Source organism: Staphylococcus schweitzeri (assembly GCF_002902405.1).
Taxonomy (GTDB): domain Bacteria; phylum Bacillota; class Bacilli; order Staphylococcales; family Staphylococcaceae; genus Staphylococcus; species Staphylococcus schweitzeri.
This window is the reverse complement of sequence record NZ_PPQS01000035.1, coordinates 12,428-70,098: the sequence shown is the minus strand read 5'-3', so window position 1 is coordinate 70,098 and position 57,671 is coordinate 12,428. Positions and strand designations below refer to the sequence as shown.

General features: G+C 33.1%; 55 protein-coding genes and 1 pseudogene (1 of these 56 cut by a window edge). 39 read left to right on the top strand and 17 right to left on the bottom strand.

All coding sequences use genetic code 11. From position 1 onward, the window contains the following. The 11 genes from CD116_RS07740 to CD116_RS07690 form a co-directional block, all read left to right on the top strand. Positions 1-684: the 3' portion of an ABC transporter ATP-binding protein gene (locus tag CD116_RS07740; RefSeq protein ID WP_047548166.1), read on the top strand. It extends 72 nt beyond the left edge of the window; only the last 684 of its 756 coding nucleotides appear in the window; its start codon lies beyond the left edge, outside the window; it ends in the stop codon at positions 682-684. Continuing rightward, a complete protein-coding gene (locus CD116_RS07735; protein WP_047548163.1) occupies positions 681-2,687 on the top strand; it encodes an ABC transporter permease in 2,007 nt (668 codons plus the stop codon). The genes CD116_RS07740 and CD116_RS07735 overlap by 4 nt, the downstream gene beginning before the upstream one ends. A 1,160-nt stretch (positions 2,688-3,847) precedes the next feature. After that, the gene (locus tag CD116_RS14085; protein ID WP_047548162.1) at positions 3,848-4,099 is read left to right on the top strand and encodes a hypothetical protein; all 252 of its coding nucleotides are present in this window, start codon (positions 3,848-3,850) and stop codon (positions 4,097-4,099) included. A gap of 9 nt (positions 4,100-4,108) precedes the next feature. After that, positions 4,109-4,600 (top strand): glutathione peroxidase, encoded by a 492-nt coding sequence (locus tag CD116_RS07725; protein ID WP_047548160.1) that lies wholly within the window; start codon positions 4,109-4,111, stop codon positions 4,598-4,600. A gap of 409 nt (positions 4,601-5,009) precedes the next feature. Continuing rightward, complete coding sequence (locus CD116_RS07720) at positions 5,010-6,896, top strand: assimilatory sulfite reductase (NADPH) flavoprotein subunit (RefSeq protein ID WP_047548158.1); 1,887 nt, start codon at positions 5,010-5,012, stop codon at positions 6,894-6,896. A 60-nt stretch (positions 6,897-6,956) separates the two neighbouring features. Beyond that, positions 6,957-7,562 carry an NAD(P)-binding protein gene (locus CD116_RS07715; RefSeq protein WP_047548155.1) on the top strand — a complete coding sequence of 202 codons (606 nt, stop codon included), beginning with the start codon at positions 6,957-6,959 and terminating at the stop codon, positions 7,560-7,562. A gap of 466 nt (positions 7,563-8,028) precedes the next feature. Then, positions 8,029-9,399, top strand: a complete 1,371-nt coding sequence (locus CD116_RS07710) for a CitMHS family transporter (RefSeq protein WP_047450027.1) — start codon at positions 8,029-8,031, stop codon at positions 9,397-9,399. A 232-nt stretch (positions 9,400-9,631) separates the two neighbouring features. Beyond that, a complete protein-coding gene (gene nrdD, locus CD116_RS07705) occupies positions 9,632-11,482 on the top strand; it encodes an anaerobic ribonucleoside-triphosphate reductase (RefSeq protein ID WP_047548153.1) in 1,851 nt (616 codons plus the stop codon). Beyond that, positions 11,479-12,015 carry an anaerobic ribonucleoside-triphosphate reductase activating protein gene (nrdG, locus tag CD116_RS07700; protein WP_047450034.1) on the top strand — a complete coding sequence of 179 codons (537 nt, stop codon included), beginning with the start codon at positions 11,479-11,481 and terminating at the stop codon, positions 12,013-12,015. Before nrdD ends, nrdG begins: the two co-directional genes overlap by 4 nt. Before the next feature lie 574 nt (positions 12,016-12,589). Beyond that, positions 12,590-14,212 (top strand): BCCT family transporter, encoded by a 1,623-nt coding sequence (locus tag CD116_RS07695; protein WP_047426792.1) that lies wholly within the window; start codon positions 12,590-12,592, stop codon positions 14,210-14,212. Between the two features lie 269 nt (positions 14,213-14,481). After that, positions 14,482-15,168, top strand: a complete 687-nt coding sequence (locus tag CD116_RS07690; RefSeq protein WP_047548152.1) for an MBL fold metallo-hydrolase — start codon at positions 14,482-14,484, stop codon at positions 15,166-15,168. Positions 15,169-15,355: 187 nt separating this feature from the next. On the opposite strand, the gene cudC is transcribed toward CD116_RS07690, so the two are convergent. Further along, entirely contained in the window at positions 15,356-15,919 is a 564-nt protein-coding gene (gene cudC / locus CD116_RS07685; RefSeq protein WP_047426788.1) for a choline uptake/conversion transcriptional regulator CudC, read from the bottom strand. A 252-nt stretch (positions 15,920-16,171) separates the two neighbouring features. On the opposite strand from cudC, the gene betB reads away from it, so the two are divergent. The 5 genes from betB (at position 16,172) to mbcS (ending at position 22,569) form a co-directional block, all read left to right on the top strand. After that, a complete protein-coding gene (gene betB, locus CD116_RS07680) occupies positions 16,172-17,662 on the top strand; it encodes a betaine-aldehyde dehydrogenase (RefSeq protein WP_047530881.1) in 1,491 nt (496 codons plus the stop codon). A 156-nt stretch (positions 17,663-17,818) separates the two neighbouring features. Continuing rightward, positions 17,819-19,528 carry a choline dehydrogenase gene (gene betA, locus CD116_RS07675; protein ID WP_047548150.1) on the top strand — a complete coding sequence of 570 codons (1,710 nt, stop codon included), beginning with the start codon at positions 17,819-17,821 and terminating at the stop codon, positions 19,526-19,528. 262 nt (positions 19,529-19,790) lie between these two features. Next, a complete protein-coding gene (locus tag CD116_RS07670; protein WP_047426769.1) occupies positions 19,791-20,003 on the top strand; it encodes a sterile alpha motif-like domain-containing protein in 213 nt (70 codons plus the stop codon). Between the two features lie 329 nt (positions 20,004-20,332). Beyond that, positions 20,333-20,776: an antibiotic biosynthesis monooxygenase family protein gene (locus tag CD116_RS07665; protein ID WP_047530879.1), complete on the top strand. Its 444-nt coding sequence runs from the start codon at positions 20,333-20,335 to the stop codon at positions 20,774-20,776. A 197-nt stretch (positions 20,777-20,973) separates the two neighbouring features. Beyond that, positions 20,974-22,569 (top strand): acyl-CoA synthetase MbcS, encoded by a 1,596-nt coding sequence (gene mbcS, locus CD116_RS07660; RefSeq protein ID WP_047530878.1) that lies wholly within the window; start codon positions 20,974-20,976, stop codon positions 22,567-22,569. Between the two features lie 57 nt (positions 22,570-22,626). Here mbcS and CD116_RS07655 read toward each other — a convergent pair whose 3' ends face one another. Further along, entirely contained in the window at positions 22,627-22,875 is a 249-nt protein-coding gene (locus tag CD116_RS07655) for a hypothetical protein (protein ID WP_047548148.1), read from the bottom strand. 376 nt (positions 22,876-23,251) lie between these two features. Here CD116_RS07655 and lqo point away from each other — a divergent pair, with 376 nt between their 5' ends. Beyond that, positions 23,252-24,748 carry an L-lactate dehydrogenase (quinone) gene (gene lqo / locus CD116_RS07650; RefSeq protein WP_047426759.1) on the top strand — a complete coding sequence of 499 codons (1,497 nt, stop codon included), beginning with the start codon at positions 23,252-23,254 and terminating at the stop codon, positions 24,746-24,748. Positions 24,749-24,929: 181 nt separating this feature from the next. Here the strand turns inward: lqo and CD116_RS07645 are convergent, their stop codons facing one another. Continuing rightward, complete coding sequence (locus CD116_RS07645; protein WP_047426757.1) at positions 24,930-25,820, bottom strand: fructose bisphosphate aldolase; 891 nt, start codon at positions 25,818-25,820, stop codon at positions 24,930-24,932. A gap of 122 nt (positions 25,821-25,942) precedes the next feature. Beyond that, complete coding sequence (locus CD116_RS07640; RefSeq protein WP_047548146.1) at positions 25,943-26,359, bottom strand: hypothetical protein; 417 nt, start codon at positions 26,357-26,359, stop codon at positions 25,943-25,945. A gap of 255 nt (positions 26,360-26,614) precedes the next feature. On the opposite strand from CD116_RS07640, the gene CD116_RS07635 reads away from it, so the two are divergent. Then, entirely contained in the window at positions 26,615-27,952 is a 1,338-nt protein-coding gene (locus tag CD116_RS07635; RefSeq protein ID WP_047530874.1) for an aspartate aminotransferase family protein, read from the top strand. 79 nt (positions 27,953-28,031) lie between these two features. On the opposite strand, the gene CD116_RS07630 is transcribed toward CD116_RS07635, so the two are convergent. Further along, a complete protein-coding gene (locus CD116_RS07630; RefSeq protein ID WP_047530873.1) occupies positions 28,032-29,480 on the bottom strand; it encodes an APC family permease in 1,449 nt (482 codons plus the stop codon). Positions 29,481-30,166: 686 nt separating this feature from the next. Between CD116_RS07630 and CD116_RS07620 the strand changes: the two genes are divergently transcribed. Both CD116_RS07620 and budA read left to right on the top strand, forming a co-directional pair. Continuing rightward, positions 30,167-31,126: an L-lactate dehydrogenase gene (locus tag CD116_RS07620; protein ID WP_000846637.1), complete on the top strand. Its 960-nt coding sequence runs from the start codon at positions 30,167-30,169 to the stop codon at positions 31,124-31,126. A 279-nt stretch (positions 31,127-31,405) separates the two neighbouring features. Next, on the top strand, positions 31,406-32,110 hold the full coding sequence (budA, locus tag CD116_RS07615; protein ID WP_047530870.1) for an acetolactate decarboxylase: 705 nt from the start codon (positions 31,406-31,408) through the stop codon (positions 32,108-32,110). A gap of 92 nt (positions 32,111-32,202) precedes the next feature. Here budA and CD116_RS07610 read toward each other — a convergent pair whose 3' ends face one another. After that, positions 32,203-33,054, bottom strand: coding sequence for an oxidoreductase (locus CD116_RS07610; protein WP_047548144.1), 852 nt, complete (start codon positions 33,052-33,054; stop codon positions 32,203-32,205). Positions 33,055-33,126: 72 nt separating this feature from the next. Here CD116_RS07610 and panB point away from each other — a divergent pair, with 72 nt between their 5' ends. Genes panB through panD form a run of 3 tightly spaced genes read left to right on the top strand, consistent with a single transcriptional unit; the run spans position 33,127 to position 35,174 of the window. Continuing rightward, entirely contained in the window at positions 33,127-33,945 is an 819-nt protein-coding gene (gene panB / locus CD116_RS07605) for a 3-methyl-2-oxobutanoate hydroxymethyltransferase (RefSeq protein WP_047530866.1), read from the top strand. Further along, positions 33,938-34,789, top strand: a complete 852-nt coding sequence (panC, locus tag CD116_RS07600; protein ID WP_047548142.1) for a pantoate--beta-alanine ligase — start codon at positions 33,938-33,940, stop codon at positions 34,787-34,789. The genes panB and panC overlap by 8 nt, the downstream gene beginning before the upstream one ends. A gap of 1 nt (position 34,790) precedes the next feature. After that, positions 34,791-35,174 carry an aspartate 1-decarboxylase gene (panD, locus tag CD116_RS07595; RefSeq protein WP_000621532.1) on the top strand — a complete coding sequence of 128 codons (384 nt, stop codon included), beginning with the start codon at positions 34,791-34,793 and terminating at the stop codon, positions 35,172-35,174. A 367-nt stretch (positions 35,175-35,541) separates the two neighbouring features. Here the strand turns inward: panD and CD116_RS07590 are convergent, their stop codons facing one another. Beyond that, positions 35,542-37,224 (bottom strand): CocE/NonD family hydrolase, encoded by a 1,683-nt coding sequence (locus CD116_RS07590; RefSeq protein WP_047548140.1) that lies wholly within the window; start codon positions 37,222-37,224, stop codon positions 35,542-35,544. A 160-nt stretch (positions 37,225-37,384) separates the two neighbouring features. Between CD116_RS07590 and CD116_RS07585 the strand changes: the two genes are divergently transcribed. Beyond that, positions 37,385-37,954, top strand: coding sequence for a TetR/AcrR family transcriptional regulator (locus CD116_RS07585; protein WP_047548138.1), 570 nt, complete (start codon positions 37,385-37,387; stop codon positions 37,952-37,954). Positions 37,955-38,034: 80 nt separating this feature from the next. On the opposite strand, the gene CD116_RS07580 is transcribed toward CD116_RS07585, so the two are convergent. Beyond that, complete coding sequence (locus tag CD116_RS07580; RefSeq protein WP_047530858.1) at positions 38,035-38,484, bottom strand: VOC family protein; 450 nt, start codon at positions 38,482-38,484, stop codon at positions 38,035-38,037. Positions 38,485-38,854: 370 nt separating this feature from the next. On the opposite strand from CD116_RS07580, the gene CD116_RS07575 reads away from it, so the two are divergent. Further along, entirely contained in the window at positions 38,855-39,577 is a 723-nt protein-coding gene (locus tag CD116_RS07575) for an epoxyqueuosine reductase QueH (protein ID WP_047426731.1), read from the top strand. 191 nt (positions 39,578-39,768) lie between these two features. Here CD116_RS07575 and CD116_RS07570 read toward each other — a convergent pair whose 3' ends face one another. Both CD116_RS07570 and CD116_RS07565 read right to left on the bottom strand, forming a co-directional pair. Next, entirely contained in the window at positions 39,769-40,044 is a 276-nt protein-coding gene (locus tag CD116_RS07570) for a hypothetical protein (protein WP_047530856.1), read from the bottom strand. Between the two features lie 145 nt (positions 40,045-40,189). Further along, positions 40,190-41,263, bottom strand: coding sequence for a quinone-dependent dihydroorotate dehydrogenase (locus tag CD116_RS07565; RefSeq protein WP_047530854.1), 1,074 nt, complete (start codon positions 41,261-41,263; stop codon positions 40,190-40,192). Between the two features lie 217 nt (positions 41,264-41,480). Here CD116_RS07565 and CD116_RS07560 point away from each other — a divergent pair, with 217 nt between their 5' ends. The 7 genes from CD116_RS07560 (at position 41,481) to CD116_RS07530 (ending at position 47,414) form a co-directional block, all read left to right on the top strand. Beyond that, positions 41,481-42,347, top strand: a complete 867-nt coding sequence (locus CD116_RS07560; RefSeq protein ID WP_047548136.1) for a fructosamine kinase family protein — start codon at positions 41,481-41,483, stop codon at positions 42,345-42,347. A 336-nt stretch (positions 42,348-42,683) separates the two neighbouring features. Next, positions 42,684-42,962: a TIGR04197 family type VII secretion effector gene (locus CD116_RS07555; protein ID WP_078101639.1), complete on the top strand. Its 279-nt coding sequence runs from the start codon at positions 42,684-42,686 to the stop codon at positions 42,960-42,962. Positions 42,963-42,976: 14 nt separating this feature from the next. Beyond that, the gene (locus CD116_RS07550) at positions 42,977-43,345 is read left to right on the top strand and encodes a hypothetical protein (protein ID WP_047548134.1); all 369 of its coding nucleotides are present in this window, start codon (positions 42,977-42,979) and stop codon (positions 43,343-43,345) included. Beyond that, entirely contained in the window at positions 43,333-43,629 is a 297-nt protein-coding gene (locus tag CD116_RS07545; protein WP_047426715.1) for a DUF4176 domain-containing protein, read from the top strand. Before CD116_RS07550 ends, CD116_RS07545 begins: the two co-directional genes overlap by 13 nt. A gap of 354 nt (positions 43,630-43,983) precedes the next feature. After that, positions 43,984-45,090: an NAD(P)/FAD-dependent oxidoreductase gene (locus tag CD116_RS07540; protein ID WP_047530850.1), complete on the top strand. Its 1,107-nt coding sequence runs from the start codon at positions 43,984-43,986 to the stop codon at positions 45,088-45,090. Then, on the top strand, positions 45,084-46,424 hold the full coding sequence (locus CD116_RS07535) for a nucleoside recognition domain-containing protein (RefSeq protein WP_047548132.1): 1,341 nt from the start codon (positions 45,084-45,086) through the stop codon (positions 46,422-46,424). Before CD116_RS07540 ends, CD116_RS07535 begins: the two co-directional genes overlap by 7 nt. A gap of 99 nt (positions 46,425-46,523) precedes the next feature. Continuing rightward, positions 46,524-47,414 (top strand): CobW family GTP-binding protein, encoded by an 891-nt coding sequence (locus CD116_RS07530; RefSeq protein ID WP_047530846.1) that lies wholly within the window; start codon positions 46,524-46,526, stop codon positions 47,412-47,414. A gap of 153 nt (positions 47,415-47,567) precedes the next feature. Here CD116_RS07530 and CD116_RS07525 read toward each other — a convergent pair whose 3' ends face one another. The 4 genes from CD116_RS07525 to CD116_RS07510 all read right to left on the bottom strand — a co-directional run bounded on the left by CD116_RS07525 (position 47,568) and on the right by CD116_RS07510 (position 50,778). Further along, complete coding sequence (locus CD116_RS07525; protein ID WP_047530844.1) at positions 47,568-48,398, bottom strand: alpha/beta hydrolase; 831 nt, start codon at positions 48,396-48,398, stop codon at positions 47,568-47,570. 18 nt (positions 48,399-48,416) lie between these two features. After that, positions 48,417-49,427, bottom strand: coding sequence for an amidohydrolase family protein (locus tag CD116_RS07520; RefSeq protein ID WP_047530842.1), 1,011 nt, complete (start codon positions 49,425-49,427; stop codon positions 48,417-48,419). A 96-nt stretch (positions 49,428-49,523) separates the two neighbouring features. Next, a complete protein-coding gene (locus CD116_RS07515; protein ID WP_047530840.1) occupies positions 49,524-50,228 on the bottom strand; it encodes an SDR family NAD(P)-dependent oxidoreductase in 705 nt (234 codons plus the stop codon). Further along, positions 50,221-50,778: a TetR/AcrR family transcriptional regulator gene (locus CD116_RS07510; protein ID WP_047530909.1), complete on the bottom strand. Its 558-nt coding sequence runs from the start codon at positions 50,776-50,778 to the stop codon at positions 50,221-50,223. The genes CD116_RS07515 and CD116_RS07510 overlap by 8 nt, the downstream gene beginning before the upstream one ends. Before the next feature lie 126 nt (positions 50,779-50,904). On the opposite strand from CD116_RS07510, the gene CD116_RS07505 reads away from it, so the two are divergent. From CD116_RS07505 to CD116_RS07495, 3 genes are read left to right on the top strand one after another with little or no spacing between them, the layout of a single operon-like run. Continuing rightward, the gene (locus CD116_RS07505; protein ID WP_047548130.1) at positions 50,905-51,204 is read left to right on the top strand and encodes a DUF2316 family protein; all 300 of its coding nucleotides are present in this window, start codon (positions 50,905-50,907) and stop codon (positions 51,202-51,204) included. Positions 51,205-51,225: 21 nt separating this feature from the next. Then, a complete protein-coding gene (locus CD116_RS07500) occupies positions 51,226-52,041 on the top strand; it encodes an NmrA/HSCARG family protein (RefSeq protein ID WP_047530836.1) in 816 nt (271 codons plus the stop codon). Positions 52,042-52,065: 24 nt separating this feature from the next. Continuing rightward, a complete protein-coding gene (locus CD116_RS07495) occupies positions 52,066-52,443 on the top strand; it encodes a VOC family protein (RefSeq protein ID WP_047530834.1) in 378 nt (125 codons plus the stop codon). Positions 52,444-52,596: 153 nt separating this feature from the next. Here the strand turns inward: CD116_RS07495 and CD116_RS07490 are convergent, their stop codons facing one another. The 3 genes from CD116_RS07490 to CD116_RS07480 form a co-directional block, all read right to left on the bottom strand. Next, positions 52,597-52,827: a DUF896 domain-containing protein gene (locus CD116_RS07490; protein WP_047450084.1), complete on the bottom strand. Its 231-nt coding sequence runs from the start codon at positions 52,825-52,827 to the stop codon at positions 52,597-52,599. 185 nt (positions 52,828-53,012) lie between these two features. After that, a complete protein-coding gene (locus CD116_RS07485) occupies positions 53,013-53,396 on the bottom strand; it encodes a hypothetical protein (RefSeq protein ID WP_051981567.1) in 384 nt (127 codons plus the stop codon). A 374-nt stretch (positions 53,397-53,770) separates the two neighbouring features. Then, the gene (locus tag CD116_RS07480) at positions 53,771-54,340 is read right to left on the bottom strand and encodes a TetR/AcrR family transcriptional regulator (RefSeq protein WP_078101638.1); all 570 of its coding nucleotides are present in this window, start codon (positions 54,338-54,340) and stop codon (positions 53,771-53,773) included. Positions 54,341-54,532: 192 nt separating this feature from the next. On the opposite strand from CD116_RS07480, the pseudogene CD116_RS13920 reads away from it, so the two are divergent. From CD116_RS13920 to CD116_RS13915, 4 genes and pseudogenes are all read left to right on the top strand, one after another. Further along, positions 54,533-54,622, top strand: a pseudogene (locus CD116_RS13920) (hypothetical protein); the annotation flags it as partial. Positions 54,623-54,748: 126 nt separating this feature from the next. After that, positions 54,749-55,804, top strand: a complete 1,056-nt coding sequence (locus tag CD116_RS07475; protein ID WP_047426681.1) for a PTS sugar transporter subunit IIC — start codon at positions 54,749-54,751, stop codon at positions 55,802-55,804. 630 nt (positions 55,805-56,434) lie between these two features. Next, entirely contained in the window at positions 56,435-57,136 is a 702-nt protein-coding gene (gene isaA, locus CD116_RS07470; RefSeq protein ID WP_047426677.1) for a lytic transglycosylase IsaA, read from the top strand. A gap of 251 nt (positions 57,137-57,387) precedes the next feature. Beyond that, positions 57,388-57,671: GNAT family N-acetyltransferase (locus CD116_RS13915; protein WP_240625106.1), on the top strand; the 284-nt coding region annotated here is incomplete at its 3' end.

Below are 57,671 nucleotides of genomic sequence, written 5' to 3'. Positions count from 1 at the left end.
ATGAATTTATCGGTGGAATCAGGCGAATTTGTTGCTATTATGGGTGAATCCGGTTCAGGGAAGTCTACACTACTAAATTTAATTGCTTCTTTTGATAGAGTGACTGAAGGTGACATTATTGTGGATGGCACACATTTGAATACCATGAAAAATAAAAATAGGGCGTTGTATCGACAAAAAATGGTTGGTTTTGTATTTCAAGATTTTAATCTTTTACCGACGATGACTAATAAGGAAAATATAATGATGCCTTTAATTTTAGCAGGTGCAAAGCGAAAAGAGATATCGCACCGTATACAGCTATTGACGGAACAGTTACAAATAAATGACATAATAAATAAATATCCTTTAGAAATCTCGGGTGGTCAAAAGCAACGCATCGCTATAGCACGTGCACTAGTAACAAATCCAACAATATTATTAGCGGACGAACCGACGGGGGCTTTAGATTCAAGAACTTCCAAAGAACTGATGAAATTATTTCAAGATATCAACAAGCGGAAACAAACGATATTAATGGTAACACATTCTAATATAGATGCGTCCTATGCAGCACGTGTCATTTTTATAAAAGATGGACGTTTATATCATGAAATTTATCGTGGTGAGGAAAATCAATTAACATTTCAACAACGCATAGCAGACAGTCTATCACTTGTGAATGGAAGAAGTGCAAATATATGAAAATAAGATTGCTATGGCATATTGTTCGTCGCCAGTTTGTCACACAGAGACTCGTTATAATACCCTTCATCTTAGCTGTCAGTGTGCTATTTATGATTGAATATACACTTGTTTCAATTGGATTGAATCATTACGTTCAGCAGAAAAATGATTTGTTTGTGCCGTTTATTATTATAGCTAATATATTTATGGCGCTTCTAACATTAATTTTTATTTTATATGCAAATCAATTTATGATGTCACAGAGAAGAAAAGAATTTAGTATATTTATGACATTGGGCATGACTAAAAAAGGTATGCGCTTAATGATAGTTATGGAAACAATGGTCCAATTCATTATCATTTCAGTAATTAGCATTGCCGGTGGTTACTTGCTTGGGGCCGTTTTTTTCTTGTTTATACAGAAAATAATGGGTAGCCCAAGCGCAACATTAAAAGATTATCCATTTGATGCGTCAGCCATGTTAATTACCTTGATCATAATTGCAGTAGTGATGTGCATGCTATTAATATTTAATCTTTTTAGTGTTAATTTTCAAAAGCCGATTACATATCAACATCGTTCCTATTCAAGTAGTGGCATATCGCGATGGCTACGCTATTTTTTAATCCTCATCGGTATTGCAGCGTTGTATCTCGGTTATTTTATTGCGCTACAGGAAGATACGACATTTGGTGCGTTTTTTAAAATATGGATTGTGATTGGATTAGTTATTGTCGGAACTTATGCATTTTTTATTGGTATGAGTGAGATAATTATTAGTTTATTGCAACATTTACCAAACATATATTATCATCCTCGTTACTTTTTTGTTGTCACTGGTATGCGAGTCCGTTTGAAAATGAACGCAATAAGTCTTGCTACTATAGCACTACTATGTACGTTTTTAATAGTAACATTAACGATGAGTGTAACAACTTATCGTGATATGGATCATGCAATTACAAAGCTATTTACGAATGATTATGATATCACGTATATGGGACAAACAAATGAATCATCAAAACGGCAACAAACCATTGAAAATATTCAACGAGATTTGCGACAAGTAGTCGGTGCTCGAGATTTCAAAGTTTATCAAATGGTATTATTTAGAGCGACTCTGGAAAAGAAGAATGCCCATTATAACTTAAAACAGGCTAATGGTGATATGCCAATAGATTTTATTGGAAATGAAGGAGCGATATTTTCAAGTCAATCAGTAATGATTACTGTACTGACAGAAAAAGACTATAATCGTTATCAAAAAAGTAAAATACATTTAGATAAAGATAGTATAGGAATGATTACGAATGTCCCAATCTTTAAAAGGCAGTCTAAGGTAGGTCTAAATAATCAATGGCATAAGGTAAAACAGTTGAACGCACATAAGTTTAACTTAATGATGATTCAAGATAGTATGATACTTATTTTAAAAGACAAAAAACAACTTTCAAAAGTAAAAGAGTATTATGCACCAGAACAGAAGAAATTAACAACATCCATTAACTTTAATACGCCTAGCGATAAAAAATTGACGACACATCAAGCTAAAGAGATGTCCAAAAAGTATAGCGTTTCAATAAATTCAAAATCTGAAATGTTAGGTGTTTGGCATCGTTTAACAGGTGGCTTAATTTTTGTAGGTGGGGTAGTTTCATTTGTACTGACTATAGGAATATTTTTAATGATGTATTATAAACAGATTTCAGAAGGTTATGCTAATCAACATAATTATGGCATTATGGAGCAAGTAGGATTAGACAATAAAAAAATAGAAAAGATAACTCGAACGCAAATGTTTTGGCTATTTTCAATTCCTATAGTTGTTGCATTGATTCATACATTAGTAGCAAGAAAAATTATATACACTATATTAAATATGATTGGAATAAACAACTATCATGTGTTTGTTACAAGTTACATCATCATCGTACTAATTACTTTAATAATATATATAGTTATGTACAAAATAACATCGACTGTTTATTCGAAAGTTATACATCAACAGCGAAAGTATTAAACAATAATGTAGTTGAGGATTTAACGTTAGTAAATAGAATATATGTGCAATTATTATGATAAATCATATATAAATTCTGAACCGGTAGGCCGAAATGGCTTATCGGTTTTCTGACTTTAGCATATATTTTTAAAATATCAAAAAAATATAGCTTGTTTATATAAAATGATTTAAAATGTTTTATAACAACATATCTTATGCAACACATAAAATGTATAAATCACAACAGGAATCATTAAATATGTTGTTATAAACAATGACGCGATAGCACTAAAGAATGTCGTTATAAAACGATAAAAAAATACATACTGATACTTGTGAAAATAGAAATAAAAAGCTAATAAGGGCGTATTACAAAATAAGACTGCACACAATATATCTTATTTTGTGCAATAAGTTTAATTTTAAAAACTTTTATACTCCTAAATGTTTGAAAATTAACATAATTCAGTTTATTTTCAGAAGAATAAACCCATAATACTTTCAATGCATACACATCATTATCTTATAAGTAAAACAATTCGTATGTATAGGATGAAAAACAAGTCCAATTTATTAATGTAGCAATTCAATAGTGAATGACTGAATCTTACAATACAATCAGATTCATATTAATAAAAATGATGAAGTGAAAAATAATATGATTAAAAAATAATTAATTAGCAATTATAAAACAAGCAATTATTGGTATTCAATATTACTTATAACTATTAACTTTATGTAAACGAGACGTTACTGAAAAAACAATTAGTAGCATATCCATTTAGAATGTTCGTTTTTAATTTTTATAATTGAATAATTATAGTTGATGATTTAATATGTATTCGGTCGCACACGATACAAAGTGACTTGTTTTAATAATATGCAATAATATGGAATTTGTTGTCGCGTGTTACAACGTACAAGCGTGTCATTTTAATTTTAAGAGGGCTTTAAGGATATTTAATGAAACAAAGGAGGGTTTTGAAATCAATCATTTGTGAAGTTTATAAGGATTACTTGAGTTGGGCAGCTCTTTAATCCATAGTTATAACTTAATTTAAAGTATTAGCTTTAACACGTATGGTGTCAGTATGTATAGGTTCTAACTAAAGTATAAATCTATAGTTTAAAGAGCAGTCTAATTGTCTTTTTAAAAATAGAAAATAAGGATGATTATAATGAGGGGTTATAACGAAAGATATTGTATATGGACAAATTCAACTATACAATGTGATTATTTTAAGGTAGAAAGACAGGGTGAAAATGACGCTATATCGCATAGGTTGACTAACAACATAAACTCGAACATTGTTTATTTTATAGCTAAAAAATGTATTACGCTATATAATTCGCGTTTGCGGTACAAAAACATAATTATTTTATCAGAACATTCTAAAAAAACACTATTCAATAGAATAAAGACTGTGTAGGGGTGTCTTATGAATAATAGAAATGTGTATGATATCGAAGTAAGTGATTATAAAGGTTTCACTTATAAATTAGAAGCGTTTAAAGGTAAAGTTATTTTAGTTGTTAATACTGCAACAGAATGTATATATAGCGAACAATTGAAACAGTTAGAAACACTGTTTCAAACATATAAAGATCGTGGATTGGTAGTGTTGAGTTTTCCAAATAATAATTTTGATAATCGACAACCAGGTTCTAATGAAGAAATTTTAAAAATTAGTCGTGAAAAATTTGGCGTAACTTTTCCAGTCTTAGCTAAAATTTCAGTGAACGGGGATGATGAACATCCGTTATTTACACATTTAAAGCATGAACAACCAGGTATCTTTGGGTCCCCAATTAAATGGAACTTCACAAAATTTATTATCGATCGACAAGGTAACGTTGTAAATCGATATTTACCAATGGATGATCCACAGGATATGTCGGCAAAAATTGAAGTATTATTGCAAGAAGCTTAATCTTAAATAGAGCGCTTTACGTAAGTTTGAACAACCAGGCCTCTTAATGATGTATTAGTAATATGTCATTAGGAGGCATTTTTTATTTGGAAAATCAGTAATTTGACCTATTTTACTGAATAGCTGATTTGGTACATAATAAGTAGTAAATAAATAGAAAATTGCATCGATGAACAATCTAATATATCAAGGTAGTACGACATGATGAACATGTTTAGAGTGCCAAGTAAGTCTGTAAATTATTTTACAGCAGTGGAAACTGAATAAATGAAAGTAAAGATAAACAGGTAGTGAAAACAGACTTATTATTTATAAAATACTTTAATACCAACTCTGGCGAGTGTATAAGTACACGTCGATGATAGTGATGAAATAATGATATATTTCAAATCTAATGAGGTGAAAACATTTGAAATTAAATACGTCTAATAGTCCATTTAATGAAAAACAAGTAAGAGAATTGAATCATTTGTTACAAACATTGACACAAAGTCAAAAACAGTGGCTTAGCGGATATTTACTAGCGGTTGATAATGAAGATACAACTACTAGTAGTGAGCTAGAGCAAATAGTCGAAGAGATAGAAGGCAACAATAATCATTTATCAGAACAACGATCAACATCTACGAGCTATATGCTACAAAATAAAGAGCCAAACATTCAAGCTAGCCAGAGACATGTAACGGTGCTTTATGGGTCTGAATCAGGTAATGCGATGGGATTAGCTGAAATATTTTCAGAACGCTTAAACGAAATTGGTCATCAAGTTTCGCTGATGTCAATGGATGATTATGATACGACAAGTACCGCGCAGTTAGAGGATTTATTTATTATTACATCCACACATGGTGAAGGTGAACCACCTGATAATGCATGGGATTTCTTTGACTTTTTAGAAAAAAATGACGCACCAAATTTAAACCATGTGAGATATTCAGTGCTTGCTTTAGGAGATCAAACGTATGAATTTTTCTGTCAAGCAGGTAAAGATGCCGACACTTTATTGGAAAAACTAGGTGCCGAACGTATATGTCAACGAGTAGATTGTGATATCGATTATGAAGAAGACGCTGAAAAGTGGATGTCAGATGTTATTAATACGATCGATACGAAAGCAGAAGGTGTTCAAAGTGAAACCATCATAAGTGAGTCAATCAAGTCTGCTAAAGAAAAGAAGTATTCTAAATCGAATCCGTATGAAGCGGAAGTGTTAGCAAATTACAATTTGAATAGCGCAGGTTCAAATAAAGAAACGCGCCATATTGAATTTTTACTTGATGATTTTAGCGAGTCCTATGAACCAGGAGATTGCATTGTAGCACTACCTCAAAACGATCCTGAATTAGTTGATACATTGATTTGCATGCTAGGATGGGATCCGCAATCAACAGTGCCAATCAATGATCAAGGCGACACATTGACAATAGTTGATGCACTAACATCACATTTTGAAATCACTAAATTAACAGTGCCATTGCTCAAAAATGCCGATATATACTTTGACAATGAAGCGTTGTCTGAATGCATTGAAGATGAGGAATGGGCTCGTGAATATGTCATAAATAGAGACTTTATAGATTTGTTAACTGATTTTCCGACAATAGAATTACAGCCTGAAAATATATATCAAATACTTAGAAAATTACCATCTAGAGAATATTCTATTTCTAGTAGTTTTATGGCAACACCAGATGAGGTTCATATTACAGTTGGAGCGGTCCGTTATCAAGCACATGGTCGTGAGAGAAAAGGTGTATGCTCTGTGCACTTTGCTGAGCGTATTAAACCTGGTGATACAGTGCCAATATATTTGAAGAAGAATCCAAATTTCAAATTTCCAGTGCAACAGGATATTCCTGTCATTATGATTGGTCCAGGTACAGGAATCGCACCATTTAGAGCATATTTACAAGAGCGTGAAGAACTTGGCATGACAGGTAATACTTGGTTATTCTTTGGTAATCAACATCGTGATACAGACTTTTTATATGAAAATGAGTTAGAAGAATGGCTTGAAAATGGAAATTTAACACGTTTAGATGTTGCATTTTCAAGAGATCAAGAGCAAAAAGAGTATGTGCAACACCGTATTATGGAAGAAAGTTCACGATTTAATGAGTGGCTTGACCAAGGTGCCGCCATTTACATTTGTGGTGACGAAAAATGTATGGCAAAAGATGTCCATCAAGCAATTAAAGATGTTTTAGTGAAAGAGCGTCATATTTCTCAAGATGAAGCGGAGCAACTATTACGACAATTAAAGCAGCAACAACGATATCAACGGGATGTCTATTAATTTGACGTAATGAATAAATGAAAATGTACAAACAAAATATTATAGAGGGTGCTGTTCAACATGAATATACCATTAATGATAGATTTAACAAATAAAAAGGTTGTTATAATAGGCGGTGGAACCGTTGCAAGTCGTCGTGCACAAGTACTAAGTCAATATATTGAAAATATAACTGTTGTTAGTCCTAATATTACGAAAGACCTTCAAAGGCTAGTGGAAAAAGGTATCGTAATATGGATAGAAAAATCTTTTGAACCAAATGATATTACGGGTGCGCATTTTGTCATTGCAGCAACGAACGATTCAAAAGTTAATGAAGAAGTAAAACAAACTGTACCTAAACATGCTTTATTTAATCATGCTGGTAATGCAATAGATGGTAATGTTGTATTTCCAAGTACATTTCGTCGAGATAGACTGACGATTAGTGTATCATCAGACGGTGCAAGTCCTAAACTGACTAAACGGATTATGTTAGAACTTGAGAAATTATACCCGTCCTCATATAGTTCATATGTTCATTTTCTGTATATTTGTCGAAAAAAAATAAAAGCTCTAGACATACCTCAAAGTGAAAAGCAAAGACTGCTGACACAAATAGTATCACAAGAATATCTTGATCATGCTAAACAAATGCAATTTCTGACAGAAATAAACGAGAATTAAAGTGATTGTACTGACTAATGGCAGTCTTAAATTGCTAGCAAATTTGTTATTGGTTGAAAATGGTATATATGAGTAATTTATACAAGCCTATAATGTGATGAAAATTTAAAAAGTCTAATAATATTAGATATGTTTACTATGACAGTAATTTAATAATATAGATTATGAAATTGAAATCTGGTTGAAGTAGCTAAGAAAGATAGCATGCTTTAGCCAGATTTTTTTATGTAACAAAACATCAATCATTAATTGAAACAGAAAATAGTGTGCTCATTTTGAAAATAAAAAGATTGATTTTTCAAAGTCGAAAACTTCTACTATACAGAATGTTAATAAGAATCTTACACAAAAAAGATTTTTTTGATAAAATAAGATAACTTAAATATAAAAAAATATATTATTTTGATTATTTAAGTTAAAGAGGGGGACTATGTAAATTGTATAAAAAGTGGAGGGAGAAATTGATATGAATAGTGATAATATGTGGTTAACAGTAATGGGGCTCATTATTATTATTTCAATCGTAGGTTTACTCATTGCTAAAAAAATAAATCCAGTGGTAGGTATGACACTGATACCCTGTCTAGGGGCAATGATTTTAGGATATAGTGTAACTGATTTAGTTGGCTTCTTTGCTAAAGGACTAGATCAAGTTAAGAATGTCGTAATTATGTTCATTTTTGCTATTATTTTCTTTGGTATTATGAATGATAGCGGATTGTTCAAACCACTCGTAAAGCGCTTAATTTTAATGACGAGAGGTAACGTTGTCATTGTATGTATGATGACAGCTTTAATTGGCACATTAGCACAATTAGATGGTGCAGGTGCAGTAACATTTTTACTTTCAATCCCTGCATTATTACCATTATATAAAGCGCTAAACATGAATAAATATTTGTTGATTTTACTTTTAGCATTAAGTGCAGCCATTATGAACATGGTACCTTGGGGAGGTCCGATGGCTCGTGTAGCTGCAGTTTTAAAAGCTAAAAGTGTAAATGAACTATGGTATGGGTTAATCCCAATACAAATTGTAGGATTCGTTCTTGTTATGTTATTTGCGGTATATTTAGGATTTAAAGAACAAAAGCGTATTAAAAAAGCAATAGATAGAAATGAATTACCGCAAACACAAGATATAGATGTACATAAATTAGTAGAAGTATATGAGCGTGATCAAGATATAAAATTCCCTGTAAAAGGACGCGCGAAGACAAACCCAATAATTAAATGGATAAATACAGCGTTAACTTTGGCTGTAATCATTGCGATGTTAATGAATGTTGCACCACCAGAATTCGCTTTTATGATAGGTGTTTCACTTGCACTTGTCATTAATTTTAAATCAGTTGATGAACAAATGGAGCGCTTAAGAGCACATGCACCAAATGCATTAATGATGGCTGCTGTAATTATTGCGGCAGGTATGTTTTTAGGGGTACTAAATGAAACGGGTATGCTTAAAGCAATTGCGACAGATTTAATTAAAGTAATTCCTGCAGAAGTAGGGCCATATATACATGTCATAGTAGGCTTTTTCGGTGTGCCGTTAGACTTACTTACTAGTACTGATGCCTATTATTTTGCAGTGTTACCTATCGTTGAACAGACGGCTGGTCAATTTGGCGTACCATCAGTATCAACCGCATATTCAATGGTGATTGGAAACATCATTGGTACATTTGTAAGTCCATTTTCACCAGCATTATGGTTGGCGATTGGTCTGGCAGAAGCAAATATGGGCACATATATTAAGTATGCATTCTTCTGGATTTGGGGATTTGCCATCGTAATGTTAGTGATTGCGATGTTAATGGGTATCGTTACGATATAACAAATTAGCTAGCAACAATAAATTAAGTAGTAGTCATACTATACGTTGAAAAGTCGGTTTTATCCTAGAACGATTTTAAAAATTAATGAAAAGATTGTGTGGAAATATGAATTTCACTAAATGTTAATAACTTTGTGACGGTTTAGTTAACACCAACATTAAAATTTGAAAATACTATATATAGTGGTTTAACGTATTAGATAGACACAATATATAGGAAGAAGGGGTAAAATTGAATCAAATCGAAGAAGCACTAACAGGTTTGATTTCTAAAGATCCTGCTATTGTTAATGAAAATGCCAACAAAGATAGTGACACATTTTCAACTATGAGAGATTTAACAGCAGGTATCGTTTCTAAATCATACGCATTAAATCATTTATTACCGAAACACGTTGCAGATGCGCATCAAAGAGGGGACATACATTTTCACGACTTAGATTATCATCCATTCCAACCGTTAACAAACTGTTGTTTAATAGATGCTAAAAATATGCTACATAATGGATTTGAAATAGGCAACGCGAATGTGACATCACCGAAATCAATACAAACTGCGTCAGCGCAGCTTGTACAAATTATAGCTAATGTTTCTAGCAGTCAATATGGTGGCTGTACGGTTGACCGCGTTGATGAATTACTCAGTACATATGCACAACATAATGAAGAACAACATAGAAGCATCGCACAGCAATTTGTCAAAGAATCTGAAATTGATCGCTATGTTGACCAACAAGTCACAAAAGATATAAATGATGCAATTGAAAGTTTAGAATATGAAATTAATACCTTATATACATCAAATGGACAAACACCATTTGTAACATTAGGCTTTGGCTTAGGTACAGATCATTTAAGTCGCAAAATTCAACAAGCTATCTTAAATACTCGTATCAAAGGCTTAGGAAAAGACCGCACGACAGCGATTTTTCCAAAACTTGTATTTTCAATTAAAAAAGGTACAAATTTCAGCCCGCAAGATCCCAATTATGACATTAAGCAATTAGCATTAGAATGTTCAACAAAGCGCATGTATCCTGACATATTGAATTATGACAAACTTGTCGATATTCTAGGAGATTTCAAAGCACCAATGGGTTGTCGTTCGTTTTTACCAAGTTGGAAAGATGCGAAAGGTAATTTTGAAAACAATGGTCGCTGCAACCTTGGTGTTGTGACACTAAATTTACCTAGAATGGCACTTGAATCTGCCGGTAATATGACAAGATTCTGGGAGATTTTTTATGAACGTATGGACGTATTGCATGATGCATTACTTTACCGAATTCATCGATTAAAAGATGCTGTACCAAATAATGCACCTATTTTATATAAGAGTGGCGCATTTAACTACAAATTAAAAGAAACGGATGATGTTGCAGACTTATTTAAAAATAAACGTGCAACGATTTCGATGGGCTATATTGGATTATATGAAACAGCTACTGTTTTCTATGGCCCAGACTGGGAAACTTCTCAAGAAGCAAAAGCCTTTACGATTGAAATTCTTAAAGAGATGAAACGTTATCAAACGAAATGGACTGAGTTATATGATATTTGGTTCAGTATTTATAGTACGCCAAGTGAATCTTTAACAGATCGATTCTGTCGTTTAGATCAAGAAAAATTTGGAGACATTAAAGACATCACTGATAAAGGATATTATCAAAATTCTTTCCATTATGATGTGCGAAAAGATGTCACACCTTTTGAAAAGTTAGACTTTGAAAAAGATTATCCTTATTATGCAAGCGGTGGTTTTATTCATTATTGTGAATATCCGAAACTTCAGCACAACCTAAAAGCGCTTGAAGCGGTGTGGGACTACTCTTATGACAAAGTTGGTTATTTAGGTACAAATATTCCCATTGATCATTGCTACGAATGTGATTATGATGGCGACTTTGAAGCAACTGAAAAAGGCTTTAAATGTCCAAACTGTGGAAATGATAATCCTAAAACAGTTGATGTCGTTAAACGAACATGTGGATACTTAGGCAATCCCGTACAACGTCCAGTAATTAAAGGTCGTCACAAAGAAATTTGTGCCCGTGTAAAACATATGAAAGCGCCAAAAGAATGACACTTTTAGACATTAAGCAAGGGCAAGGCTATATTGCTAAAATAGAATCACATAGCTTTGTAGATGGAGAAGGGGTAAGATGCAGTGTTTACGTATCTGGATGTCCGTTTAATTGTGTTGGATGTTACAACAAAGCTTCGCAAAAGTTTAGATATGGTGAGCAATATACAGAAGATATATTGGACGAAATTTTAAATGATTGTGACCACGATTATATATCGGGACTAAGTCTATTAGGTGGCGAACCATTTTGTAACTTGGATATCACATTAAATCTTGTTAAAGCATTTCGAGAACGTTTCGGAAACACGAAGACAATATGGGTATGGACTGGGTTTTTATATGAATATTTAGCAAATGATTGTACAGAGCGTCGAGAATTATTATCATATATTGATGTTTTAGTAGACGGTCTATTTATTCAACATTTATTTAAGCCCGACTTACCTTATAAAGGCTCTCTAAATCAGCGTATTATAGATGTGCAACAATCACTTGCGCATGCACGCATGATTGAATACATTGTTAGTTAAATATAAGTTAAGCAGTCAAGCTATCGTAAAAGAACTAGAGCTTGGCTGCTTTTTATATGGCGTTTTACATAGAGGAGCTAAAATTTGAGTGAATATTAAATAGTAACTATTTCGAAGTTGATTTTATTGAAGCAATGAATAGGTCATTTGGGATAAATAGAATCAAACGGTATTCAAAAATTTATCTAAAAATAAGTGAAGAAAAAATATATCCATAGTATCAAATATTGATATTGAAATTTTATTTTAGTGGGAAGTTTGTCTAACTTTATGATAGCGTTTTACAATAAATAAATATTCGTAGTTAGTGTATTAAAATACATTTAAAGCACTAGTGTAAAATTTGTTAAATTCGTTAAATCATAACTTAACACTGCTGTTTTAATGCCTTTGAGTTTTTGTCTGTTGTGAGAAAAATTATATAAATATTCAATAATTGCCGATTTTAAAATTGTATGAAATTTGCATTATTATTAAATATTAGTTATTGTCAATTTTGTGAATCAATATAATTATTACATTTTGAGATAAATCGAAACAGGATTCATAAAATTAATAATTAGGGGGAGCACAATTGAAAAAAGAAAAAGTTATGGACTGGACGACCTTTATAGGTACAGTAGCTGTACTTCTTTTTGCAGTTATACCTATGATGGCTTTTCCAAAAGCAAGTGAAGATATCATCACTGGTATTAATAGTGCCATTTCTGATTCAATTGGTTCGATATATTTATTTATGGGGCTGGCGATTTTTTGCTTTGTAATGTATATCGCATTTGGTAAATATGGTAATGTCACGCTTGGTAAAGCAAGTGACAAACCAGAATTTAATACATTTACGTGGGCAGCTATGCTGTTTTGTGCAGGTATAGGCTCTGATATTTTATATTGGGGCGTCATTGAATGGGCTTTTTATTATCAAGTTCCGCCAAATGGTGCTAAAAGTATGAGTGATGAAGCGCTCCAATATGCGACACAATATGGTATGTTCCACTGGGGACCAATTGCTTGGGCTATTTATGTCCTACCAGCATTACCAATTGGCTATTTAGTATTTGTTAAAAAGCAACCTGTTTATAAAATTAGTCAAGCTTGTCGTCCGATTTTAAAAGGGCAAACTGATAAATTTGTAGGTAAAGTTGTAGATATCTTATTTATCTTCGGGTTGTTAGGTGGTGCGGCAACATCCCTAGCATTAGGTGTACCGCTAATTTCAGCAGGTATTGAAAGATTAACAGGTCTAGATGGTAAAAACATGGTATTACGCTCGGCAATTTTACTGACGATTACAGTAATATTTGCCATTAGTTCATATACAGGTTTAAAAAAAGGTATTCAAAAACTAAGTGATGTCAACGTTTGGTTATCCTTTGTTTTATTAGCATTTATATTTATTGTTGGTCCAACCGTTTTCATAATGGAAACAACGGTTACAGGTTTCGGAAATATGTTAAGGGATTTCTTCCATATGGCGACATGGCTAGAACCATTTGGTGGTATTAAAGGACGTAAAGAAACGAATTTCCCACAAGACTGGACAATATTTTACTGGTCATGGTGGCTAGTATATGCACCATTTATCGGTTTATTCATCGCTAGAATTTCTAAAGGACGACGTCTTAAAGAAGTCGTATTAGGAACTATTATTTATGGAACACTTGGATGTGTACTATTCTTTGGTATTTTCGGTAATTATGCTGTATATTTGCAGATTTCTGGTCAGTTTAATGTGACACAGTATTTAAACACACATGGTACTGAAGCAACCATTATCGAAGTAGTACATCATTTACCATTCCCATCATTGATGATTGTATTGTTCTTAATATCAGCCTTTTTATTCTTAGCGACGACATTTGATTCTGGCTCATATATTTTGGCGGCTGCTTCTCAGAAAAAAGTGGTAGGCGAACCACTACGTGCCAATAGATTATTTTGGGCATTTGCACTATGTTTATTACCATTTTCATTGATGCTAGTTGGTGGCGAACGTGCATTAGAAGTATTGAAAACTGCTTCAATACTGGCAAGTGTACCATTAATTGTTATTTTTATTTTCATGATGATATCATTTTTAATCATTTTAGGACGCGATAGAATTAAACTTGAAACGCGTGCTGAAAAATTAAAAGAAGTTGAACGTCGTTCATTGCGAATCGTTCAAGTATCTGAAGAAGAACAAGACGATAATTTATAATTCAAAGCGGGTCTGGGACGACGAAATGAATTTTGTGAAAATATCATTTCTGTTCCATTCCCGTTTTTTTAGTAGCATTGTAGGACGAACTTTTAGGTTTTTATTAATGTTGTACTAAAAGATTTAATTTTTTAGTGTCCGAAGTACAAGTACTTATTTATTGTATGAAGCATATTCTAAATCGAAGTTTGAAAGACTCTCATTGATTATTAAATTGAATAAAGGGTATTGCGTATGTACAACTCAAATTAATCGAAGGATGAAATAAAATGACTAATCAATTTAAAAATAAACAGTCCAAATTACATGACAGTTTAGAATCCATCACAAAAAAATTATATGCGACACCTACTTCGGAACTGCCTTTTGATAATCGATTTCTATTTAAATCTTTTATTTTAAAACGTGAAACAGGTAATATTGTTATCTATCATTCCGGACACTTAGGTGACTCCCAACAAGACATTGCATCATTAGGTGGTGTTTCAAAAGTATTGATGAATCATGATCATGAATCTATAGGAGGTTCTAATCAAGTTGAAGCCCCTTACTTTATACATGAAAATGATGTGGCCGCACTGAAACATAAGATTTCTGTTCAAAAACAATTTAGTAATCGTGTAATGTTGGATAAGGATTTAGAAGTTATTCCCGCGCCTGGACATACACCAGGGACGACACTGTTTTTATGGGATGATGGTCATCATCGTTACTTATTTACTGGAGATTTTATATGTTTTGAAGGTAATAGATGGCGTACAGTTATATTAGGTTCAAGTGATAGAGAAAAATCTATTCAAAGTTTAGAGATGGTTAAAGAATTAGATTTTGATGTACTTGTACCTTGGGTTACTATCAAAGATGAACCGTTAGTTTATTTTCTAGAAAATGAATATGAAAAACGTGAACAAATACAAAATATTATTGATAGAGTACGTGAGGGTGAGAATAGCTAATTGAAATATATTGGCGAAGCAATGTAACGAATCTAAGAAAACTCTAGAAAATAACTACATAATTGATTGTCATATAAAACAAAAACGGTAATTTCTATTTGTATAGATAGAAGTTACCGTTTATTTCGTGCACCTATTGCATTATTTTAAGTATCTATTGTTGTTATTGTCGTTGTTTGAGTCAATTTTAATTTTCAGAATCAGAAGGATGTTCTGGGATTGGGAAATATTTGAAAATTTCACCGCTTTCAATCGCTTCAGTCAACTGCTCTAACCATTCATAGTACACATGTGTATGATCAAGTTGGGCTTTGATTTTTTGAACTTCTATTGATTCGGCTTCTGTTAAATCGCTACTTTCAAGTAACGGATTTATAATTGCTTGTGCATCTTTAACTGCTTCAACATTAATATCAATTTCACGTTGAAATTTTTTAGTGAAAAAATTTCTGAAGAAGATAAAAAAGTCTTTTTCTGCAATAAAATGTTGTTTGCGGCTACCTCTTGTAAATTGTTGTTTAACAATATCAAATTCCTGCAATTTCTTAACGCCGGCACTCATACTGGGTTTACTCATTTGCAATTGATGACGCATTTCATCAAGCGTCATACTGCCTTCAAACACCATAGTGCCATATAAGTTACCTACACTTCGATTAGTACCATACAAATCCATTGTCTGTCCAATTGAATTAATTACAATATCTTTTGCTTGTTCTAATTGTTGCTGATTGTTCTGAGAACGAGTCATCATTGCACCTCCATGCATCGTTTTGGTCATTCTAAAATAAATACTAATACATTATAAGACCTTTTATAAAAAAAGACATTAAAAATATTTAAAGTGTTAAAGTTAAACGTTTTGTTAATTTAAAATCTAACAAACTTATAAAACTAAACTTATTAATTGTTTTGCAAATTGACACATTTTTCATTTCTATGCTAACATAAGTCTGTAAAATTCGTTAAATAAAAATTTAACAAACTTAACGGAGGTTGTTGAATGGAACTTTTAAAACATTTATCTCAGCGTCAATACATTGATGGCGAGTGGGTTGAAAGCGCGAATAATAACACAAGAGATATTATCAATCCTTATAATCAAGAAGTGATATTTACAGTTTCTGAAGGGACTAAAGACGATGCGGAACGTGCGATTTTAGCAGCTAGACGTGCATTTGAGTCTGGAGAATGGTCACAAGAAACTGCTGAAACGAGAGGTAAGAAAGTACGTGCTATCGCGGATAAAATTAAAGAACATCGAGAAGAATTAGCTCGTTTAGAAACATTAGATACTGGTAAAACTTTAGACGAATCATACGCAGATATGGATGATATCCACAACGTATTCATGTATTTTGCAGGGTTAGCAGATAAAGACGGTGGCGAAATGATTGATTCACCGATTCCAGATACAGAAAGCAAAATTGTTAAAGAACCAGTAGGTGTAGTTACACAAATTACACCTTGGAATTATCCGTTATTACAAGCATCATGGAAAATTGCGCCAGCGCTTGCTACGGGTTGTTCACTAGTTATGAAACCAAGTGAAATTACGCCCTTAACAACAATACGTGTTTTTGAATTAATGGAAGAAGTTGGTTTCCCTAAAGGAACAATTAATCTTATTCTAGGTGCAGGTTCTGAAGTTGGTGACGTAATGTCAGGTCATAAAGAGGTTGACCTTGTATCATTTACAGGTGGCATTGAGACTGGTAAGCATATTATGAAAAATGCTGCTAATAATGTTACGAATATTGCCTTGGAACTTGGCGGTAAAAATCCAAACATTATCTTTGATGATGCTGATTTTGAATTGGCAGTAGACCAAGCGTTAAATGGTGGATATTTCCATGCAGGTCAAGTTTGTTCAGCAGGATCAAGAATATTAGTACAAAACAGTATTAAAGACAAATTTGAGCAAGCACTTATTGATCGCGTGAAAAAAATCAAATTAGGTAATGGTTTTGATGGTGATACTGAAATGGGACCAGTGATTTCAACAGAACATCGTAATAAGATCGAATCTTATATGGAAGTAGCTAAAGCAGAAGGCGCAACAATTGCTGTTGGTGGTAAACGTCCAGATAGAGACGATTTAAAAGATGGTCTATTCTTCGAGCCAACAGTCATTACAAATTGTGATACGTCAATGCGTATTGTACAAGAAGAGGTTTTCGGACCTGTCGTTACTGTAGAAGGGTTTGACACTGAAGAAGAAGCAATTCAATTAGCGAATGATTCTATATATGGTTTAGCGGGTGCTGTATTTTCTAAAGATATTGGAAAAGCACAACGTGTTGCTAACAAATTAAAACTTGGAACAGTTTGGATTAATGATTTCCATCCATACTTTGCACAAGCACCATGGGGCGGATATAAACAATCTGGTATCGGTAGAGAATTAGGTAAAGAAGGCTTAGAAGAGTATTTAGTTTCAAAACACATTTTAACAAATACAAACCCACAATTAGTAAATTGGTTTAGTAAATAAACTATAGATTATTTCAAGAATTTAAATGACAGTCATCAAATAAAAATTAATATTGTCAGTTAAGTGAAAATAGTGCGCAACAATAACCAATCAGTCACTAATGTATATATCATAAAAAACTTACTTTGAAATACAACAACTTTGGAGGTCATAACGATGAGCGATAAAAATAAATCATATGATTATGTCATCATTGGAGGAGGCAGTGCAGGCTCTGTACTTGGTAACCGCCTAAGTGAAGATAAAGATAAAGAAGTCTTAGTATTAGAAGCGGGGCGCAGTGATTATTTTTGGGATTTATTTATTCAAATACCAGCTGCGTTAATGTTCCCTTCAGGTAATAAATTTTACGATTGGATTTATTCAACAGACGAAGAACCACATATGGGCGGTCGTAAGGTGGCACATGCTCGAGGCAAAGTTTTAGGCGGATCAAGTTCAATTAATGGCATGATTTACCAACGTGGTAATCCAATGGATTATGAAGGTTGGGCTGAGCCAGAAGGTATGGAAACTTGGGACTTTGCGCACTGTTTACCTTACTTTAAAAAATTAGAAAAAACATATGGTGCAGCTCCTTATGATAAATTTAGAGGACACGATGGACCAATCAAGTTAAAACGTGGACCAGCAACCAATCCATTATTCCAATCTTTCTTTGATGCAGGTGTAGAAGCAGGTTATCATAAGACGCCTGATGTGAATGGATTTAGACAAGAAGGATTCGGACCTTTTGATAGTCAAGTTCACCGTGGTCGTCGTATGTCAGCTTCAAGAGCATACTTGCATCCAGCAATGAAACGTAAAAACTTAACAATTGAGACGCGTGCCTTTGTTACAGAAATTCATTACGAAGGTAGAAGAGCAACAGGTGTGACATATAAGAAAAATGGTAAATTGCATACTGTTAATGCTAATGAAGTTATTTTATCCGGTGGTGCATTTAATACACCACAATTATTACAATTATCGGGTATCGGTGATTCAGAATTTTTAAAATCAAAAGGTATTGAACCACGTGTTCATTTACCAGGTGTAGGTGAAAACTTTGAAGATCACTTAGAAGTATATATTCAACACAAATGTAAGGAGCCTGTAACGTTACAACCAAGCTTAGATATTAAACGAATGCCATTTATTGGTTTGCAATGGATTTTTACACGTACAGGTGCAGCGGCATCTAACCATTTTGAAGGTGGTGGATTCGTTCGTTCAAATAACGAAGTTGACTATCCTAACTTAATGTTCCATTTCTTACCTATAGCAGTAAGATATGATGGTCAAAAGGCAGCAGTTGCACATGGTTATCAAGTCCACGTAGGTCCAATGTATTCAAATTCTCGTGGTAGTTTGAAAATTAAATCTAAAGATCCTTTTGAAAAGCCGAGTATTCGTTTTAATTATCTATCAACTGAAGAAGATAAAAAAGAATGGGTAGAAGCTATTCGTGTAGCAAGAAACATTTTATCTCAAAAAGCTATGGATCCATTTAATGGAGGAGAAATTTCTCCAGGCCCAGAAGTTCAAACTGATGAAGAAATTCTTGATTGGGTACGTCGAGATGGAGAAACAGCATTACATCCATCTTGTAGTGCTAAAATGGGACCTGCTTCAGATCCAATGGCAGTTGTGGACCCATTAACAATGAAAGTTCACGGTATGGAAAATTTACGTGTAGTAGATGCATCAGCTATGCCGCGCACAACTAACGGTAATATCCATGCGCCAGTGTTGATGTTAGCCGAAAAAGCTGCAGACATTATACGTGGAAGAAAGCCTTTAGAACCTCAATATGTGGATTATTATAAGCATGGCGTTCATGATGAAAATGAAGGGGCAATCGAAGTAAAACCGTATGCTAAATAATTAAATATTTGTGTAATATCTATAGCCTGGTGCATGTTGTAATAGTGCCAGGCTTTTTATATAGAGGAACTGAGTATTGAAAATTAAAGTATTGCATTACGTTGAAAGCAGAAATATTGGAAAATAAGCGATAATTAGACTAGGTTGTAAAGGGTTTAATGTATGAATAACTATAAAAAGTTCACTAAATAGACAATTAAATGTGTTTTCTTGGAGGCTTTCGTGGTAGGATTTATATAAGTAAATGGAGAGAAGGAATACTATGAGCTTTTACGAATATATACAAACTTTTAAAGATGATAAAACACCATTAGGCGAATTAGCAATTTGGATAAAAGAAGATGAATCATTTCCCAAAAAAGAAAAGCTAACAGAAAATATTTTGTCTTATTTTCATCAAACGTCAAATTTAGATCATGAGTTTTTAGAAATTGTTAAAAGATCTCTTTCTCTGTATGATCAATTAAAATCATAAATCGATAATATAACGTTAGCTATATATAAATATGAAAGCCGATAATTCTCAATCAAGGAGTTAGCGGCTATTTTTGCGCAGAATAATAGTTGTTTTCATGGAATTAAGTCGAAAATTTAACCGATTAATACAAGAGAATTGTTGGAAATAGGATGAATAAATTTAAAGTTTCTGAAGTTCGTTCTAAAATAGCATCACTTGTTTACGCAAAGATTTATCGCTTAAAGAAAATGTGTAGTATGATTTGTTTTTAAAAATAAGGGAATGAATGACTAGAAGTGGAAATAAAATCTATGAATAAAAAATATCAAGAAATGAAGGCGTAAATGATGAAATTATATGATGCATATAAAGCCTATTTAATAGAAGAATTGAATGACGGTATTTCAATACAAAAGAATAATGACATAGCCTATTATGATGTCTTGGAGGAAATAAATGGCTTATCTAATGATACGTTATGCGTATTAAATCATTTATACATTAATAAAGGTCAAGAAGACGCATTTGAACAAAAGTTCTTACAGCGTAATAAACATTTGCAACATGTTGATGGATTTGAAGCGTTACGATTTTTAAGACCGAGAATGACTGGGCGACATTATATTATTATAACCCTTTGGAAAGATAGACAATCATTTTATAATTGGCAAAATTCAACTGAGTATCAACAGACGCACAAGCATCGTGGAACGTCAAAAGGTGCTGATGTTAAGATAATTAATCGTGAATTATCTTACAATATTCGTATTGAATTGGCTGAAAGCATTTAGAAGAAAATGTATATCAGAAAGGTTTTAAATGTCCTTGAAGGTTGCCGAAAGTCAGGTGGTACTTTTAAGGACATTAATATTTAACTCTATTTAATTGAAAATTCTGTAAAGATAGGCGTATGATATACATAATTCATTTATAAAAAACAGCGTTTATTACAGGAAAATTAGATGTATGATATGAAAGGAAGTTGTTTATGCAGAAGTCAGATTTATTTGCGCCGGAGAAGTATAATATTATTTCAGAAATTGAAAAATACAGTCATATACCTGATAAAAAAGCCATTCTTTATCACAATACTGAAGGTGAAGATATAACGGTAACTTATCAACAACTCATTGAACAGTCTAATAAAGTAGGCAATGTATTAGCGTCACATGGATTGTCTAAAGGTGATAAAGTACTTATCATGATGCCGCGTTCTATTGCAACGTATGAATTATATATTGCTGCTTTAAAATTAGGCGTTGCGATTATTCCATGTTCTGAAATGTTAAGAACAAAAGATTTACAATATCGTATTACGCACGGTGAAATTAATGCAGTCATTGCGTTAGAACCATTCACTGTAGAGTTCGAAAATATTAAAGAATACGAGTCATTAACTAAATTTGTTATTGCTGGTCAAAAAGATGGATGGATTTCACTCGAATCTGAGAAAGAAAATGCAAGCAATCAATTAGAGATGGCTGATACGACGCGTGACGATACAGCAATTTTATCCTATACTTCTGGCACAACTGGAAATCCTAAAGCAGTGACACATTGTCATGGATGGGGATTTGCGCATTTACAAATGGCACCAAAACATTGGCTTTGTATTAATGAAGATGATTTAGTATGGGCAACGGCAGCACCAGGATGGCAAAAATGGGTTTGGAGTCCATTTTTATCTGTGTTAGGTTCTGGGGCAACAGCTTTTGTATTCAATGGAAGATTTAGCCCAGAAACTTATTTAGAATTGCTTCAAAAATATCAAATTAACGTATTATGTTGTACACCGACGGAGTATCGTATGATGGCTAAGTTGAAGAATTTAAATGACTATGATTTAACACATTTACATAGTGCAGTGTCTGCAGGTGAACCGCTAAATAGAGAAGTAGTAGAACAATTTAAGAAACATTTTGATTTAACTGTAAGAGATGGTTATGGTCAAACAGAGAGTACATTGTTAATCGGCTTTTTAAAAGATACACCACAAAGAAGCGGATCGATGGGGAAAGGTATTCCAGGAAGTTTTGTTACAGTAGTAGACGATGAAGGTAATGATGTGCCGCCTAATACGAAGGGGAATATTGCAGTCCCACTTGATTTGCCTGCACTTTTCAAAGGCTATTACAAAGAGCCAGAGCGCACAGCGAAAGCACAAGCGGGGAAATACTATATAACAGGTGATTTAGCACATGTAGATGATGATGGTTATTTCTGGTTTGAAGGACGTCGAGATGACATTATCATCAGTTCAGGCTATACGATTGGGCCTTTTGAAGTTGAGGATGCTTTAACAAATCATCCAGCCGTTAAAGAATGTGCTGTAGTAGCAAAACCTCATGATATACGAGGGAATATTGTAAAAGCATTCGTTATGTTACAGGATTATGTTACAGGTGATGATGCACTCGTTAAAGAGTTACAGCAATTCGTGAAAAATGAAGTAGCACCATATAAATATCCAAGAGAAATCGAATTTGTTGAAGACCTACCGAAAACAAACTCAGGTAAAATACGACGTGTTGAACTACGAGATGCCGAAATTGAAAAGTGGAAACAACAAAAAGATATCAATTAAAAAATAGTTAAAACAGCCCGGAGCATTAGGTGTCATGGTGTGCTCCGGACTGTTAATTTATGACATTCTTTTTCTTCTAGTTATAAATACTAATATAACTTTAGAAATGAGTGCAATCAGTATTAAGAATGAGAAAATATCAGATGTTAAACCTCGAATATCCCAGGTTAATAAAAATTCATGTCCATAACCGACAACAAATTTAAACTCAGTATGTGTTATAACGATAATTACAATACCTACAAGAACAAGATTCAAAATAAATTTCAATATTAAAGGTAATTGAAATGATTTTCTTAGATGCATAGATTGAATCTCCTTTTTATGATTGATTTTACACTTATATTGTATCAAAATAGGTATATGTTTAAAATGCTATGTGTCGGGAGTAAAATGGAAATGGTAGTTAGCGATTTATTGCCAAATAATTATGATTGATTTGATATTTAACTTTTATGAATAAAAGATTTAATATATTGCAAAGTTAATGAATAATTATAATTTACATTTACCACTGCTTGCTTTAACATATATATGTAAGCATTAACTATAGCATTTTGTTACAGCGTATCAATTGAAACAGGAAGTTATTTATGGCGTTGATATTTTATAGAAATATGTCAGTTTTATGTAACTTTCATATTGATGATACACATTTACAATTTTTGGAGAGGTGAAACCAATGGCTAAGTCTAATAGTAAAGACATCGTTTTAATTGGAGCCGGTGTACTTAGCACAACATTTGGTTCAATGTTAAAAGAAATTGAGCCAGACTGGAATATCCACGTTTACGAACGTTTGGATCGTCCTGCAATCGAAAGTTCAAACGAAAGAAATAATGCTGGTACGGGCCATGCAGCATTATGTGAATTGAACTACACTGTTTTACAACCTGATGGTTCTATCGACATCGAAAAAGCTAAAGTGATTAACGAAGAGTTTGAGATTTCAAAACAATTCTGGGGTCACTTAGTAAAAAGCGGTAACATCGAGAACCCAAGAGAATTTATCAATCCATTACCACACATCAGTTATGTTAGAGGTAAAAATAATGTTAAATTCTTAAAAGATCGTTACGAAGCGATGAAAGCATTCCCTATGTTCGATAACATCGAATATACTGAAGACATCGAAGTAATGAAAAAATGGATTCCATTGATGATGAAAGGCCGTGAAGATAATCCTGGTATTATGGCGGCAAGTAAAATTGACGAAGGTACAGATGTAAACTTCGGTGAATTAACACGTAAAATGGCTAAAAGTATTGAAAAGCATCCAAATGCAACAGTGCAATTTAACCATGAAGTTGTTGATTTCGAACAATTATCAAATGGTCAATGGGAAGTTACTGTTAAAAACCGCCTAACTGGTGAGAAATTCAAGCAAGTAACTGACTATGTATTCATCGGTGCTGGTGGTGGAGCAATCCCATTATTACAAAAAACTGGTATTCCTGAAAGTAAGCATTTAGGTGGATTCCCTATCAGTGGACAATTCTTAGCTTGTACAAATCCACAAGTTATTGAACAACACGATGCCAAAGTTTATGGTAAAGAACCACCTGGTACGCCGCCAATGACAGTACCTCACTTAGATACGCGTTACATTGATGGCCAAAGAACATTATTATTTGGACCATTCGCTAATGTTGGACCTAAATTCTTGAAAAACGGTTCTAACTTAGATTTATTCAAATCTGTTAAAACTTACAACATTACAACTTTATTAGCAGCAGCAGTTAAAAACTTACCTTTAATTAAATATTCATTTGATCAAGTGATTATGACAAAAGAAGGTTGTATGAACCACTTACGTACTTTCTATCCAGAAGCACGTAATGAAGATTGGCAATTATACACTGCTGGTAAACGTGTACAAGTTATCAAAGATACACCTGAACACGGTAAAGGATTCATCCAATTCGGTACAGAAGTGGTTAACTCACAAGACCACACTGTAATCGCATTATTAGGTGAATCACCAGGGGCTTCAACTTCAGTTTCAGTTGCGTTAGAAGTATTAGAACGTAACTTCCCTGAATACAAAACTGAATGGGCACCTAAAATCAAGAAAATGATTCCATCATACGGTGAATCATTAATTGAAGACGAAAAATTAATGAGAAAAATCCGTAAACAAACTTCAAAAGACTTAGAATTAGGTTACTACGAAAACTAAATTCTAATAGTTATATTTAAAATCGGGCAACTGAGAAATCCCTATGATTTTTCAGCTGTCCGATTTTTTCTTGTCATCTAGAGTGATATTACTCAAAAAAAGACTCATACATATTGCTGTTTATAGCACATGTATGAGTCTTATCTATTAGTTCAAATTAAAAGCATTTTTGATGTAAAAGTTAGTTTTTGTTTACAGAAGCATCGTAAATTGATTCTACAGCATCACTTAAAGCTTTATCGAATTCTTCTTTAGATTGATCAGCTCTTAAATCACTAGCTAATGCACGTGAGAAGCTTGCGATAAGTTCATCGTTATCTTTAAGTAATTCGTTAGCTTTTTCTCTGCTGTAACCGCCTGATAATACAACGACACGAACAACATTAGGATGTTCAGCTAAGTCTTTGTATAAGTTTGGTTCAGTAGGAATTGTTAATTTTAACATTACTAATTGATCAGCATTTAAGCTATCTAACCCTTTTTTAAGTTCAGCTTTTAATACTTTTTCAATTTCAGCTTTGTCTTTTGCATTAATATTAACTTCAGGTTCGATAATTGGAACTAACCCTTTAGCAATAATTTGTTTAGCAACTTCAAATTGTTGTTCAACAACGTCTTTGATACCTTGTTCATTTAATTCTAAAATGTTAGAACGCATTTTTGTACCAAAAATGTGACGTTCGTTTGCACGATCTAATAAACTGTCTAAGTTGTCGATTGGTTTCATTAATTGAACACCATTTTGCTCTTCAGCAAGACCTTTGTCTACTTTTAAGAACGGAACAACACCTTTATCAGCTAAGTAATCAGCAGTGTATTTGCCTTCTACTTCGCGATCCATTGTTTGTTCGAAAAGAATAGCACCTAAAATCTTATCAGGTGAGAATGAAGGTGAAGTAACCACACGTGTACGCATATCGTGAACAAGTTGGAACATTTCGTCTTCATTGCTATATTGATCTTCGTTTACACCGTATTCTTTAAGTGCTTTTGGTGTACTACCACCACTTTGGTCTAATGCGGCAATAAAGCCTTTTCCATTTTTCATTTTTTCTAATTGCTCTTTATTCATACTTTCCACTCCTTAACTTTTCAATACACCTCCAGTATGATAAAAATGAGAACATTTCTCAAGTCATAAACCTTGAAAAATGTATAAAATGTGAAAAATAATTGTCATTTTAATTAAAAATATTATTTTATTCTAGGTATGACTAACGCCATTAATGACATAAAGAAAATATGTGTAATAATCCAGCCGATTAATTCTGTCACACTAAATTGGAAAATTGGACGTTGCGCAATAAATACTAATAAGGGATACAATGCTATAAATAATAAAAATAAAGGGATATAACATAGATAATAAAGCCTTTTAGAAGTACGAAACAGCAACACAAATACAAAATAAATGACGCTACCAATAAGTAAGTGACATATTATTTCTAGAGTATATGGTGCATTGTCAGAAGGAATTAGAAAATCTAAATTCAATAATAAAGCTTTTAAATGTGTTTGTTTACTTAGTATATCAATCAACATGTTCATCCATAGCAACATGAATGATATGAAAATAGCAGCTGTAAAATGAAGTAATACTTTTAAACGCATACACATCACCTCGAAAAGTAAAATTGAAATATATTCATTGTATTCCCTAATTAAATAGTTGATATCCAAAGAGGTAATTATGATTATACAATTCGCAATTATCAGAATATATTTACAAATCTGAAATTTATTAGTATATTGGATAGTATTCAAAATGGCATGACAGTATTTAAATGTAATTCTTAGTCGAATTTTATGATCATTTTTAGATAGCTGGTTCTACGAGTAAGTACTGTCATTGGGAGGGGAATGTATATGAGTAAAGCACGCCAATTAATTCAAGAGGACGAGCATTATTTTGCGAAATCAGGACGTATTAAATATTATCCATTAGTTATTGATCATGGATATGGAGCAACATTGGTTGATATTGAGGGGAAGACATATATCGATTTGTTGTCGAGCGCGAGTTCTCAAAATGTAGGTCATGCACCTAAAGAAATAACAGCAGCGATAAAAGCACAGGTAGATAAATTTATACATTATACTCCAGCATATATGTACCATGAACCTTTGGTACGTTTAGCTAAAAAGCTTTGTGAAATTGCACCGGGAGATTTTGAAAAAAGAGTAACCTTTGGTTTAACTGGATCAGATGCAAATGATGGTATTATTAAATTTGCTAGAGCATATACTGGGCGCCCATATATCATTAGCTTTACGAATGCATATCATGGTTCAACCTTTGGTGCATTGTCTATGTCAGCGATTAGTTTAAATATGCGTAAACATTATGGGCCACTCTTGAATGGTTTTTATCATATTCCATTTCCTGATAATTATCGTGGCATGTATGAACAACCGAAAGCCAATACTATAGAAGAATATTTAGCGCCATTAAAAGAAATGTTTGCGAAATATTTACCCGCTGAAGAAGTTGCATGTATTGTTATTGAAACGATACAAGGTGATGGCGGACTTTTAGAGCCAGTTCCAGGTTATTTCGAAACATTAGAACAGATTTGTCGTGAGCATGGTATTTTAATCGCAGTAGATGATATTCAACAAGGTTTTGGACGAACAGGCACATGGAGTTCTGTATCACACTTTAACTTTACGCCGGATTTAATTACATTTGGAAAGTCTTTAGCTGGTGGTATGCCTATGTCAGCAATTGTTGGACGCAAAGAGATTATGAACTGTTTAGAAGCGCCTGCACATTTATTTACAACAGGTGCCAATCCAGTAAGCTGTGAAGCTGCTTTAGCAACTATTAAGATGATTGAAGATCAATCATTACTTCAAGCTAGTGCTGATAAAGGAACATATGTAAGAAAACGAATGGATCGATGGATAACTCAATTCGATAGTGTTGGCGATGTTAGAGGTAAAGGTCTTACAATAGGAATTGATATCGTTTCTGATAAAATACTTAAAACACGCGATGCCAGTGCGGCACTTAAAATTTGTAATTACTGCTTTGAGCATGGCGTAGTTATTATAGCTGTAGCAGGAAATGTGTTGCGATTCCAACCGCCATTAGTGATAACATATGAGCAATTAGACACGGCGTTAAACACTATAGAAGATGCACTGACTGCTTTGGAAACAGGCAACTTAGATCAATATGACATATCTGGACAAGGTTGGTAATAGCGATTATCTTAATATAAAATAAAAAATCATTTCCGCATCTGGATGTTAATCAGATGGGAAATGATTTTTTTGATTTTTATTTTGGTGGGTGGTATTCAGCTACATCATTTTTCTTAGAATGTCTAAGTCCATAACTTAAATAAAGAATGATACCAACAATAAACCAAATTAAAGTGTACAATTTCGCTTCGAATCCTAATCCCCAGAATACTAGCAATACTAAAACAAATGTAACTGCTGGTAACACAGGATATAAAGGTGATTTAAACGCAGGAATTGGTAAATCTTTACCTTCACGCTTTCTCAAACGATACATTGCTAATGAAACGAACATAAATGCAACAAGTGTACCTGCTGAAATTAATTGTGCTAAAAATGCGAATGGGAACATAGAACCAATTAAAACACCAATAATAGTAAGTATAACTAGTGCGCGATTAGGTAAATGTTTGTCGTTTAAGTGGCTTAACCATGAAGGTAATAAGCCGTCACGTCCAAAGGAATATAGTAAACGTGAGCCTGCTAACATCATACCAATTAATGCTGTAAACATACCGATAACAGAGATAGCTTGAACAATAGCTGCTACAACACCATGACCACTTTGACGTAATGCCCAACCAACAGGTTCAGCATTGTTTGCGTATTGTGAGTAATGGAACATACCAACTAACACAAGTGCTACAGCAATAAATAATACGATAGCAATACTTAAAGAACCAAGAATACCTCTAGGCATTGTCTTTTGAGGATCAAGTGCTTCTGCTGAGTTTGCTGCGATAGAATCGAAACCGATATACGCTAAGAAAATCATTGAAACACCAGCATATATGCCTTGCCATCCACCAAAGTCACCTGTAGCAGTTACTTTGTGTTCTGGAATAAATGGCACATAGTTACTAACATTTATTGCTGTTAAACCTACGATTACAAATAGAATAATAGCTAATACTTTTAAAATAACTAAAATATTTTCCATACGTGCTGCTTCTGACATACCACGTGATAGTAATAATGCAGTTAATAAAATAACGATAGCAGCAATAATATCGATAAAACCGCCATTCGTACCAAATGGATTTGATAATGCTGCTGGTAATTCGATGCCAATTGGTTTCACAAGTCCGCGTAAATTCGCTGAGAATCCTGATGCAACAAAGGCCACGGCGATAAAATATTCAGCTAATAAAGCCCAACCGGCAACCCATCCAAAGAATTCACCAAATAATACATTGACCCAAGAATAGGCTGAACCTGCAAATGGCATAGCGGCAGCCATTTCTGCATAAGTAAATGCAACTAAACCAGCAACAATAGCAGCGAGTAAGAATGATAACGCAACGGCCGGTCCTGCATGTTGTGCAGCAACAATGCCAGGTAGCGTAAAGATAGATGTCGATACAATTGTTCCTACACCTAAAGCTAAGAAATCACGCACCCGTAGTGTACGCTTTAAATGACCATCTTTATTTTGATAGATAGCCGGATCCTCTTTTCGTGCTATTTTATTGAAAAAACTTCCCATAAACTTTCCTCCCAAACATTCATAAACAATTCTATACGGTGTTTTTTAATATGTTATATCATAGCACAAATAATCAATATTTTGTCTAAAAATTCTGAAAAATCACAACTTTATGTTACGTATTAATGACTTGTCTTGATAACATCCATAGATTTTTTAAATGATAAAACTGATTATAACAGATATTAAATGAATAAGTAGTATTTTTTGCTAATTTTCTAACAATTTTGCGCATTATATTTTTAAAATCAATTTCATGTTTATGTCTGATTGGCTAGTTTGTATGAAATGTAATTCTTTGACTATAAAAAGGTGCATCAAATATGATGAGGGTAAGGCGGAAAATAGGAGGTTATATAGTAAGTCATTTAAGTCGAATAGCCATCCTTTTTAAAATGAAAAAAATAGAAAGTTCAATAGTTTGTTAAAGCCTTTAAATAGCGTCATTACGCAATTTTAGAATGCTAAAAATTGTCACAAATTTCAAATTACGTGCTAAAGCTTGAGATATCAATATTTATTGGCGTTAGAGTGTAATTTGACTCCGCTTACATCTCAGTTTTATGTTTGTAATTTGGTAGCATAATATTATAATAAAATAAAATTGTTAATCTTTAATTTCAGCATAGATATTTTTACGTGTAGTCACGTGTAAAATAAATTCAATTAGGTTAGGAGACATAATTATGAAAACATTTGGTAAAAAGGTTGTATTAATCGGAGATGGATCTGTAGGATCAAGCTATGCCTTTGCAATGGTTACGCAAGGTGTTGCTGATGAATTTGTAATTATTGACATTGCAAAAGACAAAGTAAAAGCAGATGTTCAAGATTTAAACCATGGTACAGTCCACAGTCCTTCACCAGTTGATGTGAAAGCAGGTGAATACGAAGACTGTAAAGATGCAGATTTAGTTGTTATTACAGCTGGTGCACCTCAAAAGCCAGGTGAAACTCGTTTACAATTAGTTGAAAAAAATACTAAGATTATGAAGAGCATTGTTAAGAGTGTAATGGATAGCGGCTTTGATGGGTATTTCTTAATCGCGGCAAACCCTGTAGACATTTTAACAAGATTTGTAAAAGAATATACTGGATTACCAGCAGAGCGTGTTATCGGTTCAGGTACTGTATTGGACAGTGCACGTTTACAATATTTAATTAGCCAAGAACTTGGTGTTGCACCTTCAAGTGTTGACGCTAGTATTATTGGTGAGCATGGTGATACTGAACTTGCAGTTTGGTCACAAGCAAATGTAGCAGGTATTTCAGTATATGACACATTAAAAGAACAAACTGGTAGCGAAGCTAAAGCAGAAGAAATTTATGTAAATACACGTGACGCTGCTTATGAAATTATTCAAGCTAAAGGGTCAACATACTATGGTATTGCATTAGCATTGATGCGCATTTCAAAAGCCATTTTAAATAATGAAAATAATGTCTTAAATGTTTCTATACAATTAGATGGTCAATATGGTGGTCACAAAGGTGTTTACCTAGGTGTACCAACATTAGTTAACCAACATGGTGCAGTTAAAATTTATGAAATGCCATTAAGTGCAGAAGAGCAAGCGTTGTTCGACAAATCTGTTAAAACATTAGAAGATACATTCGATTCAATTAAATACTTGTTAGAAGACTAATTCAGATTTAAATTTTTTTAAAATAGATATGTTAGTGATAAGTGAATCTATCAAAGTTGCAGTAATTTGTTTCATTGATAGGTTCATTTTTTGTACAGTCATTGATAGAGAGAACACTTTTGACGTAAAATAATAAATGAATAAAGTATCATGACTCATAAATATAAATGACACGCAACAAATTATCGAGATGTAATTGGCCATATAAGATAGGAATATTACATGAGGTACATTTTAGAGCATGACGACTAGCAATACTATATGGGAGATGGTTTTCGAATGACAAATGTCTTGTATCAACATGGCACATTAGGTACGTTAATGGCTGGCTTATTAGAAGGAACAGCGACTATTAATGAACTATTAGAACATGGTAATTTAGGAATTGCAACGTTAACGGGTTCTGATGGAGAAGTAATCTTTCTAGATGGAAAGGCATATCATGCCAATGAACATAAGCAATTTATAGAGTTAACAGGTGATGAGAAAGTACCATATGCATCGATTACTAATTTTAAAGCAAGTACAACTTTTTCATTGCAACAACTGTCACAAGAAGATGTGTTTGCACAAATTAAAAATGAAATGTTAAGTGAAAATTTATTTTCAGCTGTAAAAATTTATGGCACATTTAAACATATGCATGTACGAATGATGCCTGCTCAGCAACCACCATACACACGTTTGATTGATTCAGCTCGCAGACAGCCGGAAGAAATAAGGCAAAATATTCGTGGTACTGTTGTTGGATTTTTTACACCAGAATTATTTCATGGTGTAGGATCTTCTGGTTTCCATATTCATTTTGCGGATGATGAAAGAAGTTATGGTGGACATGTGCTTGACTTTGAAGTGGATGATGTCATCATTGAACTTCAAAACTTTGAAACATTTCAACAACATTTCCCAGTAAATAATGAGACATTTGTTAAAACGAAAATAGATTACAAAGATGTGGCTGAAGAAATTAGAGAAGCCGAATAACCCTATATTATAAGAAGACCTTAACGATATTAAGAACAGGTGGTTCTTAATACATCGTTAAGGTCTTTAATATATGCGTATGTTTAACATTGTTATTGATACGCTTTTAAAAAGCTGTAAATGGTATCTAAGTATGGTGTGTCGAGTTGATGTGCTCGTGCACGTCGATAAATAAATCCTTGAATCGCTTCAACTTCAAGGGGTTGGTGATGCATAATATCATAATACATGCTCGTACCCATTTCGTCTGGATAACCTTGATATATGGACATAATGGTATCAACGGTTTGCTCTGAAAATTCTAAACCTTCAGCCTGTGCAACCCGACAACCATCTAGTAATAGCTGTCTACACAGTGTACGTATTTCAGGATTATGCATGATTGCAACTGTCTGCCTGCCAAGTGCTGTAATAGAATTAATGCCCAAGTTTACTAACAATTTATACCAAATAGCTTGTTGTATATTTTCTTCTAATACAACATCTATATGACTATTTTGAACCAAATCTTTAAATTGACGAGTTAAAGTACTATCTTGTAATCGCAATTGATAATCTCTAAAATGCGTAACAACATCGCCTTTCTTTTGACCACTTATGTAAACAACTGCTTGATATACGTGTTTATACGGAATACATTCTAATTGACCATACCCATTTTGAGCTAAAATAATGATCGTATCTTCATGTGCAAGATGTGTTAAATGAGGAATAACGTCAGCGAGTTGATGTGTTTTTACAGCTACAATGATCACATCGAATACATTTGTTACATCGTCATAACCCATCACAGTAATGTCTTGTGCCGGTGCATGTGGTACAGTATAATATGTTATTGTTTTGGCGTGTCTCCCGATAAGCGTTGTATTAGGTATTGATTGTTGCAATTCGTAAGCAATTGTTGCACCAACAGCGCCGGGGCCAATAATCGCGACTGATAACATCTTCTTCTTTCCTTTCTATAAAAGATTAATTATACTATTTCTAATAATACTGTAAAAAGAGGTTGAATAACATTGAAAACAGTAAGTCAATTAATAGATATGAAACAAAAGAAAACTAAAATTTCTATGGTAACAGCTTATGATTTTCCAAGTGCCAAACAAGTTGAAGCAGCAAGTATAGATATGATTCTTGTTGGTGATTCATTAGGTATGACAGTACTGGGTTATGAAAGTACGGTACAAGTAACATTAGCTGATATGATTCATCACGGTCGCGCAGTAAGAAGAGGTGCACCAAATACGTTTATTGTTGTTGATATGCCAATTGGTGCAGTAGGTATTTCTATGACTCAAGATTTAAATAATGCTTTAAGACTTTATCAAGAGACAAAAGCAAATGCGATTAAAGCAGAAGGTGCACATATTACTCCGTTTATTGAGAAAGCAACAGCAATTGGCATTCCAGTTGTTGCACATTTAGGATTAACACCTCAAAGTGTTGGCGTTATGGGGTATAAATTACAAGGTGCAACGAAAGAAGCAGCGGAGCAACTTATTTTAGATGCGAAAAATGTAGAACAAGCTGGTGCAGTTGCGTTAGTACTTGAAGCAATTCCAAATGATTTAGCAGAAGAAATTAGCAAGCACTTAACAATTCCAGTCATTGGTATTGGTGCAGGAAAAGGTACAGATGGTCAAGTATTGGTTTATCACGATATGTTAAATTATGGTGTTGAACATAAAGCGAAATTTGTGAAGCAATTTGCTGATTTTAGTGTTGGTGTGGATGGTTTAAAACAATACGATCAAGAAGTTAAATCTGGTGCATTTCCATCAGAAGAATATACGTATAAAAAGAAAATTATGAATGAGGTTAATAACAATGACTAAGCTGATTACTACGGTCAAAGAGATGCAACACATTGTTAAAGCAGCAAAACGCTCTGGCACAACGATTGGTTTTATCCCAACAATGGGAGCTTTACATGATGGACATTTAACGATGATACGTGAATCAGTTAGTACAAATGATATTACAGTTGTGAGTGTATTTGTTAATCCATTACAATTTGGTCCAAACGAAGATTTTGATGCGTATCCTAGACAAATTGATAAAGATTTAGAATTAGTAACAGAAGTAGGAGCTGATATTGTCTTTCATCCTACAGTTGAAGATATGTATCCAGGTGAATTAGGTATTGATGTCAAAGTAGGTCCATTAGCTGATGTGTTAGAAGGAGCGAAGCGTCCAGGGCATTTTGATGGGGTGGTAACAGTAGTTAATAAGCTATTTAATATTGTTATGCCGGATTATGCTTATTTTGGTAAAAAAGATGCCCAGCAATTGGCTATTGTCGAGCAAATGGTAAAAGACTTCAATCATGCTGTTGAAATCATTGGTATTGATATCGTTCGAGAAGCAGATGGTTTGGCGAAAAGTTCAAGAAATGTTTATTTAACGGAGAAAGAACGACAAGAAGCGGTACATTTAAGTAAAAGTTTGCTATTAGCACAATCGTTGTATCAAGACGGTGAACGTCAAAGTAAAGTAATTATAGACAAGGTTACTCAATATCTTGAATCACATATAAGTGGACGCATTGAAGAAGTTGCTGTTTATAGTTATCCTCAATTAGTAGAACAACACGAAATAACTGGACGCATATTTATCTCGTTAGCTGTTAAATTTTCAAAAGCGCGTTTAATAGATAATATAATAATTGGAGCTGAATAAAGTGATAAGAACAATGATGAATGCTAAAATTCATAGAGCAAGAGTGACTGAGTCAAATTTAAATTATGTAGGTAGCATTACGATTGATTCAGATATATTGGAAGCGGTAGACATCTTGCCAAATGAAAAAGTAGCCATTGTGAATAATAATAATGGTGCACGTTTTGAAACATACGTAATAGCTGGTGAAAGAGGTAGTGGTAAAATTTGTTTAAACGGTGCAGCATCAAGACTTGTTGAAGTAGGCGATGTAGTCATAATCATGACTTATGCACAGTTGAATGAAGAAGAAATTAAAAACCATGCACCTAAAGTAGCAGTAATGAATGAAGACAATGTCATTATTGAAATGATTCATGAAAAAGAAAATACGATAGTGTTATAAAATTAAATAGTAAAAGTTAGAAACCTTTAATAGATAACAATGTAGTTATCTATTAGAGGTTTTTATTTTTATGTCTATCTTATTAATCCATCTTTTAATGGTTCTTTTACTAGTTAAATTATATTTTTCAGTTAAAGTACGATAGTTTAATGAACTTTTTAAGTATTCTTGGACTATTTTTAATTCAAATTTGTAATGTTTAGTCATAAAAAATACACCCCATTAAGTTAGATTCTAGTCCAACTTTTGGGATGCATATCAAAGATTCCAAGTGTGTGGTCTTCTTTTGTTATAAAATGCTTTCACTATTTCGAGTTGCTTTATTTATATTTTGTTTATAATTAAAAGCGACCGTAAACGTCACATATCAATTAACTACAGGAATGATTAATTGTGAATCATATTTACCACCAGTATGAATCATGTGTATGCCTTTATTTACAGTTTCTTCATGTTCGTAACGTGTTTTCATTCCAGGTGTACTATTACCAGTTACAATTTCACTACCTTTTACAACAACTTCTAATATTTCTCCTTGTTTAAATAGTGTTCCTGAAGGTAACAATTCAATTTCCACAGGTACAATCTCATCTTGTGACAACTTTAATTCTGTTTCATGTGTATGCCATGGTTGTACAATTGTAGATTTTTCTTGATCTAATTCACGATGTGATACACGCAACCAACCCGTTGACACTTGACCATTTTCAATATGGTTAAAATCAGGGAAGTTAACTTCATTACCACGTCGATCTAACTTTTTAATACCTGCAAATAAATCCATATCATCTGAGTCCGTTGTGCTTACCCATAGTTTTAAGTTCATGTTCCCAACTAACTCAGTATCTTTGTCAAATGTATATTTAAAACGCACGTCTTGTTGGTTATTTTCAGAGTCATATTGTGTCACATGCTCGCTACTAATTTTTGTATGATTTAATGTGTGATTCTCAGCATTTAAATATAAAGGTGTATACTTGGTATTTGGTAAAGGAAACGCTGATGATGTTTTAAATTCACCTTTGTAAAATTGATCTCTGACTTCGTAAATGACGCGAGGTGTATCTTTCCAATCATTATTTTCCTCTTTAAGGTAACAATCAAAGAATGCTTTTTGACGTTCGAGATTCTCTCTAGCGTAGTAGCTTTCCCATTCTTTACGTCCATGAATATATAGCCATTTTTCCTCTGATGCAGCTTGTTTAAACCCTTCAAATGACCCACGGTTGTGTAAACCTTGTGTGGACCAACTTGCACATGTTAGTAGAGGTGTTTTAATTTGATGTAATGGTGCTTGACGTTGCTTCCAAAAATTATCAAACAGTGGGTGTTCTTGTTGTGATTGGATCAAATTTTCAATGTTCGGATTATCTGTCCATCTCGCAAATATACCTTGTATCCAAAAGCGATAAAAGCCCGTATCAGGAATACCACCATGGAATGCCACTTCACGATACATATCATTTAAGCCTTCCCAAGGAATCATTGCTTTTAAATGTGGTGGATTTAATGATGCGACCCACCATTGAGTCACTGCAAGATAAGAAACACCATTTGTCCCGATATTTCCATTACTCCATGGCTGTGTCGCTGCCCATTCAATCACTTCGTAATAATCTTGCGCTTCTCTTTTTGACCATGGAGATAAGACGCCTTTTGATTTGTCACTACCGCGTAATGCAACTTTAACTACGACATAATCATTTGGCACCCAAAATCCTGGGTCAGGTGATTCTTCAGGTGTAAAACTAGATGTCGGAATAGCACCTAATGTTGGCCAGAGTGCACCCATATTTGTAATTTTAGGCTTATTATCTTTACCGTAAGTATCTGCAGACATTACTACAGGGAATTTGCCATCTTTATTCGGTCTGAAAATATTAATATATAGTTTTTCGCCATCGCGCATTTCTATAGTGACATCTTTTTCCATAATCATTTCTTGATTTCCATATTGAATACTGTCGACAACGATGTGGTTAATACCAGCTTTCACTTCATTGACATTAGTTACAGTTAATTTTGGATTTCCTAATAATTGTTGGTTCATTGTTATCACCTTTTCTGTTTGTTTATATCACTTATATTAAACAGGTAAACATTGGGTGCCAATCATCAATGTTGGAGATTTGTAGGATAATGAACATAACGTTTATAATTGTTAATAATCATTGGGGAGGAATTGATACATATGACTATTAGATCGACGTATTAGAAAATCACAAGTTGCAATAAAAAATGCATTTATAGAACTTTTACATCAACAACAATTAGAAGAGATTACTGTGCAACAAATTGCAGATTTAGCTGATGTTAACCGTAGTACGTTTTATACGCATTATTATGATAAATATGATTTACTGGAAAAATTAGAAAATCAGCAGTTGGAAGAAATAAGAGACTTTATTCATGATGACAACTTAAATGAAGCAGTTAAGTTGTCCACTGATAACATCCATCAAATTATGACTGTTTTAATAGATATGATAGAGAAAGATATCGCATTTTATCAATTGATGTTTCGTATGGGGAAAGATTCAAATATACATGAAAAACTATATGACTTAATTATGTGTCATTTACAACGATATAAAAACGAACATGACCAAATTGATGGTATACCATTTTCTTATTTTATGAGTTATGTTTCAGGTGCGGGATTGTCTTTGATAAGACATTGGGTAGAAGATCCAAACCGTATAGACAAAGTTGACTTAATAAGGCATTTTAGTACGATTGTCAATCAAGGGCCTGCAACGATAATTAAAAATATACAATAAAATAAGGCAAGCCATGAATCGAGAGAGGCTTGCCTTTCTAAATAACGTCATTTTATTAAATGGTATCTTCAGCTATAACATTATTGTTGGATTGCGGTATAGTCTTGACCATGTAACATCCAACGAACACCGTATTTATCGGTAAAGATGCCCATTTTGCCACCCCAGAATTGGTCAGCAAACGGTAATTCTATTTCAATTGAAGAATGATTTTTAAGTTGCTCATAGAATGCTTCAACTTTATCAGCATCTTCCTTATTGTTAACATCATAATCAATTAATAATGATATGCCATTATTAATTTTGTCAGCGCGACCAAAAGAATCAGAACATAGAACTTTTACGCCAAGCACTTCAAATTCAGCATGCATAGTTGCTTCTTGAGCATCTTCCTTAGTCATACCAAAATGTGACGCTTGTTCTTCGCCAACTTCTAAACGTTTAACATCAGTTGCACCAAATACTTCTTCGTAATATGCAAGGGCTTCTTTTGAATTTTCAAAAGCGATATAAGGGAATAATGTTGTCATGTAAAACACCTCAATGTATTATTTTTATTACTGAAATCATGTTACATTAAAAATAGACAAAAGTATAATTTTTACGATGAATTGAAATCAATTTTTTGAAAAATACATGGTAAATTGTAGGATGAAATTGCAAAAATAAAATGTATAAATGATTAATCTGTAAAAGTATTTATAATAGACTTTAAATTCGAAGGACCTAGTAAGGTATGTATAATTTATTGCTTTAAACTTTTAATTTGAAAATGTTTTCAAGCACGTAAGAGATTTTCGGGATATAAATGTATTAAAATGAATTTCTAAAATTTATGACTGACATTTAATATAAATCATATATAATAGAAGTTAGTGATTAAATGTGGGAGGTTAAATCATGATTAATGCTGAACCAATTATTGGTAAAATGAAAAATCAAAAAATTAATTATGACAAGGTGCTTAAAAAGTTAATCGGGCAATGGGAAAGAGAAGCAATCAGACCTAAAATTTTATTACATAGTTGTTGCGCACCTTGTAGTACATATACATTAGAGTTTTTAACACAATATGCAGATATTGCAATTTACTTTGCAAATTCAAATATTCATCCGAAAAATGAATATTTACGACGCGCTAAAGTACAAGAACAATTTGTGGAAGATTTTAATCGCAACACTGGTGCAAATGTTAAATATATTGAAGCGCCTTATGAACCGCACAAATTTATGAAAATGGTTAAAGATAAAGAATTAGCTGATGAAAAAGAAGGCGGCTTACGTTGTACCGCTTGTTTTGAAATGCGTTTGGATATTGTAGCGAAAGCAGCTGTAGAACATGGTTATGATTATTTTGGTAGTGCAATCACGTTATCACCTAAAAAGAACGCACAATTAATCAATGAACTTGGTATGGATGTCCAAAAAATATACGATGTGAACTATTTGCCAAGTGATTTTAAGAAAAGTAAAGGTTATGAGCGTTCCATAGAAATGTGTAATGACTATAATATCTTTAGGCAGTGTTATTGTGGATGTGTCTTTGCAGCGATGCAACAAGGTATTGATTTTAAAACAGTTAATAAAGAAGCGAAAGCATTTTTAGAACAATATCCAGATTAATCATTGGAAATGAGATAAAAGGCAGGCGCATATACAAGCCATGCCCCATTATAAATCATCAAATAGAAACCCGAGACTTTAGTGAAATGAATCATACTAAAATCTCGGGTTATTTAATCGTATATATTGCAATTATGATGAGTAACCGGAGCCTGAGACATCAATCAATGTCCTAGGATCAATGACGAAGGTTACATCATTTTATGAACAAATCGTATAATTGCTAAAATGACAATGACAAGCGTTGAAATAAGAGAAAACACTTTAAACTTTTTGTAATCGTTTTTCGTTTCATTTTCTCCTGTTTTCATCATTTCGCGTAGCTCTTGCTCGATTTCTAAATCAAGATCTGTTTTACGATAACCATTCAAACCTTGACGTTCGTCTTCTTCAGGTTGATTTTGTTGCTGTGTGTCTTTGTTGTCAGAAGTCGCTACTGTTTTTTTATTATCTATTTCATTAGTCATAACAAACGCCTCCGTTATAAAAACGCTATATTTGATGATATATGATATTTGAGCCATTTTTTTAAAAAATGGTGATAAATATATCTTCTTGAGTTATATCATAATTTTATTAAGACGATTCAGCAAGTTTTATAGTACCATTTTACTATTTTGATTTGGCATCTAATCCAATAATGTCACTGACATTGTCAAAATGATTATCTTTTAAGTAGCGTGCGATGTCTTTATTCATTTTCTTAGTTAGGCCTGGGCCTTCAATAACAAGTGATGAATAAATTTGAATAAGTGATGCACCATGACGCATCATTTTAATTGCATCTTCAGCACTAAAGACACCGCCTGTACCTATAATTAAAAAGTCACCATTTGTTTGCTGATAAGCATACTTAATCAATTTTAAATTACGTTCAAATAATGGACGGCCACTCAAACCACCTTCTTCGACTTTATTAGCAGAAGTTAAACCATCTCGTTGACGCGTTGTGTTTGCTAAAATAACACCATTAAACGTTTCAGTTATAGCTGGTAAAAGAGCTTTTAAGCCATCAAAATCCATATCTGATGTAAGTTTTAAATAGATAGGTACTGTAACATTATGTTCTTCTTTAAATGTTGTTAAAGCTTCACATAACATTGAAAATTCATCTTTATCATGGAAATTTTGAAGGTTTTCAGTATTTGGAGAACTGATATTGACTGTGAAAAATGAAACGTCGTGTTTAAACGTATCAATGACTTTTATATAATCTTGATAACGCGCTTCATAAGGTGTCATTTTATTCACACCAACATTGATACCAACAGGCACTTGATAAGCATTTTTACGCAAATGACTGAGTGCTTTGTTCATACCAATATTATTAAAGCCCATACGGTTTATCAAGGCATCATCTTCTAATAATCTAAACATGCGTGGTTGAGGGTTGCCCGGTTGAGGTTTAGGTGTGATACCACCTAATTCTAATGCACCGAATCCAAGGTGTTCCAATGCTTTTGGCACTTCGCAAGATTTGTCGAAACCAGCAGCTAAGCCAATTGGGTTTTCGTACGTATTACCTTGTATTGTTTGAGATAACGTTGGATTCTTGTAAGTGAATAGTTTATCGACGACTGGGAATAAAAACGGAAACTTTTGTAACGTTTTTAATGCATCGATAGTTAGTCCGTGTGCTTTTTCGGGTTCGATTTTGAATAACAAAGGTTTAATTAATTTGTACATGAGTATGCTCCTATTTCATTATATTTGAGGCTTACTATCCTCAACTTAATATTTGTGAAATATATTCTTTTAATAGACTAGCATTTCCCTACATAATTTCCTAGTTAAAACCCAAAAGTTTTGAAAATTGACGCAAGTTTGAATAACGTTTTTGAGATTAAATCATCCTAATTAGGCAATATAATAGTATAAAGTAAGTAGATTGGAAGGTGTTTGTATGAATGAACGATGGTTGGAGCATTTGCCTTTAAATGATATTAAAGAGATTTCACCAGTAAGTGGGGGTGATGTAAACGAAGCATATTGTGTCGAAACTGATACGGATACATTTTTCTTACTTGTCCAACGTGGGCGTAAAGAATCATTTTATGCTGCAGAAATTGCGGGTTTAAATGAATTTGAGCGTGCAGGTATCACGGCACCTAGAGTAATTGCAAGTGGCGAGGTTAACGGTGATGCGTATTTAGTGATGACGTATTTAGAAGAAGGGGCTTCAGGGAGTCAACGCCAATTAGGGCAACTCGTAGCTCAATTACACAGTCAGCAACAAGAAGAAGGCAAATTTGGCTTCTCATTACCTTATGAAGGTGGCGATATTTCTTTTGATAATCATTGGCAAGACGATTGGTGTACCATTTTTGTCGACAAGCGCATGGACCATTTGAAAGATGAGTTGCTAAATAGAGGATTATGGGATGCCAACGATATCAAAGTATATGACAAAGTGCGACGTCAAATTGTGGCGGAATTAGAAAAGCATCAAAGTAAACCGTCTTTATTACATGGTGACCTATGGGGTGGTAATTATATGTTCTTACAAGATGGTCGTCCGGCGTTATTTGATCCAGCACCATTATATGGTGACAGGGAATTTGATATCGGTATTACAACGGTATTTGGTGGTTTTACGAGCGAATTTTATGATGCGTATAATAAACATTATCCACTCGCAAAAGGTGCATCCTATAGACTTGAATTTTATCGTTTATATTTATTGATGGTGCATTTATTGAAATTTGGTGAGATGTACCGTGATAGTGTTACGCATTCTATGGATAAGATTTTACAAGATCCAGCAGGTTAGTTATTACGTTAGATTGAGATAATAATATGCACAGATATTTTTACAATGAGAAGGCCTTCAGCTGCCTCAATAAAAATATTTGTGCTTTTTTATTGTTGGAAAATAAAATTTTAATCTCTATTGTTAATTTCTGTAACGCAAAACAAGATTGAGTTGCAATAAAAGTGATTTTCCAACTTTTTGTTCAATAAAATTCTAGGAATGATACATATTTATTGATACAATAATTTTGAATATAATCACAAAACAATATTTAAGTATAATTGAATGTTTGAATATCATATATTGATACAGTTTCTAATAATTTTAAAATAATTTAAATGGAGAGAGGTGTAAATGATGAGTACAGTTCAAAGTGATATTTTCAAGACAAATAGTGCATCATCATCTATTAAAAGCGCTGTTGAAACATGTAATAATGTATCGAAACCGGACAAAGATGAAAGTACAACAGTAAGTGGAAATAATAATGCTCATAATGCGATAGATGATTTGATTAGTAAGAATCAATCTGTTGCTGAAGCAATACGAACTGCGAGCGATAATATACAAAAAGTTGGCGAAGAATTTAATCAAACGGACATAATGATTGGTAATGAAATTGCTAAAAATTAAAACGTGGTGAAATGATGTCTAATAAACTTGATGAAATCAATAAAATGATTACAGCGAAACATAAGCAAATGGATGACTTATATGATGAAAAGCAAGAGGTTAAAGCGTTGATAGATGAAAATGATGAGCTTAATCATTCGATAGATCAATTATATCAACATTTAGGTGAGCGTTATTATAGTAGCAATATGGCTAGTCGTATGGAACAGTTCCGCGATGAATTTCATTTTGCGAAACGGCGTTCAACGGAAGCGTTATACGAGCAGCAACAGCAAATTCAACATGGCATTCGTAAAGCGGAAGAAGAGATGATTGACTTGGAAATGCGAAGGATTATCGAAATTGAGACGGTGACAAAGGAGGAAAATAAATGGAAACTATAGGAAGCATTATTTATTTAAAAGAAGGTTCGCAAAAGTTAATGATTATTAATAGAGGACCAATTGTAGAAATTGAAAATCAAAAGTACATGTTTGACTATTCTGCATGTAAATATCCGATTGGTGTTGTGGAAGATGAAATTTATTATTTTAACGAAGAAAATATAGATTCAGTTATTTTTAAAGGTTATTCTGATCAAGATGAGGTTAGATTTCAAGAGTTATTTGATAATATGAAACAAAATTTGGATAGTGATATACAACGCGGAGAAGTTACGCCACAATAAAGAAATACTTTATCTTTAGAAATGAGTATTTCTTATGCATGAGTTTTACACATGTATGCCTATTTTTAAGTACACATGAGCTGTGGCTAATGCGTAAGAATCTGGGACATAAATAAATATTCTAGGCTCTAATGAATGTCTATTGCAATCATTTGAACTAACCGTAGCATCCTTAAATTTAATAAAAAAGACACATACCAACTTCCGAAATGTAGATGAATTCTCTACAATAACGGAAGTTTTTCTTTTAATATTGAAATTTCTCAAGGATAGGTCTATACTTTATAAATCGTAATAATTACGATTTATTATCGAAAACAATAATTTGAAATAGATCATTGAGGGAGTGTTAACATGCAACATCATAAAGTGGCTATTATCGGGGCCGGTGCTGCAGGTATAGGTATGGCTATTACCTTAAAAGATTTTGGTATAGAAGATGTCATTATTTTAGAAAAAGGAACAGTAGGGCATTCATTTAAACATTGGCCGAAATCTACGCGTACGATTACGCCGTCATTTACATCTAATGGATTTGGTATGCCTGATATGAATGCAGTTTCCATGGATACTTCACCAGCATTTACATTTAATGAAGAACATATTTCCGGCGAAACATATGCTGAATATTTACAAGTGGTTGCCAACCATTACGAGCTGAATATCATTGAAAATACAGTTGTTAGAAATGTAACTGTAGACGATGCATATTATACGATTGCAACGACAACAGATACATATAACGCGGATTATATCTTTGTCGCAACAGGTGATTATAGTTTCCCTAAAAAGCCTTTTAAATACGGTATTCATTATAGTGAAATTGAAAACTTTAATAGATTTAATAAGGGGCAATATGTGATTATCGGAGGTAATGAAAGTGGCTTTGATGCTGCATATCAACTTGCAAAAAATGGCTCTGACATCGCACTTTATACTAGTACAACCGGTTTAAATGATCCGGATGCTGATCCTAGTGTTAGATTGTCACCTTATACACGTCAGCGAATAGGTAATGTCATTAAGCAAGGTGCTCGCATTGAAATGAATGTACATTATACAGTTAAAGATATTGATTTTAACAATGGACAGTATCATATCAGTTTTGATAAGGGACAAAGTGTGCATACGCCTCATGAACCAATATTAGCAACTGGTTTTGATGCAACAAAAAATCCAATCGTTCAACAATTATTTGCAGTAACGAATCAAGATATTAAATTAACAACACATGATGAATCGACACGTTATCCGAATATTTTTATGATTGGTGCAACAGTTGAAAATGATAATGCCAAATTATGCTATATCTATAAATTCAGAGCGCGATTTGCAGTACTTGCACATCTTTTAACACAGCGGGAAGGCTTGCCAGCTAAACAAGAGGTCATTGAAAATTACCAAAAAAATCAAATGTATTTAGATGATTATTCATGTTGTGAAGTGTCATGCACATGTTAGAAGTGAAATATGATATGAGAACTGGGCATTATACGCCCATACCTAATGAACCTCATTATTTGGTTATTAGTCATGCGGATAAACTTACCGCAACAGAAAAAGCGAAATTAAGATTACTAATCATTAAACAGAAATTAGATATTTCATTGGTAGAAAGTGTAGCTTCTTCGCCTATAGCGAGCGAACATGTGATAGAGCAATTAACACTATTTCAACATGAGCGACGACATTTAAGGCCTAAAATAAGTGCGATATTTTTAGCCTGGTTGTTGATATTTTTAATGTTTGCATTGCCAATCGGTATCGCTTATCAATTTTCAGATTGGTTTCAAAATCAGTATGTATCAGCATGGATAGAATGTTTAACTCAAACAACATTGTTCAATCACGATATATTACAGCATATATTATTTGGTGATTATGGTGTGCTTTCACTTGGAACATATTCGCTCGTATGGGCATTGCCGGTTGTAATATTGATTAGTTTATCAACTGCTATAATTGATCAAACAGGACTCAAATCATGGATGATATGGGCAATTGAACCGTCAATGTTACGGATAGGATTACAAGGTAATGATATCGTGCCACTATTAGAAGGGTTTGGATGTAATGCAGCAGCCATTTCACAAGCAGCAAATCAATGTCATATTTGTTCGAAAACACAGTGCATGAGCTTGATAAGTTTTGGAAGTTCTTGTAGTTATCAAATAGGGGCGACTTTATCTATTTTTAGTGTAGCTGGAAAGTCATGGCTATTTATGCCGTACTTAATATTAGTACTTTTAGGTGGCATCTTACATAATAGGATATGGTTGAAAAAGAATGATCAACAACTTAGCGTTCCACTACCTTATGATAGGCAATTACATATGCCAAATATACGTCAAATGTTGCTACAAATGTGGCAAAATATACAAATGTTTATCGTTCAAGCGCTACCTATTTTTATCGCAATCTGTCTTATTGTTAGTATTTTATCACTAACGCCAATTTTGAATGTTTTATCACAAATATTTACACCTATATTATCGTTATTAGGCATCTCGTCAGAATTGTCACCAGGGATTTTATTTTCAATGATTCGAAAAGACGGCATGCTCTTGTTTAATTTGCATCAGGGCGCCTTATTACAAGGAATGACAGCAACACAGTTACTACTACTTGTGTTTTTTAGTTCAACTTTTACAGCGTGCTCGGTCACAATGACGATGCTTTTGAAACATTTAGGTGGTCAGTCAGCACTAAAATTAATTGGAAAGCAAATGGTGACATCATTGTCTTTAGTTATTGGTGTAGGCATCATTGTTAAAATAGTAATGCTGATTATTTAAAAAAGAAATGAACTATAACTGAATATAGAGTCATGTCAGCCAATAGGAAAGCTATCTTGGAATATTCTATTCATATGAAGTATAAGAGGAGAGTCGCAGATGAAAATAGTTATTATAGGTGGGTTTTTAGGTGGCGGTAAAACGACTGTCTTAAATCATTTGCTCGCTGAATCATTAAAGGAGTCGCTGAAACCGGCAGTTATCATGAATGAATTTGGCAAAATGAGTGTTGATGGTGCCTTAGTATCTGAAGACATACCTTTAAGTGAACTGACAGAGGGGTGTATCTGTTGTGAGATGAAAGCAGATGTATCAGAACAGTTACATCAATTATATCTAGAAGAACAACCAGACATTGTATTTATTGAATGCAGTGGGATTGCAGAACCGGTCTCTGTCTTAGATGCTTGTTTAACGCCTATTTTAGCTCCGTTTACAACAATTACACATATGATTGGTGTGGTGGATGCAAGTATTTACCACCAGATAAGTAATTTTCCTAGGGATGTACAGGGGTTGTTTTATGAGCAACTAGCATACTGTTCTGTATTATTTGTAAATAAAATAGATTTAGCGTATGTCGATGCTACGAGTAAACTGTTAAAAGATTTAGAAGTAATCAATCCAGATGCTGATATACAAGTTGGTATGCATGGCAGAGTCACTTTGCCAATAGCACTAAAACATATGACAATAGCTTCTTCGAGTAAACATGAAACATTACACAAAACAATGAATCATCAACTCATTCAATCACCAGTAAAATGTACTAAAGCACAGTTTATAGAACGTTTAGCATGCCTTCCATCTCATATTTATAGGTTGAAGGGATTTATGACATTCCAAGACACCACACAAACATATCTCATTCAATATACTCAAGGACAATACGAATTAATTCCTATGTCATTTTCGAAAAAAGTACCAGAGTATTTAGTCCTTATAGGAAAAGGCATTTCAAAGGAAGACTATCAATGTTTAGAACAGTAGTGTTGTTAGTGGAAGAGAAAAGCCAGCACATAACTAATTTAAAATATCAATTGAATTAATCGTTGAAATACAAAAAAATAAGCTTGGACAGTCATCAAAAAATTTTTGAAAACTGTCCAAGATTTTTGTTTACTGTTTAATAGGGGGCATTAATTATCCCCATATATTTAACAATACTTCAGCAAAGCCGTTAGGTTTTTGTATATAACCTAAATGACCGCCTGGGATATCTACAATAGGTATGCCAGTTTTTTTATTAATATAAAAGTTAACATCTTGTGGGAATGACCCTCTAGAATCAGTGCCATTTAATAGTGTTATTTTATCGCTATTTTTTTTGAAATCATCTAACGTAATATCTGAATGCGTATATTGTCTAATTTCAAATTCTGACCAGAACATTGTGCGTTTGTATTGTTCTTTTCGTCCTTCTTCTGTATCGGCAGGTTGAGACATCATTTTTGCATCAATTGGTGCGATATTTAGTGTTTCACCAAATGTTTGCATGCCTTTTTCTAAGCCTTCTGTTAAAATTTGATGCACAATGTCATCATTCTTATCTTTCCAATAAGTACTATCCGGTAAAAATGTATTTATAGGTGGTTCGTGGAACGCAATTTTTTTAACGACTTCAGGGTGATCTTTTAATACGTGCATAGCAACAATAGAACCTGAACTTGAGCCTAATACATAGACCGGTTCATCACTTAATGATTTCGCAAGTTCTGCAATATCTTGTGCATCACGTTTGACACGATAATCACTGTCAGGATTTGTTGCTGAATCAGGAAGTGGTTCGGTTAATTCACTTTCTCCATAATCGCGTCGGTCTACTGCTACAACAGTAAAATGATTTTTTAACTGTTCTGCAAGTGGTAGAAAAATGTCTCCGGTACCGTTTGCACCAGGAATAAAGATGAGTACGGGTCCTTGTCCGACTTGATGGTATCGTAATTTAGCACCTTGTAATTCTAAAGTTTCCATATCAATGACCTCCATTTGTTAATTGTTAGATGATAAACCTAATAATTTAGCACCATTTGTATAACTTATTTTCTCTTTTTCTTCATCTGTTAAACCAAGTTCATCTAAAAATACACCTAAATTTTCAGGCTCAATATATGGATAGTCAGCAGCATAAAGAATTCTATCAATACCTACTTCTTTCTTGACTAAATCAAACTGTGGCTTCGTTAACATGCCACTCGGCGTGATATAAAAATTATTTTTAAAGTAATAGCTTACAGAATGGTTCAAATGTTCAGCGTATAAAGCCTCATCCATGCGTTCCAAGAAGAAGGGAATAAACTCACCCCAATGTCCAATAATCATATTTAACTTAGGATAGCGATCAAAGATGCCAGATAATACTAAATGTACTGCATGAATGCCTACATCAATGTGCCAACCATAGCCAAAACATGCAAATGTTGCCGCAGTTATTTCAGGATAATTACCTGTATAGTATGATTGATAAATGTCGCTATTAACTGGGGCAGGGTGTAAATAAATTGGTACTTCTAAAGCTTCAGCCGTCTTGAAGATAATATCGTATTTGTCCTGATCAAGAAAACCATCTTGTGCACGTCCCATAATGAGCGCGCCTTTAAATCCTAAATCATTGACACAACGTTCAAATTCTTGAGCAGCAGCTTCAGGTTCATTAATAGGTAATGTCGCAAAACCTATAAAACGTTCAGGATACTGTGAAATATAATCGGCTAATTGATTGTTTGCTTTTTTACATAATTCAATAGCTTGTTGACCAACTAAATTAGAAGGTGAGCCATTTCCATATGATAAAACCTGGAATTGAACATCTTGATTATCCATGAATTGAATGCGTTTATCATGACCAGATAATTCATCAGCATTTGTAAAGCCAGTTTTTTTCTCAAGTCCTTCTAACATTACTTTCATAGGAACCCCGTTAGGGTCTGCTGTTATTGCCTTCATTGTCTCTTTTTGAATTTCATCAATAACATAATGTTCTTCAAATGTGATACTTTTCATTTATTTCCCCTCCATATTGTTTTACATGTTTATTGCATCTATTACAGAAACATTTTATCTATACCCCTTAATAGCTTTTTATAACAACTGTATGATCTACCAAGGCATTTCCCCGTTACCATTAACAAATGTACCTGTTGGTCCGTCCTCATCAATTGTTGCTAATTGGATAATAGGTTTAACACCTTCAGAAACATGTTTTGAATTATTACTAAAATCACCAACTAAATCAGTATTTGTAGCACCCGGATCAGCGGCATTAATTTGCATATTGGGTAAACCTTTAGCATATTGTAAAGTCAACATTGTTACCGCTGATTTTGATGAGCAATAAGCTAATGAATTTACTTTAGATTCAGCTGTTTCTGGATTCGTAACCATGCCAAATGATCCTAAACCACTTGATACATTGACAACGACAGGTTGTTCAGATTTTTCTAAAAGTGGAATAAACGTATTCATCATTCGAACGATACCAAACACATTAGTTTGATATACTTCTTCAACATCACGAGGTGTCAATTCTGAAGGCGCTGAAAATTGACCAGAAATACCTGCGTTATTAATCAATATATCAAGACGACCTTCTTTTTCAGCAATCATGTTATAAGCATTTTTAACTGAATAATCGCTTGTAACATCTAATTGTACGTAATGTACACCGAGCTTTTGCGAAGCTTGTTGACCACGTACATCGTTACGTGAACCAATGTATACTTTATAACCCAATGCTTTGAGTGCTTTTGCACTTTCATATCCTAACCCTTTATTTCCGCCTGTAATTAATACAATTTTAGTCATTACGTTCCACCTCATCTAAGTAAATGTTTAATAAATAATTTCTATATGTTTCAATTGAAATATGACGATCCTCTATTTGGAATCCAAATTCACGTGTTGATAAGGATTGTAATAGCATATCAGTTTTGAATCTTGAAAATTTTACATCATCACTTTTCAGTAATTCATGATAAAAATTGAATAATTGTTGATAAAATGCGCTTTGGTAAAAACGTAATTTATTGTTGCCAGCTTCGATACAATGCAGCAATGCTTTATTGTCCAATTTAAATTGCAAAAGCAAATCAAGTGATACTTTCATAACCTCATATTTAGAATGATAGACATCTTTAATTTGTTGGAATTGTTTCATGAAAACATCGAGATCTCTTTGAATAACATAAAAGCATAAATCACTTTTATCTTTGAAATGTCGATAGAGTGTTCCCATACCTATACCTAATTCTTTGGCTATTCGATTCATACTAATATTTTCGACACCCTCTTCGCTAAAAAGATTATGTGCTAATTCTTCGATTCGTTGTCTGTTTTCTTGAGCGTCTTTGCGCATTCTTTCACCTTCTTGAATAGTTAAAATTGACAAACGGATAATACTCCGTTTATTATAAGTCTTGATTAAAAGTATAGCAATTTATATGCAATGTAAGAATACATTCCGAAGAAAAGAGTGATGAATTTGTCATTAAATAAAGAACAACGTCGCACAACACAAGAAGAATTAGAAGCACATTTTAAAATTTCAACATTTACTATCCAAGATATAGCAATAAAGTTAGATACTGCACCTGACAAAGTGGAAAAAGTATTACAGATGAAGGCGCCATTGGGTGTTTTTAGTAACCAATTACAAAGTTTTATTCATTTAGTATGGGATGTTAGAGATGTGATTAATAACAATATTAAGGAAAACGGACTAACACCAGAACCATATACGTATTTAAAAGGTGAGAAAGAAGATTACTGGTTCCTAAGATAAACAGAGGGAGTGTGGTTAAACATGAAAGAGATATTAGTTATAGGTGCTACAGGCAAACAAGGAAATGCTGTTGTTAAGCAGTTGTTAGAAGACGGTTGGCATGTAAGTGCGTTAACAAGAAATAAGAATAATCTTAAACTTTCCAATATAGAACATCCTCACTTAACAATCGTTGAAGGCGATTTAAGTAATCGTGCTAGTTTGAAGTCTGCAATGAATGGAAAATACGGTCTTTATAGTATTCAACCAATCATTAAAGATGATATTGATGAAGAACTAAGACAAGGCACAATGTTAATTGAGGTAGCAGAAGAAGAAAAGATTCAACACATTGTTTATAGTACTGCAGGGGGAGTTAATCGTAATCGAACAGGACCTCATTTTGAAACGTTAGCAGAAATAGAAAATAGATTAATGGCTTCAAACGTAAATACTACAATTATTAAACCTTCGTTTTTCATGGATAATTTTTTACGAATTGCAAATGTTGAAGATGAACGCATAACATTGCCAGAATTCATCCAACCGAATATTAAGTTTACTATGATTTCAGCTAAAGATATTGCTAAAATTGCTGCATATTTATTTGAACACCCGAATCAATTTAACCATAAATCATTAGAAATCGGTTCGGATGAACTAACATTAACTGAAGTAGGAACTATTTTTAGTAAAGTAACGGGCAAACCAACCGTAATTGAAGGAGAATTTGTTAGTGGTACTGCAGAAAGACAATGGTTAGAGGAAAAAGGGTATGAGGTAGATTTCGAATTAATGTCTGAAATCAATCCTACTAAATTATCTTTAAATACTTGGCTTAAAGAACAAGGTTTCTAAATATGAGATAGATGGAGTGAGATTATGATTCAATCAATGTGGTTCAATTTGCATGTCCAAGATTTAGAGAAGAGTGAACAATTTTATAGGTCATTAGGTTTTGAAATTAATAAAAATCCACAAATGTTAGATAAAATGGTTGGTATTCAAATAGGTCAAACAACAGTAATTTTAATTGAAAATAATCATTTTGAAAAGGTGAGTCAGCAAAGTGTGGATGTGAAACCAAATGAAGTTATGATTTCGTTAGGTGTGCAAACGAATGAAGAAGTAGATCGTTTAGTGAATAAAGTGAAAGAAGCAGGTGGTACAGTTATTCAAGAACCAACTGTAAGCCAAGGCTTTTATGGAGCGATGTTCAAAGATCTTGATGGTCATCATTTTAACTTTTTAGTCTGTTAAATTAATTGTCAATTGATGTCATAAAATAAGCCCATACATAAATGGAATTTTAAGCTGTATGTATATGTCATAAATATTGATGACATGCATAAGCGAAATCCATCATGTATGGGCTTTGTTGTAGTGTTAACTAGTTATATTTGGTATTAAAAATTAGTTTTGAATATGACCATATTGTTGACGTAAATCGTAGACTTTATTAGGTGTAACGTCTTGACCAAGTGGATCAACGACTTTCATTGTAGAAAATGTTGTTAACACTTGACCTCGAATCATGCTTAAATAGTCCTGTCTCAAAGCATGTTGTTCTTGTTTTTCAGCTACAGTAAGTGGCTGCACTTTTTCTTTATTTGCAAGTTCATTAATTCTATCTAAAATTTTCATATAGTTATTTCCTCCTAAGAATGTTGATTGATAAGTTTAAAAAGTATTTTAAAGGTACCTCTTATTAATCAATACGTTTATTCATGCTAAATTTTATTTTTTGTGCTAACTCACGCACATTTTCAAGTTTTAATTAAGGGATTTGAAATTACTGTTTAACAAATAGGTAAAATATTTAGCGATGATTAATTAGATAATTGAAGTAAAGTTGAAGTTATATTGGTGGAGTTGGTACTTATGAAAGGATGACGGTTCTGAGCATAGAAACTAACTTTGTCAGATGGAATCTCATTAAATTGCGCAAATGTAAACAACTTATTATTAGACAGTTTAAAGCCATATATATGACTTCTAATTAAACCGTTATTAAATTGAGTTATATAATTTTTATAGTTCATTTGATAGACAATTTGTTGTAGGCTAAGTGCAATAACTTTCATTATTTGCTTCATTTTAAACTTCAATTTAGTATCGCCAATTGTTAGTACATATTTACTACCACTTTGATACATTAATGATAAGTGTAATTGTGTATATTCAAACCCCATAGGCTCGTCTGTCTCGCTCACGTCTATCCCTCCTTTCCGTTTTATAAACAACACACATTAACTAAACAACATATGTTGTTTAAATATACTATACTACCATCTCAAATATTTGCAATAAACACGCTCACTTTATCTATTGCTTAGACAACATTTAGAAAAAAGTGTTGTTTAAGTATACAAAAACGCTTGTCATGAGCGTACATAGATTGATATTGAGGTTGTTTAAAATCTATATGCGTTTAGACAAGCGTCGTACATTTATGATGTTGTATGTAAGGCATATCTTTGTTCTGCTAATTTGTAGCGAGAAAATATATTTATTTTGAGTAGGGTGTTAAATGCTTAATGATAATACTGAAGTAAAATCATGCCGCGATGCGATATATCTTTATCATTTAAAAATGAGCAATATGATGTATTAAAAATGGAAGGTTGTTATCGATAAAAAAGTCTGCTGAATCTTGGCTTGTATTTAACCAATGTAAAGCTAAACCGGATACACCAGCTGCTAAGAAACTTGCACTATTAACAATGATATCTCTTTGGTGATCTGAATAACTGTTTTCTAACATGATGGCAAAAATATCTTCTAACTCATTATTGATACGTTGGTGTGCTTTATGGCAAAATGCTTGGCTATTTAACTCACATGACTTTTCAACATCTTTCATATAATTAGCAATCGAAATAAAAATATTGCGTAGTACCTTGTCATTAATAACATTTGAAATGTTCAAGTTATCATTGAGGTCTTTTAAAATAGTAACAGATAATGTGTAATCTAAAATATCTTCTTTATCGGTAAAGTGAGCATAAAAAGTTGCGCGATTTACTGTTGCGATATCAGTAATATCCTTAACGGTTATTTGTGATAATTTCTTTTCTCGAGAAACTTTTTGAAAAGCGTTTACTAGTAATTGTTTTGTTCTTATAATTCTTGGATCTATCGATTTATTTCCCATCATTTGTCACCTATCTAACAATTGTTGTTTTAATCATATTATCAATATATCTTAATTTAATGTCAATGTTATTAATTTTATGAAGACTAAAGAGATTCATAAATATAAATAGAGTTAATGATATACAGGTAAGTACTACTTTCTTCTATAATTAATAGTCATTTTTGAAGCATTAATGAGAATAAAAATGTATTTAACAATATGTTTGAAAAATTTTCGAAATTTTTATCTAAAAATTCAGAATTTTGTGATATACTATTTTTCATAGTCTTGAGTTATAGATGATATCGCTAGCCTAAATATAACAACATCGGCATGCACATCTTAGAATTTAAGCTAGTGGTAGCTTATAACTTAAGGCTCTTTATTATTTGCATAAAGATGCGTATACATAAGTGGAAGGATGATATTATGACATCAATTAAAACAATTACACCAAAAGATTTTATATTTAGAGTTTTATCGGGTGTCGCCATAGGTATTGTTGCGGGTTTAGTTCCTAATGCGATACTCGGAGAAATTTTTAAGTACTTTATGGATTATCATCCGATTTTTAAAACATTACTGGGTGTTGTAGTAGCAATTCAATTTACAGTACCAGCTTTGATTGGTGCATTGATTGCAATGAAGTTTGATTTGTCGCCATTAGCAATTGCAGTTGTATCTAGTGCTGCATATGTAGGAAGCGGAGCAGCGCAATTTAAAAATGGCGCTTGGGTTATTGCTGGTATAGGTGACCTGATTAATACTATGATCACAGCAGCTATAGCTGTATTATTTATTTTGTTAATTCAACATCGCGTCGGTAGTATGGCGTTGATTGTGTTTCCAACAGTAGTTGGAGGTATTTCAGGAGCTATAGGCGTTCTAATATTGCCATATACTAGAATGATTACAACAGGCATTGGTAATATGGTAAATGGATTTACAGAATTACAACCAATTATAATGAGTATTTTAATTTCAATGGTATTTAGTCTTATTATTATTTCACCGTTATCGACGGTAGCTATTGCTTTTGCAATAGGTATTACTGGGCTGGCTGCTGGATCTGCTTCAATTGGAATTTCAGCAACTGAAGCTGTTCTTATTATTGGAACTAGTAGAGTAAATAGATTAGGTGTACCGCTATCTGTATTTTTCGGTGGGGTTAAAATGATGATACCGAATATAGTAAAATATCCAATTTTAATGTTGCCAATATTAACGACTGCAATTGTATCAGGTTTGGTATCAGCAATAGTTGGTATTTATGGAACGAAAGAATCTGCTGGATTTGGTTTCATAGGTATGGTTGGGCCAATCAATGCGTTTAAATTTATGCATGTTGATTCAGCATTGTTAAGTGTATTGCTCATTGTAGTTGCTTTCTTTGTAGTCCCATTCCTTACAGCGTGGGTTGCGGATACCATTTATAGAAAAATTTTTCGCCTGTATACAAATGATATTTTCAAATTTATGGGATAATTTCAGTTTTATCTATTGAAATCGGTCTATCTTAAAAATATAAGTTTAGATTAGCAAAACAATTTAAATGAAATCTTTTATTATAGAAGAAAGTTGCTCAGTTGATTAAAACTAAATATGTCTTTTGAAAAAGAAAGACACTAATTTAATAAAAGATGTGTGTTCTATAATTTTGGATACATACTATTTATAGCATTCAATACAAGTGTTAAATCATGCTTATTGAATGCTTTTTAATTGGATATAATTCATCAAAAACAGCTGCTTTTGATGTCAATAATATTACAGCAATGTAACAAAAATACAATCTGTAATATTACGAAAGCTGTAATAGTTGAGCTAAATATAGTAAAAAACTTATGTTTTTCTAACTGTTTCAAGAATAAATAAGATTCTAAAAGAGTTATATTTCACATTACAGTATAAAACAACCATATTTCAACATTACAAATCACAATTGATATTGTAATGTTTTGTAATGGAAGTGTAATTTACTGGCTACTTTTTTATGATATAGTGATTACCGTTGAAAGAAATAAAAGACATTTTAAACTTGCACTACGACATTTAAATTCAAATATAATTACTAAAAACATAAAACTTACAATTATTACTGGAGGATTTTTTACTATGAAAAAGACAATTATGGCATCATCATTAGCAGTGGCATTAGGTGTAACAGGTTACGCAGCAAGCACAGGACATGAAGCACACGCTGCTGAAGTAAACGTTGATCAAGCACACTTAGTTGATTTAGCACACAATCACCAAGATCAATTAAATGCAGCTCCAATCAAAGATGGTGCATATGACATCCACTTTGTAAAAGATGGTTTCCAATATAACTTCACTTCAAATGGTACTACATGGTCATGGAGCTATGAAGCAGCTAATGGTCAAACTGCTGGTTTCTCAAACGTTGCAGGTGCTGACTACACTACTTCATACAACCAAGGTTCAGATGTACAATCAGTAAGCTACAATGCACAATCAAGCAGCTCAAATGTTGCAGCTGTTTCGGCTCCAACTTACCATAACTACAGCACTTCAACTACTTCAAGTTCAGTGAGATTAAGCAATGGTAATACTGCAGGTGCTACTGGTTCATCAGCAGCTCAAATCATGGCTCAACGTACTGGTGTTTCAGCTTCTACATGGGCTGCAATCATCGCTCGTGAATCAAATGGTCAAGTAAATGCTTACAACCCATCAGGTGCTTCAGGTTTATTCCAAACTATGCCAGGTTGGGGTCCAACTAGTACAGTTGACCAACAAATCAACGCAGCTGTTAAAGCATACAAAGCTCAAGGTTTAGGTGCTTGGGGATTCTAATTCCTTCATAATAAATAATAGTAATGTTTAAACATTAAATATATAGCTCTTCCCATAGAAATTGGGGAGGGCTTTTTTTTAATTAAAGCGTTTTAGCTTAAAAGAAGAGTTAAGTTATTGTAATATTGTTAAAATAATTGTCATTAATAAGTTTGAAGCATAATAAGTTGAGTCTATATATAATACTTAGTATGCTTAATTTGATATTTTTAGAGAATTTGATGATTAAATTAGATGGTAAGGAGATAAAAATGACTATAAATATAATTGAATATAATAAGCCGTATAAAGAAGAATTAATTGAGTTTATTTTATCTATTCAAAAAAATGAATTCAACATAAATATTAGTAGGAATGATCAACCTGATCTTGAAAACATCGATCGGTATTATTTGAATAGTGGAGGACAATTTTGGCTTGCATTAAACCATCATCAAAAAATTATTGGTACTATAGGTTTGATTAGGCTAGATAATAATAAGTCTGCACTTAAAAAAATGTTTGTTGATGAAGATTACAGGAATTTAAAAATAGG

Excerpts from the sequence above, each read along its gene's own strand:
- CD116_RS07725 (WP_047548160.1), top strand. The coding sequence starts at position 4,109 with ATGAATAATAGAAATGTGTATGATATCGAAGTAAGTGATTATAAAGGT.
- CD116_RS07570 (WP_047530856.1), bottom strand. The coding sequence starts at position 40,044 with ATGACTAATGAAATAGATAATAAAAAAACAGTAGCGACTTCTGACAAC.
- CD116_RS07635 (WP_047530874.1), top strand. The coding sequence starts at position 26,615 with ATGAGTAAAGCACGCCAATTAATTCAAGAGGACGAGCATTATTTTGCG.
- CD116_RS07475 (WP_047426681.1), top strand. The coding sequence starts at position 54,749 with ATGACATCAATTAAAACAATTACACCAAAAGATTTTATATTTAGAGTT.
- CD116_RS07520 (WP_047530842.1), bottom strand. The coding sequence starts at position 49,427 with ATGAAAAGTATCACATTTGAAGAACATTATGTTATTGATGAAATTCAA.
- CD116_RS07735 (WP_047548163.1), top strand. The coding sequence starts at position 681 with ATGAAAATAAGATTGCTATGGCATATTGTTCGTCGCCAGTTTGTCACA.
- panC (WP_047548142.1), top strand. The coding sequence starts at position 33,938 with ATGACTAAGCTGATTACTACGGTCAAAGAGATGCAACACATTGTTAAA.
- CD116_RS07545 (WP_047426715.1), top strand. The coding sequence starts at position 43,333 with ATGGAAACTATAGGAAGCATTATTTATTTAAAAGAAGGTTCGCAAAAG.
- CD116_RS07690 (WP_047548152.1), top strand. The coding sequence starts at position 14,482 with ATGACTAATCAATTTAAAAATAAACAGTCCAAATTACATGACAGTTTA.
- CD116_RS14085 (WP_047548162.1), top strand. The coding sequence starts at position 3,848 with ATGAGGGGTTATAACGAAAGATATTGTATATGGACAAATTCAACTATA.
- CD116_RS07495 (WP_047530834.1), top strand. The coding sequence starts at position 52,066 with ATGATTCAATCAATGTGGTTCAATTTGCATGTCCAAGATTTAGAGAAG.
- CD116_RS07515 (WP_047530840.1), bottom strand. The coding sequence starts at position 50,228 with ATGACTAAAATTGTATTAATTACAGGCGGAAATAAAGGGTTAGGATAT.
- CD116_RS07500 (WP_047530836.1), top strand. The coding sequence starts at position 51,226 with ATGAAAGAGATATTAGTTATAGGTGCTACAGGCAAACAAGGAAATGCT.
- CD116_RS07645 (WP_047426757.1), bottom strand. The coding sequence starts at position 25,820 with ATGAATAAAGAGCAATTAGAAAAAATGAAAAATGGAAAAGGCTTTATT.
- CD116_RS07535 (WP_047548132.1), top strand. The coding sequence starts at position 45,084 with ATGTTAGAAGTGAAATATGATATGAGAACTGGGCATTATACGCCCATA.
- lqo (WP_047426759.1), top strand. The coding sequence starts at position 23,252 with ATGGCTAAGTCTAATAGTAAAGACATCGTTTTAATTGGAGCCGGTGTA.
- CD116_RS07710 (WP_047450027.1), top strand. The coding sequence starts at position 8,029 with ATGAATAGTGATAATATGTGGTTAACAGTAATGGGGCTCATTATTATT.
- CD116_RS07525 (WP_047530844.1), bottom strand. The coding sequence starts at position 48,398 with ATGGAAACTTTAGAATTACAAGGTGCTAAATTACGATACCATCAAGTC.
- CD116_RS07510 (WP_047530909.1), bottom strand. The coding sequence starts at position 50,778 with ATGCGCAAAGACGCTCAAGAAAACAGACAACGAATCGAAGAATTAGCA.
- CD116_RS07530 (WP_047530846.1), top strand. The coding sequence starts at position 46,524 with ATGAAAATAGTTATTATAGGTGGGTTTTTAGGTGGCGGTAAAACGACT.
- mbcS (WP_047530878.1), top strand. The coding sequence starts at position 20,974 with ATGCAGAAGTCAGATTTATTTGCGCCGGAGAAGTATAATATTATTTCA.
- CD116_RS07715 (WP_047548155.1), top strand. The coding sequence starts at position 6,957 with ATGAATATACCATTAATGATAGATTTAACAAATAAAAAGGTTGTTATA.
- CD116_RS07555 (WP_078101639.1), top strand. The coding sequence starts at position 42,684 with ATGATGAGTACAGTTCAAAGTGATATTTTCAAGACAAATAGTGCATCA.
- CD116_RS07480 (WP_078101638.1), bottom strand. The coding sequence starts at position 54,340 with ATGATGGGAAATAAATCGATAGATCCAAGAATTATAAGAACAAAACAA.
- CD116_RS07540 (WP_047530850.1), top strand. The coding sequence starts at position 43,984 with ATGCAACATCATAAAGTGGCTATTATCGGGGCCGGTGCTGCAGGTATA.
- CD116_RS07580 (WP_047530858.1), bottom strand. The coding sequence starts at position 38,484 with ATGACAACATTATTCCCTTATATCGCTTTTGAAAATTCAAAAGAAGCC.
- CD116_RS07610 (WP_047548144.1), bottom strand. The coding sequence starts at position 33,054 with ATGTTATCAGTCGCGATTATTGGCCCCGGCGCTGTTGGTGCAACAATT.
- CD116_RS07550 (WP_047548134.1), top strand. The coding sequence starts at position 42,977 with ATGTCTAATAAACTTGATGAAATCAATAAAATGATTACAGCGAAACAT.
- CD116_RS07590 (WP_047548140.1), bottom strand. The coding sequence starts at position 37,224 with ATGAACCAACAATTATTAGGAAATCCAAAATTAACTGTAACTAATGTC.
- CD116_RS07665 (WP_047530879.1), top strand. The coding sequence starts at position 20,333 with ATGAAATTATATGATGCATATAAAGCCTATTTAATAGAAGAATTGAAT.
- CD116_RS07490 (WP_047450084.1), bottom strand. The coding sequence starts at position 52,827 with ATGAAAATTTTAGATAGAATTAATGAACTTGCAAATAAAGAAAAAGTG.
- cudC (WP_047426788.1), bottom strand. The coding sequence starts at position 15,919 with ATGACTCGTTCTCAGAACAATCAGCAACAATTAGAACAAGCAAAAGAT.
- CD116_RS07670 (WP_047426769.1), top strand. The coding sequence starts at position 19,791 with ATGAGCTTTTACGAATATATACAAACTTTTAAAGATGATAAAACACCA.
- CD116_RS07575 (WP_047426731.1), top strand. The coding sequence starts at position 38,855 with ATGATTAATGCTGAACCAATTATTGGTAAAATGAAAAATCAAAAAATT.
- CD116_RS07630 (WP_047530873.1), bottom strand. The coding sequence starts at position 29,480 with ATGGGAAGTTTTTTCAATAAAATAGCACGAAAAGAGGATCCGGCTATC.
- nrdG (WP_047450034.1), top strand. The coding sequence starts at position 11,479 with ATGACACTTTTAGACATTAAGCAAGGGCAAGGCTATATTGCTAAAATA.
- budA (WP_047530870.1), top strand. The coding sequence starts at position 31,406 with ATGACAAATGTCTTGTATCAACATGGCACATTAGGTACGTTAATGGCT.
- CD116_RS07560 (WP_047548136.1), top strand. The coding sequence starts at position 41,481 with ATGAATGAACGATGGTTGGAGCATTTGCCTTTAAATGATATTAAAGAG.
- CD116_RS07655 (WP_047548148.1), bottom strand. The coding sequence starts at position 22,875 with ATGCATCTAAGAAAATCATTTCAATTACCTTTAATATTGAAATTTATT.
- CD116_RS07620 (WP_000846637.1), top strand. The coding sequence starts at position 30,167 with ATGAAAACATTTGGTAAAAAGGTTGTATTAATCGGAGATGGATCTGTA.
- CD116_RS07565 (WP_047530854.1), bottom strand. The coding sequence starts at position 41,263 with ATGTACAAATTAATTAAACCTTTGTTATTCAAAATCGAACCCGAAAAA.
- isaA (WP_047426677.1), top strand. The coding sequence starts at position 56,435 with ATGAAAAAGACAATTATGGCATCATCATTAGCAGTGGCATTAGGTGTA.
- betA (WP_047548150.1), top strand. The coding sequence starts at position 17,819 with ATGAGCGATAAAAATAAATCATATGATTATGTCATCATTGGAGGAGGC.
- betB (WP_047530881.1), top strand. The coding sequence starts at position 16,172 with ATGGAACTTTTAAAACATTTATCTCAGCGTCAATACATTGATGGCGAG.
- CD116_RS07640 (WP_047548146.1), bottom strand. The coding sequence starts at position 26,359 with ATGCGTTTAAAAGTATTACTTCATTTTACAGCTGCTATTTTCATATCA.